Here is a 42,777-nt window from a genome sequence, read left to right on the forward strand (position 1 = left end):
GTTATTAATTCTAACCGTCCTGGCGCCTCACGAAGCGCTTATTCGGTGGGTACCAATGTGCTGCAGTTTGAGGCGGGGCCGTATTTTGTACAAGAAAAAAGAACACCAGCTACGGCTTATAAAATCTCTGGCTTTGGAGTGGATTTTGCCACTAGATATGGCTTAATTTGGGAAGAATTAGAACTTAATTTTGAAGGAACCTACCAAAATGACACAAAAACATTCACAGGAGTTTCGGGTATTGAAGAATCGCGGTCAAATTTTAAATTCCTCACTATTGGTGCTAAATATTTAGTTTTCGATCCGTGTAAAAACAAAGAAGAAGACAAGCCAAACCTATACAGTTGGAAAGCGAACAATCGCTTTAAATGGAGTTCTCTAATTCCTGCTGTATCAGTGTATTTAGGTGTTAATTACGACACCAAACAAAACCCTTACACCGCACCTTTAATTGAGGGATTTAGCCCAAAATTAATGATCGCTACGCAAAACAATTTCGCTGGAGGTTGGGTTATGGTAATCAACTTAATCAAGGATAGAATTGGAACCGATCAATCTGATTTTGAGTACATATTCACTTTAACCCACTCTATTAGTCCGAAATGGGTTATTTTTGGTGAAGCTCAGGGTATTAAAAGTGATTTCTATGCCGATAATCTTTTTAGGTTTGGCGGTGCCTACTTAGCGGGAAAAAATCTTCAACTAGACACAGCTGTAACATTTAATACGAAGGACACCCCTTCAGTTCTTAACTTAAACCTTGGTGTATCCTACCGTTTAGACTTCCACAAAGACAAGACGGATACAAACGAAAATTCAGAGCAAATATTATCGCGAAAACAGTCGAGAAAGAACAAGAAAAACAAAGAGAAAGAACCGTTGCATATCAAACAAAAAAGAAAAGATACTGATTTTAATAATTTTAACTAGCCATAAGCCATTATTTTAATTCATGATTGAAATTAGAGAAGTAACTACTAAAAAAGATTTAAAAGCTTTTGTGAAATTTCCTTTTAAACTTTACAAGGATTGCAAATATTGGGTGCCACCAATAATTAGCCAAGAAATTAAAACTTTTAATAAAAACGAAAATCCTATTCTTAAGGATGCCGAAGCGACCTTATTTCTAGCTTATAAAAACAATGAAGTTGTTGGTCGTGTAGCGGCGATAATTAATTGGCTAGAAGTAAAAGAGAATAAACAAAAAAAAATGCGCTTTGGATGGTTTGATGTAATTGATGACATTGAAGTGTCTAAAGCCTTGCTAGATAAAGTTATAGAGATTGGAAAAAAGAACAAGCTAGAATTTACTGAAGGTCCTATTGGTTTTTCAAATTTAGATAAAGTAGGTGTTTTAACATACGGCTACGACAAAATTGGCTCTATGATTACGTGGTATAATTTCCCGTATTACGTAACGCATTTTGAAGCCTTAGGTTATACTGTTGAAAAAGAATACAGAGAGACCAAACACGCATTTTCCGATGTTAAAAAAGAGAGCTTTGAGCGAATTCAAGAGATTATTAAAAAACGATATGATTTAAAACCTCTAAATTTTACAAAAACAAAAGAGGTTATGCACTATGCCGATAAAATGTTCGATTTGTTTAATCAAAGTTATGCAACCCTGTCCTCTTTTGTGGCCATAACCGATATTCAAAAAGAATATTTCAAAAACAAATTTTTAGGTTTTATCAATCCAGAATACATAAAATTTGTGGTAGACAAAAATGACGAATTAGTAGCGTTTGCCATAGTGATGCCCTCATTTGCTGAAGCTTTACAAAAAGCAAATGGCAAATTGTTCCCTTTTGGCTTTAAACACATATTACATGCTAAAAAACACAGCAAAACAGCATTATTTTATTTAATAGGTGTGCACCCAAACTATCAAAACAAAGGTGTGCATGGGATTATATTCAAAGAATTTTACGAGACATTCACAAAAAAAGGTATTGTAGATTGTATAAGAACACCAGAGCTAGTTGAAAATACAGCTATTGAAAAAATATGGAAAAATTTTAATCCCGTTATCTATAAAAAACGATGTACTTTCAAGAAGGCCATCTCATACCAAATGAACAGTACGACATTTGAAAATTAAATGGAAAAAAAACATTAATGTCCGACAAAAGACATAAGACCGCTTCACTAATAGACATTAGAACCAAGACTTGATTCTAACTAACTGATAAACAGAGGTACTTTAAATTAACAAAATAGCTCCTTTAAATCTTAATAATTATTTCAAATAAGCAAAGTGACATTTTAAAAAACGTGCAAAGTTCTTAATTTTAAAAGGATTGACAGCATTTTAATATTTTTAATCGGACACTAGTGAAAAAAAAAAAAAAAAAAAAACAATAAGACCACAGCTTTCGATATTTAAACAACAAAGCCGATTAAATAATGAATCGGCTTTGTTGTATTATAATATTTCTAAAATTAGCTACTCTCCCATTGCTGCCATTACTGCTGCAGACAAACGCTTATAAGTTCCGTTTTGTAAACGTTCTCTAATAGAATCAAAAGCATCTAATGTTATTTCAACATCTTTTAAGGTATGCGTGGCTGTTGGAATCATTCGTAATAATATTAACCCTTTAGGTATCACAGGATAAACCACTATAGAACAGAAAATTCCGTAATTTTCACGCAAATCTCTTACTAAGGCCATAGCTTCGGGTATACTACCTTTTAAATACACAGGAGTAACACAACTTTGAGTCGTACCAATATCGAAACCACGTGCTTTTAATCCAGATTGTAAGGCCTCAACAATGGTCCAAAGGTTTTGTTTGAGCTCTGGCATAGTTCTCAGCATATCTAGTCGTTTTAATGCTCCGACTACGAGTTGCATTTGCAACGATTTAGCAAACATTTGAGAACGTAAATTATATTTTAAATAATCAATTATTTCTTGATCTGCAGCAATAAAAGCACCTGTACTAGCCATAGATTTTGCAAAGGTTGCAAAATACACATCAATACCGTCTTGAACACCTTGTTCTTCTCCAGCGCCTGCTCCAGTTGCCCCTAAGGTACCAAAACCATGAGCATCATCTACAAAAAATCTAAAATTAAATTTCTTTTTAAGCTCGACTATTTCTTTTAAACGCCCCTGCTCGCCTCGCATTCCAAACACGCCTTCAGATATCACTAAAATACCACCTCCAGTTTGCTCGGCCATTTTTTCGGCACGCTCTAAATTTTTCTCTAAACTTTCAATATCATTGTGCTTGTAAGTAAAACGCTTACCCATATGTAAACGTACACCATCAATTATACAAGCGTGCGAATCGACATCGTAAACAATAATATCATCTTTAGATACAAGAGCATCAATAGTAGACACCATGCCTTGATAACCAAAATTTAAAAGGTAGGCCGCTTCTTTATTCACAAAAGCCGCCAACTCGTTTTGCAATTTCTCATGCAAATCTGTATGTCCAGACATCATTCTTGCTCCCATTGGATAAGCTGAACCGTAATCTGCAGCTGCCTGAGCATCTACTTTACGAACCTCTGGATGATTAGCTAAGCCTAAGTAATCGTTTATACTCCATGTAATTACGTCTTTTCCTTGAAACTTCATACGGTTAGAAATTTCTCCTTCTAATTTTGGAAATACAAAATAGCCTTCTGCTTGAGACGCCCATTTACCTAGTGGCCCTTTATCTCTGTAAATCTTTTCGAATAAATCTTTCATTTAAAATAAATCTTTTAGGTTTAAAACGATCATTTTTCATCATATTAATTCTATAAATGAACATTTTAACTCCTTGGTTAGATACTGCGAAATTAATTATTTATATGGTTTGAACATAATTTTTATGCTTCAATTATTTAAACTAGTACTTTCCACGACATACATCTAAAAAAACAGGTTTGTTATTCATTAACTTGCACTACTCTAATATCTAAATTCTTAACCTTTTCATTAAAGTTTGTACAATAAATATATATAAAAATTATCTTTTTATTTACAAAACCCTTTTTATTTACAAAACCCTTTTTATTTTCTAACTTTATTAATGCGGATATTGAGTGGTTTTTTCAGTTTCGTAATTCTCACTACTCAAAAATCCCTGCTCCTGCATCCACTTATCACTATACACTTTACTCATATAGCGCGAACCATGATCTGGAAATATAACCACGACTACATCATTTGCATCAAATTCCCCCAGAGCTTCTAACTGGAAAACAGCTTGCATGGCGGCTCCTGAAGTATAACCAACAAACAACCCTTCGGTTTTAGCTATTAGTCTGGCACTGTGCGCGCTTTCCTCATCGGTTACCTTAACAAACTTATCAATAACACTAAAATCTGTTGCTTTTGGAATTAAATTTTTACCCAGCCCTTCAATTCGGTAGGGATAAATTTCATTTTCATCAAATACTCCCGTCTCGTGATAGGTTTTTAAAACCGAGCCATAGGCATCAACACCAACGACTTTAATATTTGGATTTTGTTCTTTTAAATATTTCGATGTTCCTGAAATCGTCCCTCCTGTACCACTACATGCAACTAAATGAGTGATTTTTCCTTCGGTTTGTTTCCAAATTTCAGGGCCTGTTGTTTTATAATGTGCATCAATATTCAAATCATTAAAATACTGATTGATGTAAACAGAACCTTTATGTGCTTTATGCAATCGTTTTGCCACTTCGTAATACGACCTCGGGTCGTCTGCCTTAACATTTGCTGGACAAACGTAAACCGTTGCCCCCATAGTTTTAAGAATATCTATTTTATCGCTAGACGATTTGGAGCTCACTGCTAAAATACAGTTATACCCTTTAATAATACTTATCATAGCCAGGCTAAATCCCGTGTTACCAGAAGTGGTTTCTATAATGGTATCACCAGGTTTGAGAATACCTTTTCTTTCTGCCGCTTCAATAATATGTAATGCTACTCTATCTTTTGAGGAATGTCCTGGGTTAAAAGCCTCTACTTTAGCAAAAAAACGTCCTTTTAATTTTGATGTAATTCTATTAAGTCTAATGAGTGGTGTATTCCCTATTAAATCTAATACATTATCAAAAACCTGATTGTTTTTTATCATAAATGCCTTTTAAAAGCTTTACTGCTAAATACTATTTGTAATTTAAAACGGAGCAAAAATAGGCAATTTTTTAATTAGGTGCTAATCCCCTCTAAATCTAATATAAAAGCATATTCTAACGCCACTTCTTTTAAGCTTTCAAAACGTCCAGATGCACCACCATGACCAGCATCCATGTCGGTATGTAACAATAACGTCTTATGATCTTTTTTTAAATCTCTTAATTTTGCTACCCATTTTGCAGGCTCCCAATACTGTACTTGCGAATCGTGTAAACCTGTAGTCACTAACAAATTGGGGTAAGCTTTAGCTTCAACATTATCGTAAGGTGAATAGGATTTCATATAACGATAAAAGGTTTCTTCATTAGGGTTTCCCCACTCGTCGTACTCTCCTGTTGTTAGTGGTATAGTATCGTCGAGCATAGTGGTAACCACATCTACAAATGGCACAGCCGCTAAAACACCATGGTATAATTCTGGATTCAAATTAATTACTACCCCCATTAATAAACCGCCCGCAGAACCACCTGAAGCGTATAAGTGCTCACTAGATGTGTAATTTTTTTCAATTAAATATTTAGAGCAATCAATAAAATCTGTAAAGGTGTTTTTTTTGTTTAATAATTTTCCGTTCTCGTACCAATCTCGTCCCAAATACTCGCCACCACGAATATGAGCAATAGCGAAGATAAATCCGCGATCTAATAAACTTAATCTTATGGTCGAAAAAGAAGGATCGGTTGTAGACCCATAAGACCCATAGGCATATTGCAATAGTGGGTTTGTACCGTCTAACTTCACACCTTTTTTATAGACTAAAGAGATGGGCACTTTTACACCATCACGGGCAGTTGCCCAAATACGTTTAGATTCGTAGTTTTCCTTTTTAAATGTACCACCTAAAATAGTTTGCTCTTTTTTTATTTCGCTTTGCCCAGTTTTAAAATTATAATCTATAATGGCGTTGGGTGCTGTAAGTGAGCTAAATCCGTAACGCAAAAAAGAGCTATCAAAATCGGGATTATTGGCAATGTAGGTTGTGTAGGTTTCACAACTAAAGGGCAAATAATAGTCTTCGCTTCCGCTCCAACTTATAATGCGAAGATTATTTAATCCGTTTTCACGTTCATTTACAACGAGATACTCTTTAAAAACTTCTATATCTTCAATTAATACGTCTTTCCTGTGCGGTAAAACCTCCTCCCAATATTGAGATTCGGTCGTGTTTTCGTTTGTTTTTAATAGTTTAAAGTTAGAGGCACCATCAATATTCGAAATAATATAAAAAACGTCATTATAATGCGTGATAGTATATTCTACCTTATCTATTCTACTTTGAAACAATTTAAAGTCACCGTTAGGGTTATCGGCATTTAAAATTCGGTATTCTGAACTCAAGGTACTTGCAGAACCTATAATAATATATTTTCTAGATTTTGATTTGTACACAAACGAGTTAAAGGTGTCGTCGGTTTCGTGATAAACCAATACATCTTCGCTCGCCTCGGTATGTAGTGTATGTTTTAAAACTTTATGAGAACGCAAAGTCACATCATCTCGCCTATCGTAAAACAACGTTTTATTATCGTTTGCCCACGTTACACTTCCTGTGGTGTTTAAAATTTTATCTGAATAGATTTCACCTGTTTCTAAATTTTTAATTTGAATAATATATTGTCGCCTTCCCAAGGTGTCGGTTGAAAATGCTGCCAGTTTATTATCTGGACTAATAGCAATACTCCCTAAATTGAAATACGATTCGTTTTTAGCCATTTGATTACAATCGAATAGAATGTCTTCTTCCGCCTCCAAGGTGTCTCTTTTTCTAGTATAAATGGGGTAATCGTGACCTTTTTCAAAACGCGATATATACCAGTAGCCATTAAGTTTGTAGGGGACGCTAGAATCATCTTCTTTAATACGCCCTTTCATTTCTTCAAACAGACTCTTTTGGAAATCTTCGGTATGCCGCATCATCTGTTTAGTATAGGCATTCTCGGCTTCTAGATAATTTATAACCTCTGGATTTTCTTTATCATTTAACCAATAATAATTGTCGATTCTTACATCGTCATGAATGGTTAAGGTTTTTGCTTTTTTTTGGGCTTTTGGTGGTTGTATATTTGAATTCAAAGAGAAGTGTTTTATTCTGAATAATTAAGTCGTCAAAAATAGAAAAATTAAATAGTTTTGTGTCGTAAAACTAAAATTATAAAATTATGTTTGGAGATATGATGAATATGATGGGGAAACTTAAAGAAACCCAGAAGAAAGTTGAAGAGACTAAAAAAGGTTAAGACACGGTTTTAATAGACGAAAAAAGCCACGACGGCTTACTAAGTGTCACCTTAACAGCCAATAGAACGATTAAATCTATTGAAATAGCTGATGAATTACTGGAAGATAAAGACCAGCTTGAAGATTACCTCGTTTTAACTTTAAATAAAGCCATTGAAAAAGCCACCAATGTGAACGAGAATGAGTTAGCCGCAGTGGCAAAAGAAGGCATGCCAAATATTCCTGGATTGGATATGTTTAAATAGATTATTTAGATCGTTCTACTCCTAGTTTTTGCAAAACTTTTAGAGACTTTATTAAAAGTTTTGCAAAAACTTGATAAGCGTTTCGTGCATATCATGGGTATAGTCCAAATGGGTTACCATACGTAGCTTACCACCGCCCATACCAATAATTTTAATGTTTTTAGTGGCTAGCTTTTGTATAAAAACATTTTCATGAATCCCATCATTTAATTCAAAAATTACAATGTTAGTTTCAATAGGCTCAACAGTTTTAATTTGAGATAATCTACTCAAGGCCTCGCCTATTTCCTTAGCTTTTTTATGATCTTCTGCCAAGCGTTCTACATGATAATCTAAAGCATATAATCCTGCAGCCGCCAGATACCCCACTTGACGCATATTCCCGCCAAATATTTTTCGTATTCTAATGGCCTGCTCCATAATCGCCTCATCACCAATTAAAACCGATCCAATAGGACACCCTAATCCTTTACTTAAACACACCGAAATGGTATCGAATACCTCGCCGTATTGCTTAGTAGTTTCATTTTTTGCAACCAAAGCATTCCATAACCGAGCGCCATCTAAATGAAACCCGAGATTATGAGTGTCGCAAATTGATTTTACTTTTAGAATTTCATTAAAATCCCAACAGGCACCACCTCCTTTATTTGAGGTATTCTCAATTTCTACCAAACGCGTTTGGCTGTAGTAAAACACATTTGGATTTATGGCTTCTTTTACTTTCTCGGCAGTGTACATCCCCCGATTACCATCAATGAGTTTACAAGACACACCACTGTTAAAACTCACTCCCCCCGATTCGTAATTATAAATATGAGCGTATTTATCGCAAATTACTTGATCGCCTGGCTGGGTGTGTAATTTTATGGCGGTTTGATTCGCCATAGTTCCCGATGGAAAAAACAAGGCTCTAGACTTTCCAAACATATTGGCTAAACGCCCTTCAAGTATTTTTACGGTGGGGTCTTCTTCAAACACATCATCACCCACCTGGGCTTGCATCATCGCATCCAACATTTCTGGGGTTGGCTTGGTAACGGTATCACTTCTTAGGTCTATTATCATGACTTATATTTTTAAGGCTAAAACTATAAAATTATATCTTCATTAGTTTTATTCTGCGTGATTAAAATTCTATTTTTGTTTAAAATTTATTTATTTATTTATGATAACATCCGATCACATTAAAAATCTACAAATCCGCCTTGACAAACTAAGGCACTATCTTTGACATTGATGCCAAATTAATTGAAATACAAAACGAAGAAGAGCAAACCTTCGACCCCGATTTCTGGAACGACTCCCAAGCCGCCGAAACACTCATGAAATCACTTCGAGTGAAAAAAAAATGGGTACAAGATTACAACACTTGCAAAACACTTGTTGAAGATTTGGAAGTACTTTATGAATTCTATAAAGAAGGCGAAGCGACTGCTGAAGAAGTTCAAAACCGTTACAACAAAGCTACTGCACTTTTAGAAGACATTGAGTTTAAAAACATGCTTTCTGATGAGGGAGATAGCCTAAGCGCTGTATTGCAAATAACAGCTGGTGCTGGTGGAACAGAAAGCTGCGATTGGGCCAGTATGCTCATGCGTATGTATTTAATGTATGCCGAAAAAAGCGGATTTAAAGTTAAAGAACTTAACTTTCAAGAAGGTGATGTTGCGGGTATTAAAACCGTCACTTTAGAGATTGATGGCGATTTTGCCTTTGGTTGGTTAAAAGGCGAAAACGGTGTACATCGCTTGGTTCGTATTTCTCCTTTCGATAGTAATGCCAAGCGCCATACTAGTTTTGCATCGGTTTATGTGTATCCCCTTGTAGACGATTCGATAGAAATAGAAATAAATCCGGCAGACATCGAGATTACCACTTCCCGTTCTGGTGGGGCTGGCGGTCAAAACGTTAATAAGGTGGAAACCAAAGTACAATTAGTTCACAAACCCACAGGGATTCAAATTTCATGTTCAGAAACACGCTCACAGCACGACAACCGAACGCGTGCCATGCAAATGTTAAAATCGCAGCTGTACGAAATTGAACTACAAAAACAACTGGCACAAAGAGACGATATTGAGGCTGGTAAAATGAAAATTGAATGGGGAAGCCAGATTCGTAATTATGTGATGCACCCATACAAGTTAGTGAAAGATGTAAGAACTGGCCATGAAACGGGAAACGTAGATGATGTTATGGATGGAGATATTGGTACCTTCTTAAAGGCCTATTTGATGATGATGGGTCAAAAAGAAGAAGACTCTTCACAATTATAATTTATTCATCAACCTTAAAAATTTAGCAACTTAACCTAAGCTGCATAAAAATGTATTAAAATGATTACCATATACCACAATACCCGTTGTAAAAAATCGCGTGAAAGTTTAGCCATATTAGAACAATCTGGGAAACCTTTCGAAATTGTAAAATATTTAGAAGATACACTTTCCGCGAAAGCGTTAAAAGAAATAATTAGCTTACTAAAAATACAACCCGTCGATCTGGTTCGAAAAAACGAAGCTATCTGGAAAGAAAATTATAAAGGCAAGACATTAACAGACGACGAAATTATAAATGCTATGGTAGAACATCCAAAGCTTATACAGCGTCCTATAGTTATTCATGGAAACCAGGCTGTTATAGGAAGACCCCCAGAGTTAATTTTAAACCTGATTTAAGTTAAAACCACCTTCTTTTAACAATGCCTTAACCTTTTAAGCTTAAACCAAAGCTTATTTTTGTAATCTAACCGTAAAAACCCAACCATGATAAAAACCTTTATTGTTTTTTGCCTATCTATTTTAGTTAACGCAAGTCTGTATTCGCAGCCCAAACAAACCGAAATTACAGATGTTTTTAACAACGTTGCTAAAGAAGTTGAAATTTCAGGAAAAGTAATTGATAAAGATACCAAAGAGCCCTTGGTTTATGCCACAGTTGCTTTTTTTAGCAGAGCCGAGAACAAAATTATTACTGGAGGTATTACAGACGACAATGGTAACTTTAATATTAAAGTAAAATCGGGTACCTACGATATATCTATAGAATATATCTCTTTTAAAACACAAACCATTGAAAATAAAAATGTAAGTGCTGATGAAAACCTAGGAACCATCGCCCTAGAACTAGATTTTGCTTCTTTAGGCGAAGTAGAAATTATTGCAGAACGCACCACAGTAGAAATTAAATTAGACAAAAAAATATACAACGTTGGTAAAGACTTAACGGTAAGTGGTGGTAATGTAAGTGATGTTTTAGATAATGTTCCGTCGGTTTCTGTGGATGCCGAGGGAAATGTGGCCTTAAGGGGGAATGACAATGTTCGAATTCTAATTAACGGCAAACCCTCTGGTTTAGTAGGATTAAATTCTACTGAAGCATTAAAACAACTGCCAGCAGAATCTATTGAGCGTGTAGAAGTAATTACTTCACCATCGGCTAGATACGAAGCAGAAGGAACGGCTGGGATTTTAAACATTATTTTACGCCGTAGTAAACTGCTAGGACTTAATGGTGCTATTACTGCAAATGTGGGTAATCCTGATGCTGCGGGTATTTCGGGTAATATAAATTATAGAACTGGTAATGTCAATATTTTTAATACCACGTCTTACCGCTATAGAGAATCTGAAGGCATTTGGAATAACGATGTTAAATACAACGATATTAATACTCCAGATCTTAATGAGCAAAGAAATTGGACCGATATTGGTAAAGGATTTAATACTAATACTGGTTTGGAATGGTACATTAACGATTCGGCTTCATTAACCTCTTCGATAGTTTACAGTGTGAACGACAACGATGATAATTCAACCAATAATCTTATTCAGTTTAATAAAATTACGGGCGTTACAAGTACCAGTGTGAGATTAGATCCAGAAAGAGAGGAAGATAAAACGATTCAATATTCATTAAATTTCACAAAAGACTTTAATGACAGTGGTCACAAATTAACCTTCGACTTTCAGTATGAAGATTCTAAAGAAGACGAATTTTCCTTTATAAATGAAGACGGTATCGATACCGAATTTGTTGCCACTTTAGAAGAGGATACCAAAGTGTTATTACAGTCTGATTACACCCTGCCAGTTGGCGAAATGAGCCAAATAGAAATAGGATTTAGAGGAAATTTTAGCGATCGCTTTACCGATTATGAAGTGGAGTTAGCAGACCCTATTACTGGAGATTTCGTTTTAGACACTAACCTTTCTAACCTTTTTAATTTTAAACAACACATCATGGCGGTGTACACGCAGTTTGGTAGCAAAATTGGAAGTTTTTCCTATTTATTAGGTTTGCGTTTAGAAAACACAAGAACCACATTAGACCAGCCTACCAGCGGTGATTTTAATAAGAAGAATCAAACCGGTTTATTCCCAACAGCTAATTTTAGTTACGAGTTAAGTGATACCGAAAGTATTTCTTTAGGATACAACAGAAGACTAAGAAGGCCTCGAGGTTTTATGCTAAACCCTTTTCCTTCGCGCTCAAGTTTAACGAACGTTTTTCAAGGTAACCCTGATTTAGATCCTGCTTATTCTGATCGATTTGAAATTGGCTATCTAAACAGACTTGGTAAAATCACTTTAAATTCATCTGTTTATTACGGGTATTCTACCGATGTGTTTTCGTTTGTAAGTAGAGATACTGGCGAAACCGTGATTGTAAATAATGAAGTATTTCCAGTTATACAAAGAGGCCCTATTAATTTGGCAACCGATAAGCGTTTAGGGTTCGAACTTAATGTTAATTATAATCCCACACGTAAATGGCGTGTAAATACCGACTTTAACCTCTTTAATTTAAAAAGAGAGGGTGAATTTAATGGTATTGATTTGGGCTCAGATGTGTTAACGTGGACGGCGCGTTTAACAAACAAATTAACACTGCCGCTTGGAATTGATTGGCAAACCAATATGAATTATAGAGGCCCTAGTAGTGATGCCCAAAATGATAGAAAAGCACGCTTTATTACCAATATGGCCTTAAGTAAGGATCTGTTCAATGATCAAGCGTCTCTAGCTTTTAATGTAAGAGATGTGTTTGACACGGGAGTCTTTAAAAATCGGATTACGGCCGATACTTTTATAGCCGATCAAGAAATTCAATTTAGAGGTGGGCGTACTCTTAATTTAGCCTTTACGTATAGATTTAATCAGCAAAAACAACGTGAGCGTAACCGCAGTTTTAATGGCGACGGCGGGGATATGGAAATGTAATTTTCTTAAAAATATAAGTTATACCAATTTAGTTTTGAAATGTCGTATTATTAATTTGAATTATTTTTTGTTCAGATGAGATAGAAAATCAAAGCATAGCCTAAGTTATGGTTTTATTTTATACCGAAATATGGACGAAAAAGAAACGAATTATATGCGGCATGACATGACTAATTTGGTATTATAAAACCGCAATGAAGTATTCGAATTTAGTTGCGGTTTTTTCTTTAATCTGAAAAATACATCATTCTAAAGATGTAGTGGACTCTTGAAAATTATTAGGGCACAGATTTTAAACTTTGGTTATTTTTTTTACACGAATTTTCACGAATTAAAACCATACGGTTTATCTTGTCGAAGTGAAGCAGGATGGAGAGATTCCATAATCTTGTAAACCCATCTAGAAATGAAGCTATTACACAGAGTTTCACGGAGATTACGCAGAGGTTCACAGAGGATTTTAAATTATTTTAATCTAGGTTTTATACTTTGTGTCTTTGCTTCTTTGCGCGCTTTGTTTACACGAATTTTCACGAATTGTACTCCTGCGGTTTATCTTATCGAAATGAAGCTATTACACAGAGTTTCACAGAGAATACGCAGAGGTTCACAGAGGACTTTAAATTATTTTAATCTAGGTTTTATACTTTGCGTCTTTGTTTACACGAATTTCACGAATTTTCACGAATTGTACTCCTGCGATTTATCTTATCGAAATGAAGCTATTACACAGAGTTTCACGGAGATTACGCAGAGGTTCACAGAGGATTTTAAATTATTTTAATCTAGGTTTTATACTTTGCGTCTTTGTTTACACGAATTTCACGAATTTTCACGAGTTAAAACCATACGATTTATCTTATCGAAATGAAGTACGATGGAGAGATTCCAAATAAGACGATTAATATAAGTAACTTTTATGTGCGTTTACAAACACAAAAAAACGAGTTACAGACATAATACGCAATTCTCAAGAAGTTTTTTTACCAAAAAAAGAAAATCAATCACATTTTGCTTCAGTTAGCTAATTGCGTTAAATTTGTACTATGCGATTTAAAATTAATTCAGAATTCAAGCCTACTGGCGATCAACCAAAAGCTATCAAACAATTAGTTGATGGGATTAACACCCAAGAGAAATACCAAACTCTTCTGGGTGTAACAGGCTCTGGGAAAACCTTTACAGTGGCCAATACTATTGAGAGAGTTCAACGTCCCACTTTAGTTTTAGCACATAACAAAACCCTAGCAGCCCAACTGTACTCGGAGTTTAAGCAATTTTTTCCCGATAATGCTGTGGAGTATTTTGTGTCGTATTACGATTATTATCAACCCGAAGCCTATATACCCGTAACTGGGGTTTACATAGAGAAAGATTTATCTATTAACGAGGAGATTGAGAAGATGAGACTTAGTACGACGTCTTCCCTACTCTCTGGGAGAAGAGATGTAATTGTTGTGGCCTCGGTATCTTGCTTATATGGTATTGGTAACCCAGTTGAGTTTCAAAAAAATGTAATTACCCTAAAACGGGATCAAATAATTTCTAGAACAAAACTTTTACAACAATTGGTTCAGAGTTTGTATTCGCGCACAGAAGCAGAATTTAAACATGGTAACTTTAGAATTAAAGGCGATACAGTTGATATTTTCCCGAGTTATGCCGATGATGCCTTTAGAATTCATTTCTTTGGAGATGAAATTGAAGACATCGAGTCCTTTAACATTCAAACTAACGAAGTTATTGAGAAATACGACATTCTTACTATTTATCCTGCCAACATGTTTGTAACCTCGCCCGAAGTATTACAAGGTGCAATTAAAAACATACAGGATGATTTAGTAAAACAATACGATTATTTTAAAGAAATAGGAAAACATTTAGAAGCCAAACGTTTAAAAGAACGTACCGAATTCGATTTAGAAATGATTCGTGAATTAGGCTATTGTTCTGGAATCGAAAACTATTCGCGGTATTTAGACGGTAGACAACCTGGAACCAGACCATTTTGTTTATTAGACTATTTTCCAGACGATTATTTAATGGTGGTAGATGAGAGTCATGTCACCATTTCTCAAGTACATGCCATGTATGGTGGCGATAGAAGTAGAAAAGAGAACCTTGTAGAGTATGGCTTTCGATTACCTGCTGCTATGGATAACCGTCCTTTAAAATTTGAAGAATTTGAAGCTTTACAAAATCAAGTAATTTATGTAAGTGCTACACCTGCCGATTACGAACTAGAGAAAACCGATGGTGTTTATGTCGAGCAAGTTATTCGCCCTACAGGATTATTAGATCCTATTATTGAAGTGCGACCAAGTCTAAACCAAATTGATGATTTAATTGAGGAGATCCAACTTCGCGTTGAAAAAGACGAACGCACCTTAGTAACCACACTTACGAAACGTATGGCAGAAGAACTGACTAAATACTTAGATCGGATTCAAATACGTTGTCGTTACATCCATAGCGACGTGGATACTTTAGAACGAGTTGAAATCATGCAAGATTTACGTAAAGGACTGTTTGATGTTTTAGTTGGTGTAAACTTGCTTCGTGAAGGTTTAGATTTACCCGAAGTATCGCTTGTTGCTATTTTAGATGCCGATAAAGAAGGATTTTTACGTTCTGCCCGATCGCTTACCCAAACCGTTGGAAGAGCAGCAAGACACCTAGACGGAAAAGCTATTATGTACGCCGATAAAATTACTAAAAGCATGCAAAAAACAATAGATGAAACCGAGTACCGTCGAGAAAAACAAATAGCCTATAATACCAAGCATAATTTAGTGCCAAAAGCATTAAACAAAAGTTTAGACAACGTTTTAACAAAAAATTCGGTAAGCACCTACAGCTATGAATTAGAAGCCGCTAAAGCTGCCGAACCAGAAAGTGCGTATTTAACCAAACCCGAACTTGAAAAGAAAATTCGCGAGACACGTAAAAGCATGGAAGAAGCTGCTAAAGCTCTCGATTTTATTGTAGCCGCCAAATTGAGAGACGACATAACAAAATATCAGAGCAAATTAGAAGCCCTTAAGGTTTGAAAATTCAATTAATACCAATTTAATTTTTAAATGCCGTATTATTAATTTGAATTATTTTTTGTTCAGTTGAGATAGAAATCGCAGATTCACGAACTCTTTTTTTTACTATGATAGAAGCGTGAGCTAAAATCAAAGCACAACCAAAGTGATGGTTATAGATTATACCGAAATATGGGCGACATGACCTGCTTAATTTGGTATAACACATAAAACCAGAGATAGCCGTTTAATTACACTGCACTTTAAAAATGTTTATCAATACATCTGGTGGAATAATTTTATTGGGATTTCGGTTTATAAAAGACAACACATTGCTTATAGACTCTGGACTCAAGCCCATGCGAAGCCCCGAATTGTAAAGTTTTGCGATGCTTTTATACGTGTTCCCAAACCCGTGCTTTTTTTTAATATTCATTAGTAAAATTAATCTATGAAATTGAACTATACGTTCACTAAATGATTTTAAATGCCTGTAACTTACAGGATTTTCGATTAAACAATCAAAAGCATCACGGGACACACCTAGCTGCTTTGCAACAGCTATTAAAAAATTATATTCTATATCTCTTATGTCTTTATTATATTTTGCAAAAGCAATCATTTCAGACAAAAGACTCAGTTTTTGTAATTTATTTACCATATATTCAACGTTTTAGAGTTAATACTTAAAGATACGAAAAAGCGTATTTTATTAATCGGAGATATTGTGTAGATCGTCGAAAAAAAGACTGTTTTTAATCGAATACTTTACTCGTTTTGTCTATTTTATGGTTTTTTAAACTCTTTAAGATCATGAATTTATCTAAAATAGATTTACAAAACAAATGATGAGACCTAAGGGTTTGTTAATTATTTTTCCTGTTAGAAATAATAATTAAAGTATCTTTAACGACAATTAAAATAATTTCAAAGCGATGATGCGCTTACAAATCGAAAAGATTAAAAAACAATAGAAATTAAATTCCTTATGACAAACAACGATATTTTAAAAAAACTACGTGTAGCCCTAAAGTTAAGAGACGACGATATTGTAAAAATTTTAAGTTTAGTAGATTTTAGAATATCTAAGAGCGAACTCGGCGCTTTTTTTAGAAAGGAGGATCATCCAAAATATATGGAATGTGGCGATCAAATTCTACGAAATTTTTTAAACGGTTTAGTCATACACTTACGAGGTCCCATGCCAAAAAAAGGCGAAAATAAAACACAAAAAAAAAGCAACGAATAATAATTTTCTTGAAACTCACGATTCCCTAGTCAAACCATAGGAGTAGCTGCTCGCTGGCAGGCTGGTTTCGTCAATTTTATTTTGTGTGAAGAGACCAAAAACTGTGATTTTATACTTTGCCGTAGTCGAAACTGCCAGAAAAGGTAATTGGAACCTTTACAAAGGAGCTGTAAAAAGGAAATCCCCGAGGCTGAGCCGTCGGGGAAGGCACATTCAGAATTTAACCCATGATGAATGTTATCGATAAAAAAAATCCAAGATTTAATTCATTTTTAAGTTTTGGGTTTTCTTTTTTAAGTTTTTGGGTCAAAAATCATATTTTTATTACCGACAAGGCATACTTATCCCATGATGTTTTAACTCTTAAATTTATGCGGCCATCTGGTTTAGATTATTTTGTATTCTCCTACCTATTTCCAGAGCATTGGCGGTATGTATACCAAAGAAGATCCATAGTTTTTCAGTAGCTTTCGTCTTGGCTTTTATTTTTTTGAGATGATAGTGCTCTTTTTCATTTCCAAAACTACCTTCTAGCCTAGTAGCTCGCTCTTTAGCAATTAATGCTTTGAGTTTTTTTTCTTGCTGATAGTTTTTAGGAAGCTTGCCTTTACGCTTGAAGTCCGTCTTGATATTGTTCTTGGTAACAAATTTGCGGTTCATATTGGTGGCATAAATAGCATCGGCTCCTACTATTTTTGTTTTTATTTTTGTAAGCGATTGTGCTTTGTAAATGGTTTTCTTTAATCTTGTACCTTCATTAAAAGCATTGAAATTTAAATGCTCTATAAAGCTGATACCGTCTATTTGCAGCTTGTTTACTTTGGCTCCGAACTCAACAGATTTTACTTCTTTTCCTCTCACTATTGGTCTAAGGTAACTTTTCGCAATACTTACTATTCTGTTTTTTGGTGATACGCCTGTTTCAAAGTATTGCTGTTGCTGCGCATATACTTTTTTGATAGTAGCGACTCTTCTAAAATAAGCTACACGACATTCAAGTTTATAAGAAGTGCGAAGCTCTTTTTCAAAGCCTATAAGCTTATTTAATAGGTGTAATAACGCCCTGGTAAGTGGCTTTCTTTTCTTGTTGGTTTTTCTGCGCATTTTACTAAATCCAAAATAGCGCTTTTTCCATTTTATATACTTGGTGCGCATCATTTTTAAACCTAAAACCTTACAGATTTTTTTTAGCTGCCTATACAACCAATCTACAGCTTCCCATAGGAGCTTTTGAGGCGTGGGATAACGGAGCTCGCTCTCATAGCAGGTGGCATCAACTGTGATTTGATTTTTATTTTCTATATGGGGTCGCCAATGTTTATAAAGTGACTTTTCTAATGCGTCAATCTTGAGTTTTTCTGCCAGTTCACAGCGTATTTGACTAACTATTTTAAAATTCGTAATCCTAGAAAACCCTAAATGAATATCACAAAAAAATTGGTAATCAATATTACTATTGAGCTGTTCTATCAGCTTCCTATCAGAACTGCATGTGTAATGCTTTAAAAACATCAGTGCGATTCTTCCCTTGGGGCTAAAGATCATTTTTGAACCAAATGCTTTTTCTTTAATCTGAAAAGCTTCGACTAAAGATTTCCAGGGAATAGCTAAGTAAATCTTCCCTAGGTCACTCTTTAAAAAACGGGTATAAAACGCATCAAAATTTTCAGTAGCAGATAAAAATGAAAATTCGTGCTGTAATTCACTAATTCTTTGTATTTTCATGATTGTAGATAAAAGAAAACCCCGTTTTTGGCTCTTAATGGCCTTTTTCGGGGTTTTTATTTACTTCAATTTACGAAAAAAATATCGGTTTTACTAAGGTTTTAACGTTTTATGAATGCGCCGGGGAATTATTTAAATTAAAGTTATTCTTTTACTTTATATAAATTACCAAAAATAAATTTAGATAAATGGTATTAAGCGAGTACCTCTTGAACTTTATCTGCGGCTTCTTTAAATTCTGTTGCACTTAAAACATCTAAGCCCGAATTATCTATTAAGGTTTTAGCGATATCTGCATTAGTGCCCTGTAATCGCACAATAATCGGAACATTGATATCGCCTATGTTTTTATAGGCATCTATAATTCCTTGGGCAACACGATCGCAACGTACAATACCTCCAAAAATATTAACTAATATGGCCTTAACTTCAGGATCCTTTAAAATAATTTTAAAAGCGGCTTCAACACGTGCAGCATCAGCAGTGCCGCCAACATCTAAGAAGTTTGCTGGTTCACCACCAGCCTGTTTAATTAAATCCATAGTCGCCATAGCGAGACCTGCACCATTTACCATACAGCCCACATTACCATCTAAATCGACATAATTTAAACCTAGTGCTCCAGCTTCAACCTCAATAGGATTTTCTTCACGTAAATCACGCAAAGCTGCGTAGTCTTTATGTCTGTATAACGCATTATCGTCTATGGTAACTTTAGCATCAACAGCCATTATTTTATTGTCACTAGTTTTTAAAACAGGATTTATTTCAAACAGCGACGAATCGGATTTCACATAAGCGGTATAAAGGCTAGTAACAAATTTTGTCATTTCTTTAAACGCCATACCTGACAAGCCTAAATTAAACGCTATACGCCGTGCTTGAAAAGGCATTAATCCTATAGATGGATCTATTTCTTCTGTAAATATTAAATGCGGGGTTTCCTCAGCCACAGTTTCAATATCCATGCCCCCTTCGGTAGAGTACATAATCATATTTCTACCAGTTGAACGGTTTAGTAATACCGACACATAAAACTCGCTGGTTTCCGATTCTCCAGGATAATAAACATCTTCGGCTACTAAAACTTGATGTACACGCTTACCTTCGGCCGAGGTTTGTGGTGTTATTAAATCCATTCCAATTATTTGATTGGCGATGGTTTCAACCTCTTCTATACTTTTAGCAATCTTAACACCGCCGCCTTTACCACGTCCGCCCGCATGAATTTGAGCCTTAATAACATGCCAGCCTGTTCCTGTTTCTTCTGTTAATTTTTTCGCGGCGGCAACAGCCTCTTGAGCATTTTGAGCAACGATACCGCGCTGTATACGCACTCCAAAACTGTTTAAAATTTCTTTACCTTGGTACTCGTGTAAATTCATAACGTGTTTAATGGTTTAAGTTATTTAAATACAAATAATAACTAGTATTTGCGCTAGTCTTCTTATTTGATAGAACGTGTAAAATTCCCTGTTTAAAGCCTAAAAAAAGACAGCAAATCGATAAAAATGTTTATGTAATTAAACAAATGATTACTGGGTGTTTTATAGCAACTAAGATATTAAAAATTATGAATTTCTCATTCAGAAAATCGCTTTAATTTAGGAGTTAACTACCAGTCTAAACCCTTCACCATGAATATTAAGGATTTCCACCTTATCATCAAGTTTTAGGTACTTGCGTAATTTAGCTATATAAACATCCATACTTCGGGAGGTAAAATAGTTATCATCTCTCCAAATTTTAGTAAGAGCCAATTCGCGAGGCATCAAATCGTTTTCATGCAAGGCCAATAGACGTAGTAATTCGTTTTCTTTAGGCGATAATTTAATTGGTTCGCCACCCTTATGTTTTAAAAAACGCAACTTAGAGTTCAATTCAAAATTTCCTATTTTAAATTCAAACTGTTTACTATCGGAAATCGTTTCCGTGGCTTTACGTTGCATTATGGCCTTAATTTTCATTAAGAGTACTTCGCTGTCAAAAGGCTTGTTTAAATAATCGTCGGCTCCAACTTTATACCCTTTTAAAACATCTTCTTTCATGGCTTTTGCCGTTAAAAAAACAATGGGGATATCGGTATTTTTTTCGCGTATTTCTTTTGCCAAAGTAAAACCGTCTTTATAAGGCATCATAACGTCTAAAATACAGAGATCGAAATCGTCTTTTTTAAACTTTTCAAAGCCTTCCATACCGTTTTTAGCATGAACAACATCATAATCATTCATCATTAAATAATCTTTAAGCACTGTTCCAAAATTTGGATCGTCCTCTACTAATAAAATTTTCTTTTTTTGCTCTTCCATAGTTATGTTATTATTGGAAGCTTTATTATAAACATGCTTCCTTTTCCTTTTTCACTTTCTACTGTTACATGGCCTTGATGGTCTTCTACAATTCGTTTTACATAAGAGAGACCTAGTCCGTGCCCTTTTACATTATGTATATTCCCTGTATGTTCTCTATAAAACTTTTCGAACACGCGTTTTAGGGCTGCTTTACTCATTCCGCTTCCATAATCTTTTATTTTTATAAAAATATTAGTTCCTATATTTTCTGTGAAAATCTCAATTTTTAATTCATTTGGCGAATATTTTATAGCATTGTCTAAAATATTAACCAGAACATTTGTAAAGTGCATTTCGCTCGCTAAAACAGTAGATTTCTCGGCATTAAAATGGGTTTTAATCGTACCATTACTGTTTTCGACTAAAAGCCTTACATGCGCAATGGCATGTTCTATGATGTCGTGCACTTCTACCCTATCTTTACTTATATTGAGTTCGTTTTTTTCGAGTTTAGATATTCTTAACACGTTTTCTACTTGTGCATGCATGCGCCTATTTTCATCTTTAATCATGTTAAGATAACGAATAACTTTTTCTTTATCATCTATAATTTTAGGATTTTTAATGGCATCTAAAGCTAAATTGATTGTAGCTATTGGTGTTTTAAATTCATGTGTCATGTTATTAATAAAATCCGTTTTAATTTCTGCAATTTTACGTTGTTTTACTAATTGATACAGCGCACTAGAATAGGCCAAAACAATAATAGAAGTAAAAATTACTGAAAGAAAAATCATGCCCTTAATAGACGCAAAAATAAATTTTCTATCATCTGGAAAGTTTACCAGTAACTTATAATTACTTCTGCGATTTTCATCATAAAAAATAAAAACACTAAAAGGAGATGCTTCATCCATTTCAAATCCATCACTATATATTTTTGTAGCTAAACCATTACTGTAAATAGCAAACTCGTAATCGATATCAATATTTTTTGCTTGCAGTTCCTCTGCTAGTAGTGCATTAATTTCACTTGTGGAAACCCTTTTGTGTACTGGAATAGTTTTCCTGTAAGCTTTAAAGTTTTTTTCGAAATAATTCTTTTCAGCTTCTTTTAAACGCCCACTATTTACAATATTTAAAATGGGGCTTTTAGATATTTCTTTTTCAGAAAACTCGTTATACACTTCAATCCTTGAACTTCCAATAATATTCTTTATGTTAATACTATCTAAACCAATGTCAAAGAGCGATGAGGATAATTTATAATTCTCCTCCAATACACCGCTACTATAAATAAGCGTTTCTTTTGTATTATTATTTTGCTGGTATATAAATAACTGCGACACTGCTGCCGAATCACTCCTAGTTTCTAAATCTAAATTTTGATACTTTTCAAAATACGAGTCTAACTCATTCTTTTCAATTTTATTTGATACCGCATACAACGCGTTGGTGACGCTAGAATTAAAACGTTTCTTCTCGTTATCTACAGAATCGTTTATATAAAATGATTGTACAAATATGATACCAATAAGCGATAAACTCATTAAAAGTATCAAGACCGTAAATATTCTTTTACTCATTAATCAAATTTAACATTTTAACATTTAGTCCCGCTCTCATTTAACCTTACATTAACAATTATGTTAAAAATATCGTTTTTTTTACTTTAAATGCAATTTTTTAAGAGTTCCTCATGCACTTTAAACACTTGTTTTTTGGTGTTTTCTAAGTCAATATTTTCAATTACAAAATCTGAGCGTTCGATTTTCGCTTTATCACTCCATTGGTTTTTAATTATGGCATCAATTTTATCTCTTGTAGTTTGATCCCGTTTTAGTAAACGCTCATATCTTAACTCTAGTGGCGCTGTAACTGTAATCACATAATCGCAAGCTTTATGCCCGTCATTTTCAAATAAGATCGCAACTTCTTTAATAATATACGGTGCATCTTGTGTTGTTAGCCATGTTTTAAAGTGATTGGCCACCTCAGGATGGACAATGGCGTTCATTTTCTCTAAATAACTGGGCTCATTAAAAATAATATTAGCGATAAATGGTTTGTTTAACACATTATTAGTATATGCTTTATCTCCAAAAAGCTCGATAAGTTTCTGTTTAATAATCTCAGAATTACGCATCAATTTCTTAGCTTCTTCATCGGCAATATAAACAGGTATACCCAAAGCCATAAATTCTTGTGCTACCGTAGTTTTACCACTACCGATACCTCCAGTGAGTCCAACTATTTTCATTCTACAATAATAAATTCAATGTGTTGCTGATTAATTTTTACATGTTTTACCGTTGATGGAGATTTTGATATTTCTGGTAATAAATAAGACTGATTACTCGCAATTTTACTAAAATCGCATACCACCTGAAAATCTTTTGCTTCAACAGTTTTAAAATTATTCAAACTCGTATAATAAGTAACATCTACCGTTTTTGGAAAATACTTAATAGTTCGATTATTAGGAATATTGATTACGGTTACTGGAACTTTTACACGACCTTCTGTAAATTTCTCAACTTTTGCTGATAGGTTTACCGTTTGATTTAAAAATTTTAAGTTTGTATTATTCTCTGGTAATTTTAACTGTACAATTTTCTCAATATCAGTTTTCACATCGAGCATTTTTAAAGGCTCGGTTTTAATATTTTTAATTTGCGACACTAAAATATTGGGACCAATGACTTCAATAGAATCTGGTGTTATTGTAAATGGTTCACTAACATCATAACCTGAACTAAACTGAATATCTGCATTTAAAACTACAGGTATTTTTTTTACGGCATTAACATCAAATTTAAAGTCTAATGTATTAGGATAAATATCTAATACCTCCACATCTTCTCCAAACTGCTTCGCTATAAACGAAAAATTTTTAGAGGTATTCCAAACAAAAGACGAGTCATTCTTATCTATTTCCTTTTTAAAATCTATGGTGATTTTAGGTTTTTTTAGGTAAAAAGACAACCATTTAAACCCGTGTGTCTTTAATGTCATATTTAAAACCGTATTAGAATCGTTTATAACAATAATTTCTTCAGGAATATTAATCTTGTCAATATTAAAAGCGACTGTGTTCGTGTGCTCTTTAGATAATTTACTGAAAATTAAAATGACAAACGATAAAATTAAAAAAACAAAGAACACGTTTATTCTTTTACGTTTTAACTTGCCTTTTAACTGTGATTTTAGCTTTATGCTCATGGTGATTTAAAAAATAATTGTGGAAAATGCGATTCTGGCGATTTATTTAAAACCCCAATGGCAAAGGTCGATTTAAAAAACCCATAACCATATCCGAAAAATTGAATTCCTAAAGCAACAAGAGCTAGTAAAGAAATAACGATGCTTTTGGTGTTGAATAAGGCGCTAAAAAACACCATTATAAAATACAAAGCATAGGCAATTATCGCAAATTTAATATTAAAAATAAGAAGTAACAGTGCACATATTAAGCCAAAACAAAATAAGGTTGGAAACCAATATGTTATTTTTTTTGTGGAAGGATGCCAATCATTTAAAATGGGGCGTACCATTCCAAATTTATAGACTTGCTGATAAAATTTACGCCATGAAATCCTGCGTTTATGATACACAAAAGCTTCTGGTATAAGTTTGGTTGTAAATCCCAAATCCCACAATCGGATGGATAAATCTGGATCTTCCCCTGGGTGAATACGACCAAAACCCTTAGAAGCTAAAAAGGCTTCTTTAGAAATGCCCATATTGAAACTTCTTGGCTGAAACTTGTTTATACTTTTTTTGCCCCCTCTAATACCTCCAGTGCTAATAAAAGACGTCATTACAAAATTAATAGCCTTTTGAAGATTTGTGAAAGATTCGTGAGCGGCATCTGGACCACCAAAACAATCGACGTAGTCTAATTTTAAACTTTGTTCTACGGCATTTAAATAATTTTCGGGCAAAATACAATCGGAGTCTAAAATAATAAAATAATTACCTTTGGCCTTTTGCATACCGTAATTTCGGGAATCTCCTGGCCCTGAATTCGATTTAAAATAATAAGAAATATTAAGCTTGTTTTTAAAGCTATCAACCACTTTTTTAGAAGGTATTGTAGAACCATCTTCAACAATGACTATTTCGTAATCACTACTGGTATTTAATTGAATAAAGCTTTGTAAAAGTTCTTCAATTTCGTCTGGACGATTATAAACCGGAATAATAAATGAAAATTCAAACTGCATACAACAAAGGTAACTAATAGTGCCATAATAATTAGTAATCTTGGTCTTGCTTTTGGACCATGACTATTTTTGTCGAGTAAACTAGAGCGAGACCGTACTGTTTAAAACGACGAAAACTTTATTAATAAACCCAATAATACAACAGCTTTAAAGCAAGCACTATATTTTATTGTTTTTCGAAAAAATAGTGGTTATACAAGTCTTCTATCTTCGTGAAAAATAGTTTTAAGACACAAAAAAGCCATTGTAAACAATGGCTGGAAAATGGATTAAAAGTGTTTATTTATTCTCAAAAGCCTCTACAACAGCATCACTAACTCCCATATTGCTAAAACCACCATCGTTGTAAAGATTTTGCAACGTTACCCGTTTGGTTAGATCGCTAAATAAGGTTATGGTATAGTTTGCACAGTCTAGTGCCGTGGCATTACCTAAAGGCGATATTTTATCGGCATAGTTTAAAAAGCCATCGAAACCTTTTACCCCGTTACCAGCGGTTGTTGGTGTTGGGGATTGAGAAATTGTATTAACCCTCACTTTTTTATCGCGACCAAAGAAGTAACCAAAACTACGAGCTACACTTTCTAAAAAGGCTTTATTGTCGGCCATATCGTTATAATCTGGAAATACACGTTGAGCGGCCATATAACTTAAAGCCACAATACTACCCCACTCATTCATCGCATCGGCTTTATAAAGTGTTTGCATAACTTTATGAAAGGACATAGCCGATACGTCTATTCCTTTCTGAGTCCACTCATAATTTTGGTCGGTGTAATGTTTACCCCTTCTAACGTTCATAGACATCCCAATAGAGTGTAAAACAAAATCGATTTTACCGCCAAGAATTTCCATAGATTGTTCTATTAACCATTGTAAATCTCTCTCTGATGTGGCGTCGGCAGGAATAATTTGAGCCCCTGTTTTTTTTGCAAGTTCGTCGATTTGCCCCATACGCATGGCTGCTGGCGCATTGGTTAACACAAATTGCCCACCTTCTTCGTGAACACGTTCTGCGGTTTTCCAAGCTATAGAGTTTGAATCTAAAGCCCCAAAAATAATTCCCTTTTTACCTCGTAATAAATTGTAAGCCATGTTTTATTGTAAGTTTTTTTTATATTTTTTTTGATATGAAAAGTATGGAGTACACAGCATAGGTTGACATGGATTTAATAATACCTATTAACTCCAGCCAATTTACTGACTCTAGTTGTTAGTTAATAGTTCTTTAGCGTGGGCAATTGCAGACGAAGACATCTCTAAACCGCCTAGCATTTGAGCAATTTCGACGATGCGCTCGTCGTGATTTAATTTCACTAAATTGGTTTGAGTTACCTCGTTAACATCCTCTTTATACACTTTAAAATGCGCATCGCCTTTAGCGGCGATTTGTGGTAAATGGGTTATCGAAAACACCTGCATCGTTTTGCTCATTTGCAACATAATATCACCCATTTTATTAGATATTTCACCAGAAACTCCGGTATCAATCTCATCGAACATTATAGTTGGTAGTTGCACATATTTTGATAAGACCGATTTAATGGCAAGCATTATTCGAGACAATTCGCCCCCTGAGGCTGCTTTTTTAAGCGCATTAAAACTTCCGCCTTTATTGGCTGAAAATAAAAAAGTTAATTCATCTTGGCCATTTGAGAAGAATTGATCTACCAAAGCAACTTCAATTTTAAATTGTGCATTTGGCATGCCTAAACTCTTTAAAATAAGCTCAAGCTGCTTCTTTAAAACCGGTATGGCTTTTGAACGATTCTCACTTATTTGTTTTGAAATGGATTTAAGTTGTGTTTTCTGAGTTTCAATTTCGGCCTGTTTCTTATTGATATCATCATCTAAGTGCTCGGTCGTGGTAACCTTATCCTCTAATTCGTTTTTTATTTTAATTAATTCCGAAACCTCCGTCGTCAAGTGCTTCTGCATGAGGTTATGAAGCGTTTTTAATTTGGAATCGACAACTTCTAAACGATTAGGATCGGCCTCTAGACCTTCTTGTAGGGCATCTATCTCACTAAAAACATCGTTTAAATCTATTAAACTACTATTTACTCTATTGAATAAATCTTCGTATTTAGTAGAAAAACCCGAAATATTTTGAAGATTATTTTTTACGCTAGTTAAGGTTGTTAAAACTCCAATTTGTTCATCATCTAACAATTTGTAAGATTCTGAGAGTTTTTCTTGTATACCTTCAATATTGTTTAGGGTTTCGTATTCTTCTTCAAGCGCTTGTTGCTCGCCTTCGATTAAATTAGCTTCAATTAACTCGTTTAACAAAAAGGCATTATAGTCGTATTCTTTAATGGCCTCAGCTTGAAAAACCAACAACGATTTTAATTCTTTTTGTAATTTTTTATAGTCCTTTAACTCTTTAGTATACTGCTGTAACAAAGTATGATTATCAGCCAAAGCATCAATCACCTGAAACTGAAAATCGTCGCTTGTTAATTGCAGTGTTTGGTGTTGAGAATGAATATCAATTAATCGCTCGCTAAGTGCTTGTAAACTACTTAACTTTACAGGAGAGTCGTTTATAAAAGCTCTAGATTTTCCAGAAGGTAAAATTTCACGACGAATGATGGTTTGCGTCTCATAATCTAAGTCTTCGGTCTCAAAAAGTGTTTTCAAATTATAATTTGACACATCGAAAACGGCTTCAATAATACATTTTTGAGTCGTGTCCTTCAAACTACTTAAATCTGCGCGTTTACCCAGAATTAAAGATAAACCACCTAATAAAATAGATTTACCGGCTCCGGTTTCTCCTGTAATTATAGATAATCCGTTGTTAAAATTAACTTGAAGATTATCAATTAAAGCGTAATTTTTTATTGATAGTGAGCTTAACAATTGCGTTTAATTTTTTAAAGATTTGAAAATTAAAGATCGTAATTTTTTTTATTTTAATACCAATTTAACTTGTAAAGTCGTGTAAATAAATTGAATTATTTTTTGATTAATTGAAATGAAAAATAAATAGCATAGCATCGTTACGGTAATTATTTTTGATGAAAAGTAAGCAAAAAAGAAACTATTTATTACGATTTTATATGGTTAAATTGGTATAACTCCAGTTAAAATTTAATATTTCGCCATTTATTAGAATGTGTAGGCGCAATTTTTTGCAGTGCTTCTTTCAATTTTGCAATATTAACACTAGGGCCTTCAGAAAATATTTGCTCTATTTCACCCGCCTTAGCATCAAAAAAAGTTCGCAAAACGAAGGAATTTGGTCTTCGTCTATTCATAGCCTGAAATTCTAATAAAGCCGCTGCGATTTCTTCTTTCCCTGCTTTTACATCTTCACTCATTTTATCAAGGCCATTTATATGATAAGCATACATGACTTCCCTGTACTCTTTAAAAGTTGGAGATAAGATATTATCAATTAATGCAAATCTACTCTGTAAACCATCTGCAGCTTTCCAGCCTTTAAAGTTATCCTGTTGCGAATAATTCGTGATAATTTGTGCTTGAGTGTAGTATGGGGCACCTCCATTTTCAGCAAACGAATCGGCGTCTATGGCTAAAATCATATAAATATGAAATGCCAAAACCGAAACTAAATTAGACTCAAATTGATTGGGATTAAATGTTAAATCCTGAAACTCTAAATACCTAAAAGTAACATCTTTATCGTTAAAACTATATAGTGGTGTGCTGTAAGAAGAGCCAAAAACCGGTCGTGAAGATTGTACTTGAAGTGTACCTTGAAAAGTTTCACCACTAAATTCGGTTAAACTAATAACCATGTTGCAATTAATACGTTCCTGACTCTTGTGTTTTTTCGTGGTCCATGTGGTATTATTAACAAACTCGTTTAATTGTTTCTCAAGGGTTTTAAAAACCTGCAAGTTCTCGTTTCCGGTTTGCAAAGCATTAACGACAATATTGCAATTTAATTCTTGAGAAAACCCTATAAAACCAAAACATACTGATAAGAATAAAATAATATTACGCATCGATTTGTCTTATAATTTCGGTTAATAAATCTTGAGCAACTTCGGTTTTAGATTTCAATTGGTACTCGGTAATCGTTTCAAACTCATCAATAAAAGTAACCTTATTGGTGTCCGTTTTAAAGCCAGCACCTTGGTCGTTCAAGGAGTTCAAAACAATTAAATTTAAATGCTTGCGCTTTAATTTTAGAATGGCATTTTCTACCTCATTATCGGTTTCTAAAGCAAAGCCAACTAAAAATTGATGTTTTTTTACTTCTCCTAAAGATAATAATATATCCTTAGTTTTTACCAAGTCGATACTAAAAGTAGTCTGGGTCTTTTTTATTTTTTTTGATGCGGCAGTTTTTGGCTTGTAATCTGCAACCGCTGCCGAGAGTATAGCGATATCGACATCTTGAAAATACTTATGAGCTTCACGATACATCTCTTCAGCACTAATAATAGGCACAACGCGAATTAAAGTGTGTTGTACTTTTTGTTGGGTTGGGCCAGTAATTAAAATGACTTCTGCGCCCAAACTTGCTGCAGTTTTAGCGATTTCAAAACCCATTTTCCCACTAGAATGATTACCAATAAAACGAACTGGGTCTATCGCCTCGTAAGTTGGCCCCGCTGTTATTAAGACTTTTTTTCCGCGTAAGGGTAATTTTCCTAAAACATCATTTTCGATAAAGGTGACCATATCTTCTGGCTCTGCCATACGCCCCTCTCCTACCAAACCACTGGCCAATTCGCCGCTTGTTGCTGGAATCATAATGTTCCCAAAAGCTGCCAATTTTTCGAAAGATTTTAATGTGCTTGGGTGTTTGTACATATCCAAGTCCATTGCTGGTGCAAAATACACCGGACATTTAGCCGATAAATAAGTTGCTAAGAGCAGATTATCGCAGGTACCATTCGCCATTTTAGACAAGGTATTAGCGGTTGCAGGGGCAATTAGAAATACATCTGCCCATAACCCAAGATCGACATGATTATTCCAAACCGCATTTTCATCTTCTTCATTTATAAAGGAAGAATGGACTGGGTTTTTAGATAGTGTTGATAAGGTTAGTGGAGTAACAAATTCTTTTGAAGACGGCGTCATGATAACTTTTACGTTCGCGCCAGATTTTATAAACAAACGTACTAAAGCCGCCGTTTTATAAGCGGCAATACCACCACTAACACCTAATAGTATGTTCTTGCCGCTTAGAATACTCATAATACTAAATGTTCAATATTATGAATTAGAATCTTCTTTAGTATTTCTATAGTAGATTTTGTCTGTTAACCATTCATTAACCGCTAAAGCATGCGGTTTTGGAAGACGCTCGTAAAATTTAGAAACCTCGATTTGTTCTTTGTTTTCAAAAACCTCTTCAAGACTATCGTTGTAGGTTGCAAATTCATCCAACTTGTCGATAAGTTCTTTTTTAATTTCCGAATTAATTTGTTCAGCACGCCTTGCTATAATCGATATCGATTCGTAAATGTTACCTGTTGGTTCATCGATTTGATTTCGATCGTAAGTGATTGTATTAACGGGAGCGTTGGTTTTCTTTAAGTCCATTGACATGATTATTTAACTTTTAGTGCTATATTTTTGTAATGATTCATCAATCTCCGAAGCCATGACATTTATGGTTTCCATATGCTTGGAGTTTTTGTATCGTTTTTTAAACGATTCGTAATATTCTTTTGCTGTTTGAAGTCTTTCTTGTTTTTTATATTCTACACTATTAATGGCTAATTTGTAGGCCGAGTCGAACCTGTAAAACAAGGCGTCTTCACGCAAAGAAGACCCAGGGAAATCTAATATAAAATTATCGAAAGATTTAATTGCTGCGTTGAGCTCTGTAGAGGTAAACGCAATTTTATTGTATTGCTTGGCGATTTCAAAGGCCTTGGTTTCTAATTTTAAATCTAACTCTTTAACCAGCACATTCGCTTCTTCACTAAACTCAGACTCTGGATAAGCATTAATAAAAGCTTGTAATTTCTCTAGAGCATTAACCGTTTCGGTCTGGTCTTTTGAGTATACTGGAGAAAGCATATAATAACTTTTGGCACTTAAAAAAGAGGCCTCTTCAGCTTTCTCACTATTTGGATAGCTCGTCGCAAAACGCTCGAATTGGTACGCAGCTAAATAGTAATCTTTGGTTTTATAAAACGTATTTGAGTACAAATACATTAACTTTTCAGCTTGAGGCTTACCTCTATAACTCGGTACGATTTGAGCAAAAAGTTTGTTTGCTTTTTCGTATTTTCCGTCGTTGTAAAGCGCTTCACCCATTTTGAATTTCGGGGCAATATCTTCGTTTTTTAAAACTTTTTGATATTCGCTGCAACTGCTGAAAATTGATAACGTTATAATAATGTAAAAAAACTTCTTCATATATTTTAAAACAGGATGCAAAATTAGGTTATTAATATGGAATTTAAAAATATAATTTCACTGCTAAAATAAACGTTCAATAAGAGCAACTGTAAGGTTTAAGTAATTATTAACATTAATTAATACTTTTTACAAAACTAGCGATTTTTTCTTTTAAAGGTTTAGAGGCTGAAACTAATGGTAATCTCACGGTGTCTTGACATAAATTTAAAGCGTCGAAAACGGCTTTTATTCCCGCTGGATTATTCTCTTCAAAAATATAACTTACGACATCCATCAACTTAAAATGAATTTTATAAGCCGCTTTAGCATCGCCTTGTAAACCGAGGCGAATCATGTCTGAAAAATCTTTAGGAAACGCTTGACCAATAACCGAAATAACACCCGCTCCACCAGCTAAAACAACACCCAATGCTAAATCGTCGTCGCCCGATATAATATGAAAATCTTTTGGTTTGTTTTTTAAAAGCTGTAAGTATTGGGCAACATTGTTGCCTGCTTCTTTCACGGCCACTATATTCTTAAAATCACGAGCTAAACGCAATGTCGTTTCCGGGGCCATGTTTTTAGATGTGCGCCCAGGTACGTTATATAAAATGATGTCTACAGGACACACTTCTGCTATGGCTTTAAAATGCTGATAGAGGCCTTCTTGGGTTGGTTTGCTATAATAAGGAGCTACTGATAAAATAGCGTCGATATCGCTTAAATCGGTAGCGTTTATCTCCTCAATAATAGCAGCCGTATGGTTACCACCAATACCCAAAACCAAAGGTAATCGCCCTTTATTGGCTTGAGATATCGTTTTAACAATAGCACGTTTTTCTTCTTTAGTTATGGTTACACTTTCGCCAGTAGTCCCAGAGATTACTAAATAATCGATTCCATTATCAATGTTAAAATTAACAATATTTGTCAATGCCTCCTGATCTATACTCAAATCAGTTTTAAATGGGGTCACTAACGCAACTCCTGTGCCGATAAACTTATTATTCATTTTCAATTTTATTTAATGTAGTTAGATATTTGTGCAACTCCGACTTAAATACTTCAAAGGCCTTTAAATCTGTTTTTATTATGAGATCGTTTAGTCGGGAATCGGTTTGAATTACCCCAATTTTAAAATCTGCTTGACATTTTGCTGTGAGCAATTTAAGCTCTAAAACTTCTGTAGTGTAATAACTAATTAGCGCATCAAACTTTCTATTCAAAAACAACTGCAACTCCTTATTTTTTATGCTGCCATTCCAACCAAAATCGTTTGGTGTATAACAGGATTCCCAGTTATTATTAAGATCAAGATCTTCTTTAGCTGAAAATCCAATAATTTTAAATCTGTTGGGACGCACATTTAAGTTATGAGCTAAATCTCTAAACGCTTCAAAATCATTAAATTCATCAATATTTAAGATAACACCCAAACTTTTAATTTTTCCGTTTTCAGGACTAATATGGCGCTTAGACAACAATTTGTTTAGATACTTTTTATTAGATTTTTCTTTAAAACCTTTTAAAATCATTTATCTTTATGCTTTAAATTTGAAGCAAAGGTAGCAAAAGTAGGTTCAAAAATTCCGTTTAGTTTATGAGGTTCACATATTTTATTATTTTGTTAAATATTTTAATTTTATCAGGATGCCAGCAAGAGAAACAACATGTATTTAAAATTGAGGGCAAACAGATACCAATTACAGACAGTATAGAATCGCATGCCGAAATAGCGGCATACATTAAACCCTTTAGGGAAAAAATTCAACAAGACCTTGATAGCGTGTTGGCCTATGCTCCAGAAACCTACTCTAAAAACAACGGTGATTTTAATACCGCAATTGGTAACTTTATGGCCGATGCGGTTTACAGTGAAGGAAACCCCATCTTCTTCAGTCGAACTGGTAAGAATATAGATATGGTTTTACTAAACTACGGCGGCATACGATCGGCTCTGCCAAAAGGAGAAATCTCAAAAAGGAGTGCCTTTAATTTGATGCCTTTTGAAAATAGCATTGTTGTAGTCGCTTTAAAAGGCACCGAAGTTAACAAACTCATTAATTACCTTTCGAAATCTAAACGCCCACACCCCATTTCTAAATTAAAACTTGTGTTAGATGCAAATTTTAATGTCCACGAAGCTTCCATTAACGGAAAAACTATTGATGAAAACAAAACCTATTATGTAGCCACAAATGATTATTTATACAATGGTGGTGATAGTATGTCTTTCTTTCAAACCAACGAAGGACTATATATTTTAGACTATAAAATAAGAAATGCCTTAATTGATAAGTTTATAAAACTAGACACGATAAAGCCTGTTATTGACGATAGATTTACTCAAATTAAATAGACGAGTCATGTTCAAAACAAACCATTAAGCCTTATTTAGCAACAAATTACTAAAAATGAAACGTAGAGATTTTATACAACAAACCGCCGCTGGAGCAGCATTAGTAACACTTGGTTCTTATGGACTACAATCCTTTACTGCACCCGAGAAAAGCTCTAAAATAACGATATTACATACTAACGACGTACATAGTCATGTCGATCCTTTTGGACCAAACGATGGCAGGAACGCTAATATGGGAGGTGTCGCAAGACGCGCTAGCCTTATTGAATCGATTAGACATGAAAATCCGAATACCTTACTTTTGGATGCAGGTGATATTTTTCAAGGAACACCTTATTTTAACTATTATGGTGGTGAACTTGAATTTAAATTAATGAGCATGTTAAAATATGATGCTGCCACCATTGGAAACCATGAATTTGATAATGGTATCGAGGGTTTGTATGCACAATTACCACATGCCAAATTTGAGTTTGTATCGTCCAACTACGATTTTTCTAACACGGTTATGGATACCCTTATAAAGCCCTATAAAATTTTTAAAAAAGGCGCCATAAAAATTGGAGTGTTTGGATTGGGGATTGAACTAGATGGATTGGTTGCTCCTAACATGTTTAAAGAAACCAAATACCTAGATCCTATAGAAATCACACAAGATATTACGAGAACTCTTAAAGAAGACGAGCAATGTGATTTAATTATTTGCTTATCGCATTTAGGCTATAATTACAGAAAAAACGATACAAAAATTAGCGACTTAAAACTTGCTGCCGCAACCAAAAATATTGATTTGATTATTGGTGGTCATACTCATACGTTTTTAAAGAAACCCACCATTGTAAAAAATATTGAAGGCAAAAACATGTTAGTTAACCAAGTAGGATGCCACGGTATTAATCTTGGTAAAATTGACTTTTATTTTGATTCTGATAAACAAAAGGTGGCTAATGGCACCTCGATTATTGTTTAAAAATGCAGAAAGGGTTTTTAGTACAATTTTAAAGCAGTCTTCCAATTTACAAAGGCAATCTTATTTACTTTAATACCCCTAAGTATTAATTTGAAAACGTAGAAGATATTCAAAAGGTCTAAATTTTGATGTATCAAAACTAGGTCTTGGTCATACTTTTCTGGTCCACAGCATCATCGTTATACTTGGCTTGTTTCACGAAGAAATAAAAGGCTAATGCCATTAACACGACAAACATAAAATCGAAAGCATTTTCTTCAATTAAAAATAAATAAGCAACAAAAGCAATCTCGCTAAAAACTAAGCTCATCGTACCTAAAAACAAAAACCAAGACTTTTTATTTTCTTTGTGAATATAATTTAGAAAGGCCAAAGAAAGTGATGCAAACAACAGAGAATTATACAAGTTTTCTAAAAAATAATCTATGGTCAAAACAAATGTCGAGGCCATGAAGTCAAATAAAAAGTAGCAAGTATAGAGACTTAAAAACGACAGGATTACCACCTGCATTTTAAATCTTTTCAATAGAATTTTAAAGTCAAAAGTTTTAGCAAACTCGATAAACAAAAAACAAATAGGCTAAAATTCCTAGAACCATACCAACAAAATAATAAGCATTATCACTTAGTAGTAATCTAAAAAAAAACAATAATTCTGTAGATGCATAAAACATTAAAAACAGACTAAAAAATAATGTTTTTTTATTATTTGAGATAAAATAAAGCAGTGCGATTAAAGGCACAATAAAAGCACTTAAATCCATTGCAAGAGCATCTTTGCTAGCAATCATTAAGCCAGTATACGTTAAGCAAATAAGACCTATTAAAACGATTATAATTTTTGAGAAACTCTTAATAATATCAAGTCATTTATTTGACAAATATAATTGAAAATTAACAACTTAATTAATATTATAAGAATATTCAACCTAAATTAATTATTAAGCATTTTAAGATTGTGTATTTAGTTTTTGTAAAAATGTTAATTCGTCAACAATTTCAATATTTAATTTATCTGCCTTTTGTTTTTTACTTGGCCCCATATTAGAACCTGCCACAATATAACTGGTTTTTGAAGAAATAGAACTGCTTACCTTCCCACCGTTATCTTCAATTAATTTTTTTAAATCTGTTCTGGAAATCGTTTCAAAAACACCAGTAACCACAATAGCTTGTCCTTCTAAAAGATTAGTTTGCCCCTTGAGTTGCTCTTCAGACATTTCTAACTGAACTCCATACTGTTTCAGTTTATTTAAAATCGAAATGTTTTTTTCGTCTTTAAAAAATGCAGAAACACTTTGTGCTATTTTTACGCCTATTTCATCGACATTCACTAAATCGGTTTCGGTTGCCAAAGCGAGGGCATCAATACTCTTATAGTGCTTAGCCAATTTTTTAGCAACAGTTTCCCCAACAAATCGAATTCCTAAAGCGAACAATACACGTTCAAACGGGATTTGTTTTGATGCTGCTACCCCTGCAATTAAATTTTCTGCACTTTTTTCAGCCATGCGTTCTAAAGGCAGGATTTGTTCTTTTGTTAAGGTGTACAAATCTGAATAATCGTTAATAAGCCCTTCATTAACTAAGAGTGCTACCGTTTCTCCACCTAATCCCTCAATGTCCATTGCTTTTCTTGAAATAAAATGTTGAATACGACCAATTATTTGCGGTATACAACCATTATAGTTAGGACAATAATGTTGTGCTTCGCCTTCTTGTCGTACCAATTCTGTATGGCATTCTGGACAATGTGTTATAAATTTTGTGGGGGCCGTATTTGGTAGTCGCTTACTTAAATCGACTGCAATAATTTTTGGAATAATTTCGCCTCCTTTCTCAACAAATACTTGGTCGCCTACACGAATATCTAACTTTTCAATCTGGTCGGCATTATGCAAAGACGCGCGTTTTACGGTTGTACCCGCCAACTCAACAGGTTCCAAATTGGCTACTGGTGTTATCGCTCCGGTTCTACCTACTTGATACGTTATACTGTTTAATTGTGTAGAAACTTGCTCTGCTTTAAATTTATAAGCCATCGCCCATCGTGGTGCTTTTGCCGTAAAACCCAATTCGTCTTGTTGTTGTAGGCTATTTACCTTAACAACCACACCATCGGTTTCGTAAGGTAAGTCGTGTCTATGCGTATTCCAATAATTTATAAATTCTAAAACTTCACTAATAGAATTGGCAAGTTTTGCGACATCGGGTACTTTAAATCCCCACGCTCTCGCTTTCTCCAAACTTTCGTATTGCGATTTAATACCTAAATTAGATCCCGTTAAATTATATAACAAACATTCTAAAGGACGTTTTGCCACTTCAGCACTGTCTTGTAATTTTAAACTACCAGATGCGGTATTTCTCGGGTTTCTATAGGGTTCTTCGCCCAATTCGATACGTTCCTCGTTCATTTTAATAAAACCCTCAAAAGGTAAAACGATTTCACCTCGAATATCAAATTTTTCTGGATAATCCCCTTTTAACTGTAGTGGTACAGATTTTATCGTTCTTACATTTGCTGTGACATTATCCCCTTGAAAACCGTCACCTCGCGTTACAGCCTTTGTCAATTGACCATTTTCGTAAGTTATGCTTATAGAAGCGCCATCGTATTTTAGCTCGCAGGTGTATTGGATATCACCATCAACCAATTTTTTTATGCGGGTTTCCCAATCGAGCAAGTCTTCTTTAGAGTACGAATTGTCTAAAGAATACATGCGTTGTTCGTGCACCAACGTTTCAAAATTTTTAGTCACCGCTCCCCCAACGCGTTGTGTTGGTGAATTGGCATCGAAAAATTCAGGATATTTGGCTTCTAGCGCTTGAAGTTCTTTGAGTTTTATATCGAAATCGTAATCGGATATTGTTGGCTTATCCAACACGTAATAATTATAATTGTGTTCACGTATGTCCTTACGTAGTTCTTCTATTTGTTGTTTTATATTCATGTTGTGCTAGTCGTTGTCTCGATAATTGTCGGGGAACTTAAAGTTTTGCCTGATTTAACTTAGTTTTTATAACGGGCTAAATTATTCAATTTAAACCTTTAATTCAACGTTCCTTTTATCATTCTATCTTTTTTAAAAATATCTTGTTTTAACTCTATGTTTTTAAACTGTTTATCTTTTAACAATCTTATCATATCGTTGCCTAAATATTCATTAATTTCAAAAAACAAGAGGCCTTCATCTTTCAACTTATGCCTTGCAAAATCTGAAATAACATTATAAAACAACAAGGGATCTTCATCTTTTACAAACAATGCCAAATGAGGTTCGTTATTCAACACATTGTTTTTCATCTGTATTTTCTCCTGTACTCTAATATAAGGCGGATTAGAAACGATGACGTCAAATTTAAAAGCTTCAATTCCCAAGTCGCCAAAGGTTTCTTCATCAAAACCCTCCTGTTCCATTTTTAAGATATCACCTTTAAAGAAATTCACTTCTACATTATTCAAAACCGCATTTTGCTTGGCCACTTTTAAGGCGTTTTCACTAATATCTAAAGCGTATATTTTAGCATTTGGTAAGTTTTTAGCTAATGCTATCGCTATACAACCACTACCTGTCCCGATATCTAAAATTTTTATTTCGGTATTTTTATTTTTATAAACTTTTATTACCCATTCTACCAATTCTTCGGTTTCTGGCCGGGGTATTAAAACGTTTTTATTCACTTTAAAGTTTAGACCATAAAATTCAGTTTCTCCAATGATATACTGAATGGGCTGCTCTTGTTTTAATGCTTCTAATGCTTTAAAAATCTCGTCTTGATTTTTAATTTCCAAACTGGGTGTTGTAGCCAATTCTATTCTTGAAACTTGATAATAGAAATCTATCAATATAAAAAAGAAACTATCAACCTCCTCTTGACCGTATGTGGTATCTAATTCGTCGTGAAATGTTTTTTGAATGTCCTTTAGTTTCATTTGATTGTTTTTACTTTTGTTTTCTTAAATACCTTACTACATGCAAGTTACATCTAAGTTTATGGAAAGATATATTAAAAAGATACATTAATTGGTATCTTTTAAGTCTTTTAGCATCCAAATATTACAAGAAGAATGCCCGGTATTGCCTAAAGCCCGCTTTATAGGCTTAAAGCCGTAAGACTTGTAAATGTGAATTGCTGCTTTAAGTTGTGCTACCGACTCTAAATAGCATTGTTTGTAACCCATTGTTTTAGCTGCTTGCAAACACTTCTCAAACAAGCGTTTACCGTAGCCTTTTCCTCTTACAACAGGAGAAAAATACATTTTTTGAATTTCGCAAACACTCGTATCAAAGTCCTTTAAAGGTTTAATTCCGCCGCCACCTAAAATAGTTCCGTTTTTTTCGATAACATAATACACAGCATTATGGTCTTGATAAGACTCATACATTCTAGAGGTTTCAATATCGGTATATGCCGTACCTTCTAACGGAATATTAAACTCATGGAAACAGGCTTTAATCACCGCTTCAATTTCAGCATTATCTTCTGGTTTAATTTCTCGAATAACTATATTATCTTTACCCATTCAAAATATGAAATTTAAGCAAGTGAAGATACTTAAATATAAAAATAACGGTATAAAATTTTCAATTATTTTATCAACAATACTATTTGTTTTTTCAAGTTGTTCGGTTAAACAAAAACCTGTATTTCTTAATGTTGAAAATATTAAAGTTGTAGAATCTACCCCCAAGCACCTAACACTTACTGCTAACGCCTTGTTTTTAAACCCAAATGATATTGGTGGCCAATTAAAAACAGAAGAGATAAAAGTGTTTGTAAATGATAACGAAATGGGAACTGTTTCCAGCAAAAGTTTTAATGTGCCAGCAAAACAAGAATTCTCCATACCATTAAATATCGTTATCCCTACAGATAGTATTTTTAGCCATAAAAATCTCGGTGGTCTACTGGGCAGCCTTTTTAGCCAACAACTTAAAGTACAATATAAAGGTATTTTAAAATACAAGGTTTTAGGCTTTTCTCACCGTTACCAAATTGATAAAACCGACAATATAAAAATTAAATTATAACATTGACTCATCACGAAACATACATGAAACGCTGCCTTGAAATCGCTAAAAACGGTTTAGGTTCTACTCGACCAAACCCCATGGTGGGTAGTGTTATTGTGCATAATAACAAAATAATTGGCGAAGGTTACACCAGTAAATACGGTGGTAATCATGCCGAAGTAAATGCTATAAATGCGGTAACAGATAAGTCTTTATTAAAAGCATCTACGCTTTATGTCACTTTAGAACCTTGCTCCCATTTTGGTAAAACACCGCCTTGCAGCGATTTCATTATTAAACACCAAATTGCAAATGTGGTTATTGGCTGTATGGACGATAACGAGCAAGTTGCGGGTCAAGGTATTAAGAAACTAAAAAATGCGGGTTGTAATGTTATTGTAGGCGTTCTGGAAGACGACTGCAAAGCACACCATAAACGTTTTTTTACTTTTCATAATAAAAAAAGACCTTACATTGTGTTAAAATGGGCCGAAACCCTTGATGGTTTTATAGCCCCAAGCACCAAAAAAAATAACACCCCCGTTTGGATTACCAATACTTTTTCTAGGCAACTTGTACACCAATGGCGCAGCGAAGAACAGGCTATTTTAGTGGGTACTACCACGGTTGCTCAAGACAATCCGAGTTTAACTGTGAGAGATTGGACTGGACAAAACCCGATAAGAATAGTGATTGATAGAAAAAACAAATGCTCTAAAAAACACGCAATTTTTAATGCAGCTGCTGAAACGATTGTAATTTCAGAAAAAGAAATAAATTTTGATTCTAATGTCGCCAAACAAATTTGTGATTTACTACACAAAAAAAATATAAATTCAATGATTATTGAAGGCGGAACAAAAACACTTCAAACCTTTATAGACGAAAACTTGTGGGACGAAGCTCGTGTATTTACTGGAAACACCACCTTTAAACAAGGTGTTAAAGCCCCTGTATTTAGTGGTCGATTTATAAAAGAAAAAAAAATAAAAACAGACAGTCTTAAAATATATCAAAATGATTAAAACTCTAATTTTCGATTTTGGTAACGTCTTTATAAATTTAGATATACCTGGCGCTTTAAAATACGCCTTATCTACCTTTAAAATGGATTCTCTTTCGGATGAAATGATAGCATTTAATGGTCTTTATGAACAAGGCTTAATATCGACCGATGAGTTTCTTGATTTTTATGCTGAAAATTTTCCGAAGCTTTCAAAAGCAGAATTAATTGAAGTTTGGAATTTCATGCTTAAAGATTTCCCAGAGTATCGATTAGATTTTATTAAAAACCTTAAGCAAGAAAACAAATACCAGCTCATTCTTTTGAGTAACACTAATGAGCTTCATATAAATTGGATAAAAAAACACGTTCCTTTTTTCCAAGATTTTAAAAATTGTTTTGATGCTTTTTATCTATCGCATGAAATTAACCTAGCAAAACCTAACACCTCTATTTTTGAGTTTGTTTTAAACGAAAACGCTATTGGGGCTGAGGGTTGTTTATTTATAGACGATAACAATGATAACATCAATACAGCTAAGTTATTAGGCTTTAAAACCTGGCATTTAAATCCAGAAACCGAAGATGTTATAAATCTGTTTCATACAAAATCACAGTTATTTGACTAAAAAAGACACTTATAAAACCATAGACACCGCCACCGAAGCAGTGTTATTCAAGGATAAAAACAGTAAGTTTTTTGGTTACGCATACCCCATATCTTCTGAGGATGATGTCAAGGACCATATTAAAGACTTAAAAAAAGAACATCATGCGGCTCGACACTGGTGTTATGCCTACCAAATTGGCACCGAAGATCTCATTTATCGCGCCAATGATGATGGTGAGCCCAATAATTCGGCAGGAATGCCTATTTACGGCCAAATACAATCCTTTGATGTTACCAATATATTAATTGTGGTTGTGCGCTATTTTGGTGGCGTTAAATTAGGAGTTGGGGGTTTAATTAATGCTTATAAAACCACAGCGCAACTAAGCCTAGAATCCGCAAAGATTTTAACAAAAACGATTAATATAGAATATCTTATCCAGTTCGATTATAAAAACATGAATACGGTCATGCGTATTATAAAAGAAAAAAATCTCAATATCACGAATCAGAAATTAGAACTGGACTGCCAAATTACCATATCTGTAAGAAAAAATGACGCAAAACAGATTTTTGAGATTTTCGACAGCCTATTTGAAATTACCATTAAAAAAATTTAGTTTATTATTTTAAAGCTTCTAAAAGATATTTTGGAGCCATTGTAGGGCGATTTGTTTTTGTGTCAATAAACACCAAAGTCGTTTCGGCAGTTGTTAAGATTTCGCCCGCCGTATTGGTAATTTCATACTCGAATTCTATCTTAACCGTAGGCACTTTTTTTAGCTTTGTTTTTACGGTAATTATTTCATCATAACGGGCTGGTTTTTTATAGTTTACATGCAAAGAAACCACTGGCAGCATGATACCACTTTCTTCCATCGACTTGTAAGATAATCCAAACTTTCTCAACCACTCTGTTCGCCCTGATTCTAGGTATAATGCGTAATTCCCGTAATATACTACCCCCATCTGGTCGGTTTCACCATAACGTACTCTTAATTGTATTTCATCAATTTTCATAAGCAATATTCAAATATTTTTTGTAGATTCGTAACGGAGCTAAACATGGGGAATTAATTCTAGATAATCAATAGTAAATGATTTTTTTTTTAA

General features: G+C 34.1%; 39 protein-coding genes and 1 pseudogene (1 of these 40 only partly in view). 14 read left to right on the forward strand and 26 right to left on the reverse strand.

The features are described from left to right. Positions 1 to 930 carry the 3' portion of a transporter gene (locus FEZ18_RS14385; RefSeq protein WP_153268968.1) on the forward strand. It extends 75 nt beyond the left edge of the window, so the window shows 930 of its 1,005 coding nt (coding positions 76-1,005); the start codon falls outside the window, past its left edge; the stop codon is at positions 928 to 930. Positions 931 to 952: 22 nt separating this feature from the next. Beyond that, entirely contained in the window at positions 953 to 2,104 is a 1,152-nt protein-coding gene (locus tag FEZ18_RS14390; RefSeq protein WP_153268969.1) for a GTP cyclohydrolase, read from the forward strand. 345 nt (positions 2,105 to 2,449) lie between these two features. Here the strand turns inward: FEZ18_RS14390 and FEZ18_RS14395 are convergent, their stop codons facing one another. From FEZ18_RS14395 to FEZ18_RS14405, 3 genes are all read right to left on the reverse strand, one after another. Then, positions 2,450 to 3,709 (reverse strand): aminotransferase class I/II-fold pyridoxal phosphate-dependent enzyme, encoded by a 1,260-nt coding sequence (locus FEZ18_RS14395; RefSeq protein WP_153268970.1) that lies wholly within the window; start codon positions 3,707 to 3,709, stop codon positions 2,450 to 2,452. A gap of 322 nt (positions 3,710 to 4,031) precedes the next feature. Continuing rightward, positions 4,032 to 5,072 (reverse strand): PLP-dependent cysteine synthase family protein, encoded by a 1,041-nt coding sequence (locus FEZ18_RS14400; protein ID WP_153268971.1) that lies wholly within the window; start codon positions 5,070 to 5,072, stop codon positions 4,032 to 4,034. Between the two features lie 74 nt (positions 5,073 to 5,146). Continuing rightward, complete coding sequence (locus FEZ18_RS14405; RefSeq protein ID WP_153268972.1) at positions 5,147 to 7,207, reverse strand: S9 family peptidase; 2,061 nt, start codon at positions 7,205 to 7,207, stop codon at positions 5,147 to 5,149. An 86-nt stretch (positions 7,208 to 7,293) separates the two neighbouring features. Here FEZ18_RS14405 and FEZ18_RS14410 point away from each other — a divergent pair. Next, positions 7,294 to 7,617: pseudogene (locus FEZ18_RS14410) on the forward strand (YbaB/EbfC family nucleoid-associated protein). A 51-nt stretch (positions 7,618 to 7,668) separates the two neighbouring features. Here FEZ18_RS14410 and FEZ18_RS14415 read toward each other — a convergent pair. Beyond that, entirely contained in the window at positions 7,669 to 8,685 is a 1,017-nt protein-coding gene (locus FEZ18_RS14415) for a threonine aldolase family protein (RefSeq protein ID WP_153268973.1), read from the reverse strand. A 100-nt stretch (positions 8,686 to 8,785) separates the two neighbouring features. Here FEZ18_RS14415 and prfB point away from each other — a divergent pair. The 4 genes from prfB (at position 8,786) to uvrB (ending at position 15,892) form a co-directional block, all read left to right on the forward strand. Further along, positions 8,786 to 9,896, forward strand: a protein-coding gene (prfB, locus tag FEZ18_RS14420) for a peptide chain release factor 2 (protein ID WP_153268974.1) whose coding sequence is annotated in 2 segments (ribosomal slippage) — positions 8,786 to 8,848 and positions 8,850 to 9,896 — 1,110 coding nt in all. Because the reading frame shifts where the segments join, the coding sequence is not laid out codon by codon here. A 60-nt stretch (positions 9,897 to 9,956) separates the two neighbouring features. Beyond that, a complete protein-coding gene (gene arsC, locus FEZ18_RS14425; RefSeq protein ID WP_153268975.1) occupies positions 9,957 to 10,298 on the forward strand; it encodes an arsenate reductase (glutaredoxin) in 342 nt (113 codons plus the stop codon). A gap of 87 nt (positions 10,299 to 10,385) precedes the next feature. Then, complete coding sequence (locus tag FEZ18_RS14430) at positions 10,386 to 12,842, forward strand: outer membrane beta-barrel family protein (protein ID WP_153268976.1); 2,457 nt, start codon at positions 10,386 to 10,388, stop codon at positions 12,840 to 12,842. Positions 12,843 to 13,888: 1,046 nt separating this feature from the next. After that, the gene (gene uvrB / locus FEZ18_RS14435; protein WP_153268977.1) at positions 13,889 to 15,892 is read left to right on the forward strand and encodes an excinuclease ABC subunit UvrB; all 2,004 of its coding nucleotides are present in this window, start codon (positions 13,889 to 13,891) and stop codon (positions 15,890 to 15,892) included. Positions 15,893 to 16,118: 226 nt separating this feature from the next. Here uvrB and FEZ18_RS14440 read toward each other — a convergent pair whose 3' ends face one another. Beyond that, on the reverse strand, positions 16,119 to 16,532 hold the full coding sequence (locus tag FEZ18_RS14440) for a TerB family tellurite resistance protein (RefSeq protein ID WP_153268978.1): 414 nt from the start codon (positions 16,530 to 16,532) through the stop codon (positions 16,119 to 16,121). Positions 16,533 to 16,859: 327 nt separating this feature from the next. On the opposite strand from FEZ18_RS14440, the gene FEZ18_RS14445 reads away from it, so the two are divergent. Next, positions 16,860 to 17,120 (forward strand): DUF1456 family protein, encoded by a 261-nt coding sequence (locus FEZ18_RS14445; RefSeq protein ID WP_153268979.1) that lies wholly within the window; start codon positions 16,860 to 16,862, stop codon positions 17,118 to 17,120. Positions 17,121 to 17,489: 369 nt separating this feature from the next. Here the strand turns inward: FEZ18_RS14445 and FEZ18_RS14450 are convergent, their stop codons facing one another. The 15 genes from FEZ18_RS14450 to FEZ18_RS14520 form a co-directional block, all read right to left on the reverse strand. After that, on the reverse strand, positions 17,490 to 18,845 hold the full coding sequence (locus FEZ18_RS14450; RefSeq protein WP_153266853.1) for a transposase: 1,356 nt from the start codon (positions 18,843 to 18,845) through the stop codon (positions 17,490 to 17,492). Between the two features lie 194 nt (positions 18,846 to 19,039). Next, entirely contained in the window at positions 19,040 to 20,230 is a 1,191-nt protein-coding gene (gene sucC / locus FEZ18_RS14455; RefSeq protein WP_153268980.1) for an ADP-forming succinate--CoA ligase subunit beta, read from the reverse strand. Between the two features lie 219 nt (positions 20,231 to 20,449). Next, on the reverse strand, positions 20,450 to 21,154 hold the full coding sequence (locus tag FEZ18_RS14460) for a response regulator transcription factor (protein ID WP_153268981.1): 705 nt from the start codon (positions 21,152 to 21,154) through the stop codon (positions 20,450 to 20,452). A gap of 2 nt (positions 21,155 to 21,156) precedes the next feature. Further along, positions 21,157 to 22,722, reverse strand: coding sequence for a sensor histidine kinase (locus tag FEZ18_RS14465; RefSeq protein ID WP_194269490.1), 1,566 nt, complete (start codon positions 22,720 to 22,722; stop codon positions 21,157 to 21,159). A gap of 86 nt (positions 22,723 to 22,808) precedes the next feature. After that, on the reverse strand, positions 22,809 to 23,396 hold the full coding sequence (coaE, locus tag FEZ18_RS14470; RefSeq protein WP_153268982.1) for a dephospho-CoA kinase: 588 nt from the start codon (positions 23,394 to 23,396) through the stop codon (positions 22,809 to 22,811). Next, positions 23,393 to 24,358 (reverse strand): CdaR family protein, encoded by a 966-nt coding sequence (locus tag FEZ18_RS14475; protein ID WP_153268983.1) that lies wholly within the window; start codon positions 24,356 to 24,358, stop codon positions 23,393 to 23,395. The genes coaE and FEZ18_RS14475 overlap by 4 nt, the downstream gene beginning before the upstream one ends. Beyond that, positions 24,355 to 25,362: a glycosyltransferase gene (locus FEZ18_RS14480; RefSeq protein ID WP_153268984.1), complete on the reverse strand. Its 1,008-nt coding sequence runs from the start codon at positions 25,360 to 25,362 to the stop codon at positions 24,355 to 24,357. The genes FEZ18_RS14475 and FEZ18_RS14480 overlap by 4 nt, the downstream gene beginning before the upstream one ends. Before the next feature lie 279 nt (positions 25,363 to 25,641). After that, positions 25,642 to 26,457, reverse strand: a complete 816-nt coding sequence (locus tag FEZ18_RS14485) for an enoyl-ACP reductase (protein ID WP_153268985.1) — start codon at positions 26,455 to 26,457, stop codon at positions 25,642 to 25,644. Between the two features lie 111 nt (positions 26,458 to 26,568). Next, positions 26,569 to 28,227, reverse strand: coding sequence for a DNA repair protein RecN (recN, locus tag FEZ18_RS14490; RefSeq protein WP_153268986.1), 1,659 nt, complete (start codon positions 28,225 to 28,227; stop codon positions 26,569 to 26,571). Between the two features lie 224 nt (positions 28,228 to 28,451). Beyond that, positions 28,452 to 29,339, reverse strand: a complete 888-nt coding sequence (locus FEZ18_RS14495) for a DUF4835 family protein (protein WP_153268987.1) — start codon at positions 29,337 to 29,339, stop codon at positions 28,452 to 28,454. After that, on the reverse strand, positions 29,332 to 30,543 hold the full coding sequence (gene coaBC, locus FEZ18_RS14500; protein WP_153268988.1) for a bifunctional phosphopantothenoylcysteine decarboxylase/phosphopantothenate--cysteine ligase CoaBC: 1,212 nt from the start codon (positions 30,541 to 30,543) through the stop codon (positions 29,332 to 29,334). The genes FEZ18_RS14495 and coaBC overlap by 8 nt, the downstream gene beginning before the upstream one ends. 18 nt (positions 30,544 to 30,561) lie before the next feature. Continuing rightward, on the reverse strand, positions 30,562 to 30,891 hold the full coding sequence (locus tag FEZ18_RS14505; RefSeq protein WP_153268989.1) for a DNA-directed RNA polymerase subunit omega: 330 nt from the start codon (positions 30,889 to 30,891) through the stop codon (positions 30,562 to 30,564). Positions 30,892 to 30,903: 12 nt separating this feature from the next. Then, positions 30,904 to 31,716 (reverse strand): outer membrane protein assembly factor BamD, encoded by an 813-nt coding sequence (locus FEZ18_RS14510; RefSeq protein WP_153268990.1) that lies wholly within the window; start codon positions 31,714 to 31,716, stop codon positions 30,904 to 30,906. Positions 31,717 to 31,831: 115 nt separating this feature from the next. After that, positions 31,832 to 32,713: a 4-hydroxy-tetrahydrodipicolinate synthase gene (gene dapA, locus FEZ18_RS14515; protein WP_153268991.1), complete on the reverse strand. Its 882-nt coding sequence runs from the start codon at positions 32,711 to 32,713 to the stop codon at positions 31,832 to 31,834. Next, on the reverse strand, positions 32,706 to 33,236 hold the full coding sequence (locus FEZ18_RS14520) for a DUF6913 domain-containing protein (protein ID WP_153268992.1): 531 nt from the start codon (positions 33,234 to 33,236) through the stop codon (positions 32,706 to 32,708). The genes dapA and FEZ18_RS14520 overlap by 8 nt, the downstream gene beginning before the upstream one ends. Before the next feature lie 65 nt (positions 33,237 to 33,301). Between FEZ18_RS14520 and FEZ18_RS14525 the strand changes: the two genes are divergently transcribed. Together FEZ18_RS14525 and FEZ18_RS14530 are read left to right on the forward strand one after the other, a co-directional pair. Continuing rightward, positions 33,302 to 34,060 carry a 5'-nucleotidase C-terminal domain-containing protein gene (locus FEZ18_RS14525; protein WP_153268993.1) on the forward strand — a complete coding sequence of 253 codons (759 nt, stop codon included), beginning with the start codon at positions 33,302 to 33,304 and terminating at the stop codon, positions 34,058 to 34,060. A 55-nt stretch (positions 34,061 to 34,115) separates the two neighbouring features. Next, complete coding sequence (locus FEZ18_RS14530) at positions 34,116 to 35,033, forward strand: bifunctional metallophosphatase/5'-nucleotidase (protein WP_153268994.1); 918 nt, start codon at positions 34,116 to 34,118, stop codon at positions 35,031 to 35,033. A 139-nt stretch (positions 35,034 to 35,172) separates the two neighbouring features. Here the strand turns inward: FEZ18_RS14530 and FEZ18_RS14535 are convergent, their stop codons facing one another. From FEZ18_RS14535 to FEZ18_RS14555, 5 genes are all read right to left on the reverse strand, one after another. Continuing rightward, positions 35,173 to 35,559, reverse strand: a complete 387-nt coding sequence (locus FEZ18_RS14535; RefSeq protein WP_153268995.1) for a hypothetical protein — start codon at positions 35,557 to 35,559, stop codon at positions 35,173 to 35,175. Between the two features lie 22 nt (positions 35,560 to 35,581). Continuing rightward, positions 35,582 to 35,824 (reverse strand): hypothetical protein, encoded by a 243-nt coding sequence (locus FEZ18_RS14540; protein WP_153268996.1) that lies wholly within the window; start codon positions 35,822 to 35,824, stop codon positions 35,582 to 35,584. A gap of 159 nt (positions 35,825 to 35,983) precedes the next feature. After that, the gene (gene ligA / locus FEZ18_RS14545; protein WP_153268997.1) at positions 35,984 to 37,987 is read right to left on the reverse strand and encodes an NAD-dependent DNA ligase LigA; all 2,004 of its coding nucleotides are present in this window, start codon (positions 37,985 to 37,987) and stop codon (positions 35,984 to 35,986) included. Between the two features lie 98 nt (positions 37,988 to 38,085). After that, positions 38,086 to 38,970 (reverse strand): peptide chain release factor N(5)-glutamine methyltransferase, encoded by an 885-nt coding sequence (prmC, locus tag FEZ18_RS14550; protein WP_153268998.1) that lies wholly within the window; start codon positions 38,968 to 38,970, stop codon positions 38,086 to 38,088. A gap of 87 nt (positions 38,971 to 39,057) precedes the next feature. Beyond that, positions 39,058 to 39,561, reverse strand: a complete 504-nt coding sequence (locus FEZ18_RS14555; protein ID WP_153268999.1) for a GNAT family N-acetyltransferase — start codon at positions 39,559 to 39,561, stop codon at positions 39,058 to 39,060. Between the two features lie 7 nt (positions 39,562 to 39,568). On the opposite strand from FEZ18_RS14555, the gene FEZ18_RS14560 reads away from it, so the two are divergent. The 4 genes from FEZ18_RS14560 to FEZ18_RS14575 are packed head-to-tail and all read left to right on the forward strand — an operon-like array spanning position 39,569 to position 42,284. Continuing rightward, positions 39,569 to 40,069 (forward strand): LEA type 2 family protein, encoded by a 501-nt coding sequence (locus FEZ18_RS14560; protein ID WP_228122779.1) that lies wholly within the window; start codon positions 39,569 to 39,571, stop codon positions 40,067 to 40,069. A gap of 23 nt (positions 40,070 to 40,092) precedes the next feature. Beyond that, positions 40,093 to 41,076, forward strand: coding sequence for a bifunctional diaminohydroxyphosphoribosylaminopyrimidine deaminase/5-amino-6-(5-phosphoribosylamino)uracil reductase RibD (ribD, locus tag FEZ18_RS14565; protein ID WP_410505121.1), 984 nt, complete (start codon positions 40,093 to 40,095; stop codon positions 41,074 to 41,076). Continuing rightward, positions 41,069 to 41,683, forward strand: coding sequence for an HAD family hydrolase (locus FEZ18_RS14570; protein ID WP_153269001.1), 615 nt, complete (start codon positions 41,069 to 41,071; stop codon positions 41,681 to 41,683). The genes ribD and FEZ18_RS14570 overlap by 8 nt, the downstream gene beginning before the upstream one ends. Further along, entirely contained in the window at positions 41,676 to 42,284 is a 609-nt protein-coding gene (locus FEZ18_RS14575; RefSeq protein WP_153269002.1) for an IMPACT family protein, read from the forward strand. Before FEZ18_RS14570 ends, FEZ18_RS14575 begins: the two co-directional genes overlap by 8 nt. 4 nt (positions 42,285 to 42,288) lie before the next feature. Here the strand turns inward: FEZ18_RS14575 and FEZ18_RS14580 are convergent, their stop codons facing one another. Further along, positions 42,289 to 42,684: an acyl-CoA thioesterase gene (locus tag FEZ18_RS14580; RefSeq protein WP_153269003.1), complete on the reverse strand. Its 396-nt coding sequence runs from the start codon at positions 42,682 to 42,684 to the stop codon at positions 42,289 to 42,291. Positions 42,685 to 42,777 lie beyond the last annotated feature (93 nt).

This window comes from Oceanihabitans sp. IOP_32 (genome assembly GCF_009498295.1).
Taxonomy (GTDB): Bacteria; Bacteroidota; Bacteroidia; order Flavobacteriales; family Flavobacteriaceae; genus Wocania; species Wocania indica.

Coding starts and splice junctions, on each gene's coding strand:
- FEZ18_RS14485 (WP_153268985.1), bottom strand. CDS start 26,457: ATGGCTTACAATTTATTACGAGGTAAAAAGGGAATTATTTTTGGGGCT.
- FEZ18_RS14570 (WP_153269001.1), top strand. CDS start 41,069: ATGATTAAAACTCTAATTTTCGATTTTGGTAACGTCTTTATAAATTTA.
- ligA (WP_153268997.1), bottom strand. CDS start 37,987: ATGAATATAAAACAACAAATAGAAGAACTACGTAAGGACATACGTGAA.
- FEZ18_RS14415 (WP_153268973.1), bottom strand. CDS start 8,685: ATGATAATAGACCTAAGAAGTGATACCGTTACCAAGCCAACCCCAGAA.
- coaE (WP_153268982.1), bottom strand. CDS start 23,396: ATGAAAATAGTTGGACTCACTGGAGGTATCGGTAGTGGTAAAACTACG.
- arsC (WP_153268975.1), top strand. CDS start 9,957: ATGATTACCATATACCACAATACCCGTTGTAAAAAATCGCGTGAAAGT.
- uvrB (WP_153268977.1), top strand. CDS start 13,889: ATGCGATTTAAAATTAATTCAGAATTCAAGCCTACTGGCGATCAACCA.
- FEZ18_RS14390 (WP_153268969.1), top strand. CDS start 953: ATGATTGAAATTAGAGAAGTAACTACTAAAAAAGATTTAAAAGCTTTT.
- FEZ18_RS14445 (WP_153268979.1), top strand. CDS start 16,860: ATGACAAACAACGATATTTTAAAAAAACTACGTGTAGCCCTAAAGTTA.
- FEZ18_RS14495 (WP_153268987.1), bottom strand. CDS start 29,339: ATGCGTAATATTATTTTATTCTTATCAGTATGTTTTGGTTTTATAGGG.
- FEZ18_RS14555 (WP_153268999.1), bottom strand. CDS start 39,561: ATGGGTAAAGATAATATAGTTATTCGAGAAATTAAACCAGAAGATAAT.
- prmC (WP_153268998.1), bottom strand. CDS start 38,970: ATGAAACTAAAGGACATTCAAAAAACATTTCACGACGAATTAGATACC.
- FEZ18_RS14480 (WP_153268984.1), bottom strand. CDS start 25,362: ATGCAGTTTGAATTTTCATTTATTATTCCGGTTTATAATCGTCCAGAC.
- FEZ18_RS14525 (WP_153268993.1), top strand. CDS start 33,302: ATGAGGTTCACATATTTTATTATTTTGTTAAATATTTTAATTTTATCA.
- FEZ18_RS14560 (WP_228122779.1), top strand. CDS start 39,569: ATGAAATTTAAGCAAGTGAAGATACTTAAATATAAAAATAACGGTATA.
- FEZ18_RS14475 (WP_153268983.1), bottom strand. CDS start 24,358: ATGAGCATAAAGCTAAAATCACAGTTAAAAGGCAAGTTAAAACGTAAA.
- FEZ18_RS14530 (WP_153268994.1), top strand. CDS start 34,116: ATGAAACGTAGAGATTTTATACAACAAACCGCCGCTGGAGCAGCATTA.
- FEZ18_RS14395 (WP_153268970.1), bottom strand. CDS start 3,709: ATGAAAGATTTATTCGAAAAGATTTACAGAGATAAAGGGCCACTAGGT.
- FEZ18_RS14465 (WP_194269490.1), bottom strand. CDS start 22,722: ATGAGTAAAAGAATATTTACGGTCTTGATACTTTTAATGAGTTTATCG.
- FEZ18_RS14580 (WP_153269003.1), bottom strand. CDS start 42,684: ATGAAAATTGATGAAATACAATTAAGAGTACGTTATGGTGAAACCGAC.
- sucC (WP_153268980.1), bottom strand. CDS start 20,230: ATGAATTTACACGAGTACCAAGGTAAAGAAATTTTAAACAGTTTTGGA.
- FEZ18_RS14520 (WP_153268992.1), bottom strand. CDS start 33,236: ATGATTTTAAAAGGTTTTAAAGAAAAATCTAATAAAAAGTATCTAAAC.
- FEZ18_RS14440 (WP_153268978.1), bottom strand. CDS start 16,532: ATGGTAAATAAATTACAAAAACTGAGTCTTTTGTCTGAAATGATTGCT.
- FEZ18_RS14400 (WP_153268971.1), bottom strand. CDS start 5,072: ATGATAAAAAACAATCAGGTTTTTGATAATGTATTAGATTTAATAGGG.
- coaBC (WP_153268988.1), bottom strand. CDS start 30,543: ATGAGTATTCTAAGCGGCAAGAACATACTATTAGGTGTTAGTGGTGGT.
- FEZ18_RS14430 (WP_153268976.1), top strand. CDS start 10,386: ATGATAAAAACCTTTATTGTTTTTTGCCTATCTATTTTAGTTAACGCA.
- FEZ18_RS14460 (WP_153268981.1), bottom strand. CDS start 21,154: ATGGAAGAGCAAAAAAAGAAAATTTTATTAGTAGAGGACGATCCAAAT.
- FEZ18_RS14505 (WP_153268989.1), bottom strand. CDS start 30,891: ATGGACTTAAAGAAAACCAACGCTCCCGTTAATACAATCACTTACGAT.
- FEZ18_RS14540 (WP_153268996.1), bottom strand. CDS start 35,824: ATGATTGCTAGCAAAGATGCTCTTGCAATGGATTTAAGTGCTTTTATT.
- FEZ18_RS14510 (WP_153268990.1), bottom strand. CDS start 31,716: ATGAAGAAGTTTTTTTACATTATTATAACGTTATCAATTTTCAGCAGT.
- FEZ18_RS14450 (WP_153266853.1), bottom strand. CDS start 18,845: ATGAAAATACAAAGAATTAGTGAATTACAGCACGAATTTTCATTTTTA.
- dapA (WP_153268991.1), bottom strand. CDS start 32,713: ATGAATAATAAGTTTATCGGCACAGGAGTTGCGTTAGTGACCCCATTT.
- ribD (WP_410505121.1), top strand. CDS start 40,093: ATGAAACGCTGCCTTGAAATCGCTAAAAACGGTTTAGGTTCTACTCGA.